General features: G+C 70.7%; 32 protein-coding genes (1 of these 32 running past the window's edge). 13 read left to right on the forward strand and 19 right to left on the reverse strand.

The genetic code is table 11. The features are described 5' to 3' along the window. Positions 1-1073: aminotransferase class V-fold PLP-dependent enzyme (locus JOD54_RS00005; RefSeq protein WP_204448607.1), on the reverse strand; the 1073-nt coding region annotated here is incomplete at its 3' end. Positions 1074-1185: 112 nt separating this feature from the next. On the opposite strand from JOD54_RS00005, the gene JOD54_RS00010 reads away from it, so the two are divergent. The 4 genes from JOD54_RS00010 to JOD54_RS00025 all read left to right on the forward strand — a co-directional run bounded on the left by JOD54_RS00010 (position 1186) and on the right by JOD54_RS00025 (position 3842). Continuing rightward, positions 1186-1761, forward strand: coding sequence for an RNA polymerase sigma factor (locus tag JOD54_RS00010; protein ID WP_204448608.1), 576 nt, complete (start codon positions 1186-1188; stop codon positions 1759-1761). Further along, positions 1758-2513, forward strand: a complete 756-nt coding sequence (locus JOD54_RS00015; protein ID WP_204448609.1) for a methylated-DNA--[protein]-cysteine S-methyltransferase — start codon at positions 1758-1760, stop codon at positions 2511-2513. Before JOD54_RS00010 ends, JOD54_RS00015 begins: the two co-directional genes overlap by 4 nt. Before the next feature lie 271 nt (positions 2514-2784). Continuing rightward, complete coding sequence (locus tag JOD54_RS00020; protein WP_204448610.1) at positions 2785-3228, forward strand: hypothetical protein; 444 nt, start codon at positions 2785-2787, stop codon at positions 3226-3228. After that, on the forward strand, positions 3216-3842 hold the full coding sequence (locus JOD54_RS00025) for an alpha-ketoglutarate-dependent dioxygenase AlkB family protein (protein WP_204455977.1): 627 nt from the start codon (positions 3216-3218) through the stop codon (positions 3840-3842). The genes JOD54_RS00020 and JOD54_RS00025 overlap by 13 nt, the downstream gene beginning before the upstream one ends. A 426-nt stretch (positions 3843-4268) precedes the next feature. On the opposite strand, the gene JOD54_RS00030 is transcribed toward JOD54_RS00025, so the two are convergent. Then, on the reverse strand, positions 4269-5291 hold the full coding sequence (locus tag JOD54_RS00030; RefSeq protein WP_204448611.1) for a TetR/AcrR family transcriptional regulator: 1023 nt from the start codon (positions 5289-5291) through the stop codon (positions 4269-4271). A gap of 113 nt (positions 5292-5404) precedes the next feature. Between JOD54_RS00030 and JOD54_RS00035 the strand changes: the two genes are divergently transcribed. The 3 genes from JOD54_RS00035 to JOD54_RS00045 all read left to right on the forward strand — a co-directional run bounded on the left by JOD54_RS00035 (position 5405) and on the right by JOD54_RS00045 (position 7999). Further along, positions 5405-6565 (forward strand): cytochrome P450 family protein, encoded by a 1161-nt coding sequence (locus JOD54_RS00035; RefSeq protein ID WP_204448612.1) that lies wholly within the window; start codon positions 5405-5407, stop codon positions 6563-6565. Positions 6566-6590: 25 nt separating this feature from the next. After that, positions 6591-7136 carry a hypothetical protein gene (locus JOD54_RS00040; protein WP_204448613.1) on the forward strand — a complete coding sequence of 182 codons (546 nt, stop codon included), beginning with the start codon at positions 6591-6593 and terminating at the stop codon, positions 7134-7136. A 515-nt stretch (positions 7137-7651) separates the two neighbouring features. After that, positions 7652-7999, forward strand: a complete 348-nt coding sequence (locus JOD54_RS00045; protein WP_204448614.1) for a hypothetical protein — start codon at positions 7652-7654, stop codon at positions 7997-7999. A gap of 84 nt (positions 8000-8083) precedes the next feature. Here JOD54_RS00045 and JOD54_RS00050 read toward each other — a convergent pair whose 3' ends face one another. Continuing rightward, the gene (locus tag JOD54_RS00050) at positions 8084-8482 is read right to left on the reverse strand and encodes a histone-like nucleoid-structuring protein Lsr2 (RefSeq protein WP_204448615.1); all 399 of its coding nucleotides are present in this window, start codon (positions 8480-8482) and stop codon (positions 8084-8086) included. Positions 8483-9419: 937 nt separating this feature from the next. Continuing rightward, positions 9420-12398: a glycine--tRNA ligase gene (locus JOD54_RS00055; RefSeq protein WP_239573598.1), complete on the reverse strand. Its 2979-nt coding sequence runs from the start codon at positions 12396-12398 to the stop codon at positions 9420-9422. 361 nt (positions 12399-12759) lie between these two features. On the opposite strand from JOD54_RS00055, the gene JOD54_RS00060 reads away from it, so the two are divergent. Together JOD54_RS00060 and JOD54_RS00065 are read left to right on the forward strand one after the other, a co-directional pair. Continuing rightward, positions 12760-13314 carry an acyl-CoA thioesterase gene (locus tag JOD54_RS00060; protein WP_204448617.1) on the forward strand — a complete coding sequence of 185 codons (555 nt, stop codon included), beginning with the start codon at positions 12760-12762 and terminating at the stop codon, positions 13312-13314. Then, positions 13311-13766, forward strand: a complete 456-nt coding sequence (locus tag JOD54_RS00065) for an ester cyclase (RefSeq protein WP_204448618.1) — start codon at positions 13311-13313, stop codon at positions 13764-13766. Before JOD54_RS00060 ends, JOD54_RS00065 begins: the two co-directional genes overlap by 4 nt. 222 nt (positions 13767-13988) lie before the next feature. Here JOD54_RS00065 and JOD54_RS00070 read toward each other — a convergent pair whose 3' ends face one another. After that, positions 13989-14243 carry a hypothetical protein gene (locus JOD54_RS00070; protein WP_204448619.1) on the reverse strand — a complete coding sequence of 85 codons (255 nt, stop codon included), beginning with the start codon at positions 14241-14243 and terminating at the stop codon, positions 13989-13991. A gap of 414 nt (positions 14244-14657) precedes the next feature. Between JOD54_RS00070 and JOD54_RS00075 the strand changes: the two genes are divergently transcribed. The 3 genes from JOD54_RS00075 (at position 14658) to JOD54_RS00085 (ending at position 19369) form a co-directional block, all read left to right on the forward strand. After that, positions 14658-15857 (forward strand): cytochrome P450, encoded by a 1200-nt coding sequence (locus tag JOD54_RS00075; protein ID WP_204448620.1) that lies wholly within the window; start codon positions 14658-14660, stop codon positions 15855-15857. 115 nt (positions 15858-15972) lie between these two features. Beyond that, on the forward strand, positions 15973-16887 hold the full coding sequence (locus tag JOD54_RS00080; protein WP_204448621.1) for a hypothetical protein: 915 nt from the start codon (positions 15973-15975) through the stop codon (positions 16885-16887). 13 nt (positions 16888-16900) lie between these two features. Then, positions 16901-19369, forward strand: coding sequence for a P-loop NTPase fold protein (locus JOD54_RS00085; RefSeq protein WP_204448622.1), 2469 nt, complete (start codon positions 16901-16903; stop codon positions 19367-19369). A 41-nt stretch (positions 19370-19410) separates the two neighbouring features. On the opposite strand, the gene JOD54_RS00090 is transcribed toward JOD54_RS00085, so the two are convergent. Next, positions 19411-21114, reverse strand: coding sequence for a PstS family phosphate ABC transporter substrate-binding protein (locus tag JOD54_RS00090; protein ID WP_204448623.1), 1704 nt, complete (start codon positions 21112-21114; stop codon positions 19411-19413). 145 nt (positions 21115-21259) lie between these two features. On the opposite strand from JOD54_RS00090, the gene JOD54_RS00095 reads away from it, so the two are divergent. Further along, complete coding sequence (locus tag JOD54_RS00095) at positions 21260-21856, forward strand: DinB family protein (protein WP_204448624.1); 597 nt, start codon at positions 21260-21262, stop codon at positions 21854-21856. A 26-nt stretch (positions 21857-21882) separates the two neighbouring features. Here the strand turns inward: JOD54_RS00095 and JOD54_RS00100 are convergent, their stop codons facing one another. The 13 genes from JOD54_RS00100 to JOD54_RS00200 all read right to left on the reverse strand — a co-directional run. After that, a complete protein-coding gene (locus tag JOD54_RS00100; protein ID WP_204448625.1) occupies positions 21883-22464 on the reverse strand; it encodes a copper resistance CopC family protein in 582 nt (193 codons plus the stop codon). Positions 22465-22653: 189 nt separating this feature from the next. Then, complete coding sequence (locus JOD54_RS00105) at positions 22654-23934, reverse strand: cytochrome P450 (RefSeq protein WP_204448626.1); 1281 nt, start codon at positions 23932-23934, stop codon at positions 22654-22656. A gap of 303 nt (positions 23935-24237) precedes the next feature. Continuing rightward, positions 24238-25347, reverse strand: coding sequence for a DegT/DnrJ/EryC1/StrS family aminotransferase (locus JOD54_RS00110; RefSeq protein ID WP_204448627.1), 1110 nt, complete (start codon positions 25345-25347; stop codon positions 24238-24240). After that, positions 25344-26771 (reverse strand): NDP-hexose 2,3-dehydratase family protein, encoded by a 1428-nt coding sequence (locus JOD54_RS00115; protein ID WP_204448628.1) that lies wholly within the window; start codon positions 26769-26771, stop codon positions 25344-25346. Before JOD54_RS00115 ends, JOD54_RS00110 begins: the two co-directional genes overlap by 4 nt. Positions 26772-26850: 79 nt before the next feature. After that, complete coding sequence (locus tag JOD54_RS00120) at positions 26851-27561, reverse strand: class I SAM-dependent DNA methyltransferase (protein ID WP_204448629.1); 711 nt, start codon at positions 27559-27561, stop codon at positions 26851-26853. After that, positions 27548-28777, reverse strand: coding sequence for an activator-dependent family glycosyltransferase (locus tag JOD54_RS00125; protein ID WP_204448630.1), 1230 nt, complete (start codon positions 28775-28777; stop codon positions 27548-27550). The genes JOD54_RS00120 and JOD54_RS00125 overlap by 14 nt, the downstream gene beginning before the upstream one ends. Before the next feature lie 63 nt (positions 28778-28840). Next, positions 28841-30031, reverse strand: coding sequence for a macrolide family glycosyltransferase (locus JOD54_RS00130; RefSeq protein ID WP_204448631.1), 1191 nt, complete (start codon positions 30029-30031; stop codon positions 28841-28843). A 1-nt stretch (position 30032) separates the two neighbouring features. Next, complete coding sequence (locus JOD54_RS00135) at positions 30033-30968, reverse strand: NAD-dependent epimerase/dehydratase family protein (RefSeq protein ID WP_204448632.1); 936 nt, start codon at positions 30966-30968, stop codon at positions 30033-30035. Then, positions 30965-31570 (reverse strand): dTDP-4-dehydrorhamnose 3,5-epimerase family protein, encoded by a 606-nt coding sequence (locus JOD54_RS00140; protein WP_204448633.1) that lies wholly within the window; start codon positions 31568-31570, stop codon positions 30965-30967. The genes JOD54_RS00135 and JOD54_RS00140 overlap by 4 nt, the downstream gene beginning before the upstream one ends. A gap of 24 nt (positions 31571-31594) precedes the next feature. Beyond that, the gene (locus JOD54_RS00145; RefSeq protein ID WP_204448634.1) at positions 31595-32332 is read right to left on the reverse strand and encodes a hypothetical protein; all 738 of its coding nucleotides are present in this window, start codon (positions 32330-32332) and stop codon (positions 31595-31597) included. A 9-nt stretch (positions 32333-32341) separates the two neighbouring features. Further along, the gene (locus JOD54_RS00150) at positions 32342-33235 is read right to left on the reverse strand and encodes an ABC transporter ATP-binding protein (protein ID WP_204448635.1); all 894 of its coding nucleotides are present in this window, start codon (positions 33233-33235) and stop codon (positions 32342-32344) included. Then, entirely contained in the window at positions 33232-48663 is a 15432-nt protein-coding gene (locus JOD54_RS33830; protein WP_239573227.1) for a type I polyketide synthase, read from the reverse strand. Before JOD54_RS33830 ends, JOD54_RS00150 begins: the two co-directional genes overlap by 4 nt. Next, positions 48663-57671, reverse strand: partial view of an SDR family NAD(P)-dependent oxidoreductase gene (locus JOD54_RS00200; RefSeq protein WP_204448636.1) — the 3' portion only. The gene runs 987 nt beyond the window's last position; only the last 9009 of its 9996 coding nucleotides appear in the window; its start codon lies off the right edge, out of view; its stop codon occupies positions 48663-48665. The genes JOD54_RS33830 and JOD54_RS00200 overlap by 1 nt, the downstream gene beginning before the upstream one ends.

Here is a 57671-nt window from a genome sequence, read left to right on the forward strand (position 1 = left end):
GACGGCATCTTCCGGATCTCGTCCTGGACCCGCTGCACCTGTTCACGGGTCCGCGCCTGCACGCGGTCGCGGCCGATGGCCAGGTGGAACCGGAACGCCTCCGCCAAAGCCCAGCGGTACTCGAACGTGTGATAACCCCCTGGGGTGAACGCTTCGGCCGTCGTCGGGCCTGCCGGGGTGTCGTTGAGCCACTGGTCGAACGCGGGGCCGCTGAACGACGGCAGCACGGGCGAGGTCGCCTCCCAGGCACCCTGACGCCCCCAGATGATCCCTGTTCCCCGAGGTCCGAACAGCCATTTGTGCGTTCCGGAGATCAAGAAGTCGCAGCCGAGATCGGCCGGGGTGGCCGCTTCCACGCCCAACGCGTGCACCGCGTCGACGCACAGGAGCGCGTGTTGCTCGGGTGGCAAGGACGCGTTGTGTTCGGCAACCGCGTCGGCGATGGCCCGCACCGGGAGCTTCACCCCGGTCACGGAGTGCACCCAAGTGATGGCAACGATTCTGGTCGTGGGCGTCAGGCCCGCCTTCAGCCTGGCAACGATCTCCTCGGCTGAGGCCGACACGGCCGTCTCATAGAGGCGCACCCGGCGTACTTCCACGCCGCGAAGCCGTAGTGCGTGGTGAGTGGAGAAGAAGTCGTGCTCTGTCGTAAGAACCGATTGCCCCGGTAAGAGGCGAATCCCCGCATAGAGCAGACCGAGACCCATAGTCGTGCTGTCTGTAAGAGCGATGTCCTCTGCGCGGCCACCTAAGTACGCCGCAGCAGCAGCGCGGACAGCCTCCTCCGCTGTCCCGGCTTCCTTGTCCAGGTACGCGTGGGTGTCGTGGTCCAGCCCGGCTCGGTGGCGGTCGATCGCCTCGTTGACCGAGCGCGGCGACGCGGCCAGGACGTAGGCGGCGAACTGGCGCACATCGCGCGTCAGCGGGAACTGCTCCCGCACCGAAGCCCAGTCGTTCGGGTCGAACGGGCGCGGCTGGGCGGGAGTCCCGGCGTCGGCGGTGCAGGCCACAGCACCCGCGGCGACGGCGAGTCCGGACCCCGCGGCGAGGAACCGGCGGCGGTTCAGGTCCATGGGCGCTCCTCGGGCTGGGCGCCCAGTGTGCCAGGCCACGGCCCTGCCCGGCAGGTACGCTCGCGGGCGGACCAAGTGCAACGCCGGAGGGGCCCTCGGTGTTTATCTAGGCATGGATGACCTACCCGAGACCGACGCCGAGATCGACGTGGCCCTGCTCGCCGCCATCGTCGACGACCTCGACGCGGGGTTCGCCGGGCTGGTCCGCGCCTACCAGCGAGTGGTCTACTCGGTCGCGCTGCGCGTCGGCGGCCCCGACGCCGAGGACCTGGCCGCCGAGTGCTTCCTGCGGGCCTACCGCGCGCTGATCGGCTACGACCGGTCCCGCATCCTGGCGCTGCGGCCGAGGTCGTGGTTGTTGACGATCTTGCTCAACACCTGGCGCAACACGCTGCGCGGCGCGGCGCGAAGACCGGCGGTGAGCATGGCCGAGCTGCCAGACCGGGCGGTGGTCGGCCCGACCGTCGAGGACGTGGTCGCCAACACCGAGACCCGCGACGAGCTGGGCGCGCTGGTCGGCGCGCTGCCGGACAACCAGCGGGTGGCCGTGGTGCTGCGGCACGTGGTCGACCTGCCGGTGGCCGAGATCGCGGCCGTCATGCGGATCCCGGAGGGGACCGTCAAGTCACACATCTCCCGCGGCCTGGCCCGGCTGCGGGAGCAGTACGCGAAGGAGGTGGCCCGATGACCGGCGAAGACATCAACAACCCGCTCGCGCTGCGCCTGGGTGGGCTGGCGGTGGCGCCGCCGCGCGATCTGACCGGCGCGCTGTACGGCGACTGGACCAGGCTCGACGGCCCGGTCGGCGAGCTGCTGGTGGCCTTCACCGACCTCGGTGTCAGCTACATCCGCACCGCCGAGTCGGTCGACGACGACGACGAGCGCTTCCGCGAGCGGTTCCGCGCCCTGTTCCAGCGCCCACTGCGGCGCGCCACCGACGCCCCGGCGGGCCTGCGGCAGGCCGTGCGCGGCCACGGCGCCAAGGAGATCCCGGTCGACCTGCGCGTGCTCACCCCGTTCGAGCGGGACGTGCTGACCGCGACCAGGGACATCCCGACCGGCCAGACCCGCCCGTACGCCTGGGTGGCCAGGGCGATCGGCAGACCCAAGGCGGTCCGCGCGGTCGGCACGGCCCTGGGCAACAACCCCGTGCCCCTGCTGATCCCCTGCCACCGGGTCACCCGCTCCGACGGCACCCTCGGCCAGTACGTGTTCGGCGCCGAGACCAAGGAACGGTTGCTGCGCGCCGAAGACACCAATGTGGACACCCTGGCAGACCTGGCCAAGTCCCACATCACCTACCTGGCCACCGACGGCGTCGTCTGCTACCCCACCTGCCCCCGAGCCCGAGCCGCGACCAACCCCCGCGGCTTCCGCACCCTGGCCGCAGCGCAGGCCGCGGGCAACCACCCGTGCGACCTCTGCACCCCGGCAGGTTGAGACACAACCGCCTGTGGTGGCCGGAACTCAAACTCCCGGCCACCACACGGCTGTCGACTGGAGACACCCATCCCCATCCCCCACCGCGCAGCACATCCGGGTGTGGCCCGATGACCAGGCGGGAGCTGCCACCACTGCGGCCCCCACCCGGCAACGGCGGGCGGCCTGGCGGATGTAGACCTCGGCCGCAACCTGGGACCCACATCCACCACATAACCACCGAACCGGAGACACCCATCCCTTACCGCACAGCACATCCGGGTGCGGCCCGGTGACCGGGCCGGAGCTGGCCACCGTCCTGGCCCTCGCCCGGCAGCTCGGGGGTGGGCTGGTGAACGTGGGCCACGGCCGCGATCCGGAGTCGGCGGCCGCCGCGGCGGCGTTTGTCGCGGCCTGGGAGGGGGCGGTCGGGGTGGTGGTGTCGTGGCCTTCGGAGGCGGCTTCGTGGTTGCGGCAGGCTTGTCGGTTCGCGGGGGGTTGTCCTGATCTGTGGGTGATCGCCGACAACGGGGGCGACTGGGTCGGGATGGGGCGGCGGTTGGCCGCGTTGCCGCAGTGGCGTCCTCATCGGACTGTTGCCTTCTCCGGGTTGGCGCTGCCTTCGCTGCCCAGCGCGGTCGGGGACGTCGAGGGGTTGTGCGGGGCGGGCCCGGACGGCTCGCGGTGGTCCTTTTTCGACGGTGAGCTCAGGTGGACGACCCGATCATGGAGCTGATCCCCCGACCGCCGCGGGAGCTCGCACCCGGCGCGGTGCACCTGCCCGACTGGCTGGACCTGGCCGGGCAACGGCACCTGCTGGCCGCCTGTCGCGAGTGGTCACCCGGCATGCGCAAGCAGCGGTTGCCCAACGGTGGGGTCATGTCGGTGCGGATGGTCTGCCTCGGCTGGAACTGGGTGCCCTACCGCTACTCGCGGGTCCTCGACGACGGGTCGGCCGTGCTGCCGTTCCCGGGCTGGCTGGGCGACCTCGGCAGGCGGGCGGTGGCCGCGGGCGGGTTCGCCGGGGACTACCGGCCCGACATCGCCCTGGTGAACTTCTACGACAGCGACGCCAAGATGGGTTTGCACCAGGACAAGGACGAGCGGGCGCTGGACCCGGTCGTCTCGATCAGCCTCGGTGACACCGGGGTGTTCCGGTTCGGCAACACCGAGCACCGCGGCCGCCCCTGGACCGATGTGCAGCTGCGCTCGGGCGACCTGGTCGTCTTCGGCGGCGAGTCGCGGTTGGCCTACCACGGGATCACCGGGGTCCTGCCGGGGACCGGGGATCCCGACCTCGGGTTGGCCGGGCGGCTCAACGTCACCCTGCGGGTGTCCGGGATGGACTAGGCCGTCGGTGCTGGGCTCACCCACACGGCCGCAGCGCGTGACCCACTCCGTACCGACCGGGGGATCATGCTCCACAATCGAGCATTCGTCAGTTTCCGAACAAACCCCTGGTAGATGTCATTCCCCCGATCGGCGGGCGCGATCGTTTCGCAAATCCACCCCATCGGGTGACACTCCACAGTGGCAACTTGCTCGCCCGCGCCCCAGATGGACCGTACAAACAACGGTGTCGGGGTTGTCCGCTCCGACCGGGAATCGAACAGAGGAGGAAGATCATGATCGGCTCGCTGCTCCAACCGATTATCTCGCTCATCTCTGGCCTCATCGGGACCATCACCAGCCTCATCGGAGGGCTGCTCGGCTAGCGGACACGTCCCGGGCCCCGCGGGGTCACGCAAGTGGGGCGGGGTCCGGGACACCCCTCGCTCAGACGCGCACCGAGCGCGGCCCGGCGACCGCGTGGCAGGCACCGACACCGTCGGCGCGGGCCACGACCCGACCCCCGCGCACCCGCACCGCCACCTCGGTGGCATCGCTGACCGCCGTGATCCCCACCAGCTCCGCGATCCGCTCGTCGCAGACCACGCGCACCGCGACCCCCTCCCGGAACGCCCGGCGCACCCCCACCGCGACCTCCGCGATCACCAACCGCGCCAACGGGTACAGCTCGGCGGGCTGACCGGTCACCACCACCAGGGTCACCCGCTCCCCCAGCCGCACCGCCTCCTCCACCGCCGCCAGCCGGTGCGTCCCCAGCACGGCGACCACGCCGTCCCCGATCACCACGGGCTCACCGCTGACCAGGTCGACCGCCTCGACCGGCACCCACGGCCGGTCGACGGGCAGCGCCGGAGCCACCGCGTGCGGGTAGGCCCACCAGTCGTTGAGCGCCATTGCCGCCAGCTGCTCGCAAGCGCTGATCACGTCGAACGGTTCGGCGAACCCCGGTGCGGCGGAAGCGAGCGCGCGAGCGCCGTGCAGGGTCGTCAAGACCAGCCCGGCCTGGCGAACCCGGCGCGCCGGAGGGGCCCCGGCCGGTGACGGCGGCGGATCCACCTGCTCCATCGCCAGGCCCAGCAGCAGCGCGTTGAGCCGCTGCAGTTGGGTGTGGGGCAGCGCCGCGTCGCCGACGATCTCCGTCAACGGGTAGTCGGTCTCCCGCGATACCCAGGTCCTGGCGAACGCGCCGACCGCGGCCACCAGCGAGGTCTCCGGGCGCGACAGCGGCTGCTCGGGCACGCTCTCGGCCCGCTCGGCGAGCACCTCGAGGTAGAGCGCCCGCTTGCCGGGGAAGTTGGAGTAGACCGCGCCCCTGGTCAGCCCGGCGCGCGCGGCGATCCCGTCCACTTTGGCGTCCCGGTACCCGCGGTCGAGGAACTCCGCCCGCGCCGCGGCCAGGATCCGCTCCCGGTTGCGCTCCTGGGTCTGCGCCCTGTTCAGCCGATCCATCTCCGCGCCTCCCATCAGGCACATCATCCCGGGCGCCCGGGGCGCCCCCGACACCGGATCCAGATGATGGCATCATCTGGTCAGAACATCCGCAATCCCACCTGGAGGTCCCCGTGCGTCCCGTCCCCGAGATCCCGGTCACCGACCCGGCCGTGCTCGCCGACCCGTTCACCGCATACGCGCAGGTCAGGGAAGTTTCGGCGGTGGCGAAGCTGACCGGGGCCGGCATGCCGCCGATGTTCGCGATCACCCGGCACGCGGAAGCGAAGGCGGCGCTGGCCGACCCCCGCTTCGTGCTGAGCGAGGCCAGCTTCCTGCGGCCACCGGGCATCCCCGAGCACTGCCAGCGCTACCTGCACACGATGGCCGAGATGGACGGGCCCGAGCACGCGCGCGTCCGCGGCGCCGCCGCCCCCGCGTTCTCCGCCCGCCGCACCGCCGCCATGCGCCCGGCCGTCGAGGTCGTCGTCGAGCGCCTGCTCGACACCCTCGAGACCGAGACCGACCTGCTGCTCGACTTCGCGGGCCCACTGCCCATGGAGATCATCTGCGAGCTGCTCGGCATCCCGGAGTCCGACCGGCCACGCTGGCGGGAGTACGGGGCGGCGGTCTCGGCGGGGTACGGGCCGGGCTTCATCGCCGCGATCCCCGGGATCATGGCCAGCGCCGAGGCGGCCGTGGCGGCCAGCAGGACCGAACCGAACGCGGGCATCCTGTCGCAACTGCTGGACGGCCCGCTGACCGAGACCGAACTGGTCACCCTGGTCTGGCACCTACTGCTCGCGGGGCAGACCCCGACCAACCTCATCGGCAACGGGGTCGCCGCTCTTTTCAGCCACCCGGAGCAACTGGCCGCGCTGCGCGCCAACCCCGACCTCGCCCCACGCGCGGTCGAGGAGCTGATGCGCTGGTGCGGGCCTCAACTGCTCACCACCCCGAGGTTCGCCACCGAGGATGTCGACGTCGACGGCGCGGAGATCCCCCGGGGCGCGGCGATGACCGTCGCGATCGCCTCCGCCAACCGCGACCCCCGGGCGTTCGACGACCCCGACCGCCTCGACATCACCCGACCGCTCGGCGCCCCCGGTCACCTCGGCTTCTCCCACGGCGCCCATTTCTGCCTCGGCGCGCCGCTGGCCCGGCTGCAGACCGAGATCGCCGTGACCGGCCTGCTGCGCCGCTTCCCGGACCTGGCGCCCGCGCGACCCGAGACCGTCCGCGCACCGGACCCGGGCACCTGGCGGCTGGCCGAACTCCCGGTCCGGCTGCGCTGACCAGCACCTGAGCTATAAAGGGGAGGTGCGCAGGGGGTTGACGATCGCGGCGGTGGCCGCCGTGGGGTTGCTGGGTGCGGCGGACGCCTCGGCGGGTGAGCGGGCCAGGGTGGCCGAGTTCGGCGCCGCCGCGATGGCCCGCGCCGAGACGTGGTTCACCGCGGGCCCCACCTACGACCAGGACGGCTGCTTCACGCCCGCGACCGGGCGCACCGGCACCGACTGGGCCGGGGTCCTCGGCGGCTGCCACCGGCCCGCCTACCGCACCGACTGCTCGGGGTTCGTGTCCATGGCCTGGGGCCTGTCGGTCAGCTACGCCACGCCGCGGCCAGGCGGCGGGCGTGATCTCGGCGACATCACCCGGGTGATCGACCGGTCGGCCCTGCGCGCGGGCGACGCGCTGGTCCGCGACGGTGAACACGTGCGGCTGTTCGAGCGGTGGGTGGACCGGGACCGGACCAGCTACCTGGCCTACGACTTCGGGTCCACGCCGGTCAAACACCGGGTCTATGTCTGGGGCGGGCCGGGCGAGCTCGACTACACGCCGGTGCGCTACCTCGGCGTGAGCTGAGCGGATATCCGCCGGATATCGCGGACGCGACCCACCCGAATCCCGGCGGGGGCGACACCGGCGCGACGGGCCCACCGCACGGCTTTGACCGGCCGTCCGCACTAATACCGCTGACGGTTTCACGTCCGCGCCCCCCGTGGCCGCCGGAAACCCGCCTCCGGCGCGCGGGGGGTTCACCCACACCCGGCGGGGTCGCCGCGGGCGAATCGATTCGCCCACCCGGATCGCCCCTGTGGATCTTGGTTGTGGATAACCCACCCCACCGGGGGAGGTGAAAAACCCCCGGGTGCCCCGCGCCGGTCGGGGTAATGCCAGCCCACGCCCGGTGACCCCGGCCGAACGTGAATAGCCGGGGAACGCTGGACGACCACCGCCCGCGCTTAGCCGGGCGGGCCGAGAAACCGGTCCCGGTGGGGTAAATGCCCGGTCGGGGAAGCGGACTCGGGTCGGCGGTGCCCCCGCACCGGTGGAGGTCGTACCGTGGGTGCGACGACCGCAGCTAAGGAGGGGTTCGGATGCCCGAACCGGTGTTGGTGTCAATCGCGGCGGCCCTGGCGGGCAAGTCGGTGGGCGCGCTCTACGAGCTCGTGCGCGACCGGTTCAGCAAGCGCGCGGACGCGGCGGCGGCGTTGGCCGCCTCGGCCGGTGCGGAACCGGAATCGGCGGAGGTGGCGGCGCTGGCCGAGGAATTGGACCGCGAACAGCGGGCGGACCCGGAGTTCGCCGAGCGGCTGCGCGAGCAGTGGGCGAACGAGGCGCAGGCGGGGCACGCCGACCGCGGCGGGGTGGTGAACCAGATCACCGGCACGGTGAGCGGGAAGGTGCTGCAGGCCCGCGACATCCAGGGCGGGGTCAGCTTCTAGCCCGCGGGGCCTGGAACAACAGCGGGACCGCGGCGGGTCGCCCCGCCGCGGTCCGGTCCCGGTGGCTGGATCAGCCGCAGAAGATCAGCCGGAGAAAGCGGCCTTCTTGGCCTTGCCGTTGCCCTTGGCCTTCACCGTGTGGGCCTCCTCGAACGCCTCGACGACCGCGCTCGGGATGCGGCCGCGCTCGGAGATCTCGTGGCCGTTCTGCCTGGCCCAGTCCCGGATGGCCTTGGTCTGCTCCTTGGAGCGGGTGTCGCCAGCGGGCTTGGTCGACGGCGCGGTGTGCCGCTTGACCCGACCACCGGTGCGCCGGGCGGCGGCGACGAACTCGGCGAGCTGCTCGCGCAGCCGGGTCGCGTTCGCCTCATTCAGGTCGATCTCGTAGTTCGCGCCGTCGAGGCTGAATTCGACCGGGCGGATGTCCTCGCCTGCCGAGCCGTCGAGGTCGTCGTAAAGCTGGACGATGGTCTTCTGAGCCATAGGGCACCTCACTGCACACGGGGTGTCACGGGAATTGAAAACAGCTCCCCACTTGGCGTGAACAGTACCCGCTGCGCAACGCTCTTTCAAATAGGGATCGTTCGGCTAATGCCGCGCACGCGGGCGCGCCGGGGGACGCGCATCGGCGAAAGCCTGGTCCACCGGGCACATATCCGCCGGTCGACCCCGGATTTCACCCCCGACCGGGGAGCCGGGTGCGCGGTTGTTTCCCCCCACCGGAGCACCGAGCGGCACCGGCGTGCCGGACGGCATACGAAAGCCCGGCCGGGCAATCCGGACGGCGACGGACGGTAGGCATTACCGCCCGACCACCCGCTCGCCGGGGCGGGCGAATACCCCGTTCGCCGCGCGCGCGGCGGCCTGCCGGGCGGGGGCGAATGCGGGCCGAACGGGCGCCGACCGACGAGGTGACCACGCAATTCGGCCACCGGGCGACCACCGAGGGTGTTGGTTAACCGCTCGAGGGACCCCACCCGGGCCGGGTGTCGCTTTTCGGCGCGCCCCTGTTCGACATATGCCGATCGAACACCGGGGCCGAATGGGTGGCACCGGCACAATGGACAAGTGGGTTGCGAAGTAAGACTGACCCTCCGGTCCGGCGCACCCCGGCCCGGATAGCGAAAACCCGGCCCAGGCGAACCTGGACCGGGTTGACGGGGTGATTCCCAGGGCTGGGCGGGAACACCCGGCGATGGCGCACAGGCCCCGCCAGGCCAAGCCGACCCGGCACCGGGCCGCCGGCCACCAATCGCCGCAAGCAACCCACGCAGGGTGCCTAGCCGGGCCGACACCACAAGAACCCAGTACCCGGGCACCATGCGCCCGGCAGTCCAGCACCGGGCCGCGCAGTCGCGGATCTCCGCGAGCAACCCGACCCGGTGCCACCGACGCGAGCCGAACAACAAGAGCCCGGTGCTCAGGCCTCCAGCGCGGTGCCCAGCGCCTGCCAGTCGAGCACCGGGGCGGCCCAGTCGCGGATCTCGGCGAGGAGGCCGAGTCGGGCGGCGCGCAGCGCGGGTTCGGGCGCCATCACCAGCACGGCGTCGAAGAAGGCGTTGATCGGGTCGGTCAGCGCGGCCGCTGACGCGGTGAACCCGGCCAGGCCGGCACCGCCGCCCGCGCGGGCCTTTTCGAACGCCTGGTGCAGTTCCAACTCCGCGGGCTCGACGAGCGCGGCGGGGTCGTAGCCGGGGCCGGTGTCGGCGGGCACGATCCGGCGCACGCGCTGCAGGGCGGCGACCAGCCCGGCGAACCCCGGGTCGGCGAGCAGCCCGCCGAGCTCGGCCAGCGTCGTGTCGGCGACGGCGGGGGCGTCGGCCAGCGGCAGCACCGCGGCCACCTGCTCGTGCGGGGTGCCCCCGTCGAGCAGCACCTGCTCGTAGCGGCGCTTGACGAACTCGGCCACCTCGGCGAGCACCGCGTCGTCGACCTCGATGCCCTGCGAGCGCACCTGGTCGGCCGCAGTGGACAGTCCGAACGGGACAGTCAACGCACGCAACTGGGGGAAGGCGCGCAGGATAGCCACCACGCCCGCGCCCGCGCGGCGCAGGCCGAACGGGTCGGAGCTGCCGGTGGGCTTGGCGCCGACGGCGAACAGCCCGGCCAGCAGGTCGAACCGGTCGGCCAGGGCCAGCAGCGCACCGGGCACCGTGGTCGGCACCGCGCCGCCGCCGGAACGGGGCAGTTCCATGTCGTAGAGGGCCTGGGCGACCGGCTCCGGCTCGCCCGCGCGCCTGGCGTACTCGCGGGCCATGGTGCCCGCGAGGCTGGTCAGCTCGATCACCATCTGCGAGCCGAGGTCGAACTTGGCCAACTCCGCCGCGCGGCGCAGCGTCGCGGTGTCCTCTTCGGACAAACCGGCGGATTCGCCCAGCAGCAGGGCGATCCGGGCGATGCGGTCGGCGCGCTGGGCCATCGAACCGAGCTTCTGCTCGAAGGCGAGCTTGGCGATGCCCTCCTTCATCCGCTCCGGCGGGGTGCGCAGGTCCGCGCGCCAGAAGAAGCTGGCGTCCTCGTAGCGGGCGCGCAGCACGGCCTCGTTGCCCGCGCGCACGGTGTCGTGGTCGCACGCGCCGTTGGCCACCGCGACGAAGTGCGGCAACAGGTTCCCGTCCGCGTCGCGCACCGGCAGGTAGCGCTGGTGCTTGCGCATGACCGTGGTGAGGATGTCGGCGGGCAGGTCCAGGTAGCGGGCGTCGAACGAACCGAGCACCGCGTTGGGCTCCTCGACGAGGTTGGTGATCTCGTCGACCAGGGCCGACGCCCCGTCGACGGCACCGCCGACGGACGCGGCGAGCTCGGCGGCCGAGGCGACCACGCGGGCCCGCCGGTCGACCTGGTCGGCGACGATGCCGTGCTCGGCGAGCAGCGCCAGGTACCCGTCCGCCGACGCGACCTCGACGACCGGCGTGGCCGCGGTGCGGTGCACGCGCGTGGTGGTGCCCGCGGCGAGCGCGGACACCGAGACCGGCACCGGCTGGTCGCCCAGCAGCGCGAGCAGCCAGCGGATCGGCCGGGTGAAGGAGAGCTTGGGGTCGTTCCACCGCATGTTCTTGTCCGCGCGCAGTTCCGCGACCACCTCGGCGAGCACACCGCTGAGCACCTCGACCGCGCCGCGGCCGACGTCGGTGCGGGTGATGCCGACGTACTCGACCCCGTCGACCTCGATCCGGCGCAGCTGAGCCGGGTCGACGCCCTGGCCGCGGGCGAACCCGGCGGCGGCCTTGGTCGGGGTGCCCTCGGCGTCGAACGCGGCGGAGGCGCGCGGTCCGCGCACGGTGCGCTCGGCGTCCGGCTCGACCGGCTCGACCGCGTCGACCACGGCGATCACCCGGCGCGGGGTGGCGTAGGTGCGGATGTCACCGTGGCCGAGGCGGGTCGCGGCGAGCTTGTCGGTAAGCGCGCGTTCGACGGCCGCAACGGTGCGGGTGACCTCGTGCGGGGGCAGTTCCTCAGTGCCGATCTCGAACAGCAGCGTCCTGGTGCCCTCGACCGACGGGAACTCGGTGGGCACCGGGGCGGGCGCGAGGACCGGGGCGGTACCCAGCGGGTGCCCCAGTTCCGCGCGCCGCTCGGACCACAGCCCGGCGACCTCGCGGGCGAGGCCGCGCATCCTGGCGAACGCCTTGGCCCGCTCGGTGGTGCTGACCGCGCCGCGGGCGTCGAGCACGTTGAAGGTGTGCGAGCACTTGAGCACGTGGATGTGCGCGGGCACCGGCAACCGGGCGTCGAGCAGCCTGCGCGCCTCGGCGGCGTAGTCCTCGAACAGCCTGCGCTGGGTCTCGACGTCGGCGTCGTCGAGGTAGAACCGGCTCATCTCGTACTCGGCCTGGCCGAACGCCTCGCCGTAGGAGATGCCGGGGGCGTAGGCGATGTCCTTGAAGTGGGCGACGCCCTGCAGCGCCATCATGATCCGCTCGACGCCGTAGGTGATCTCCACCGACACCGGGTCCAGCGTCTGGCCGCCCGCCTGCTGGAAGTAGGTGAACTGGGTGATCTCCAGCCCGTCGAGCCAGACCTCCCAGCCCAGGCCCCAGGCGCCCAGCGCGGGCGAGGCCCAGTTGTCCTCGACGAAGCGGACGTCGTGCGCGCCGACGTCGATGCCCAGCGCCTGCAGGCTGCCCAGGTAGAGCTCCTGCGGGTTGCCAGGGTCGGGCTTGAGGATCACCTGGAACTGGGTGTGGGTCTGCAGCCGGTTGGGGTTCTCGCCGTAGCGGGCGTCGTCGGGGCGCACGCTCGGCTCGACGTAGGCCACCCGCCACGGCTCCGGGCCGAGCACCCGCAGCACCGTGGCCGGGTTCAGGGTGCCAGCGCCGACCTCGGTGTTGAACGGCTGCACCACCATGGCGCCGCGCTCGGTCCAATACCTGGTCAACGCCAGCAACGCGTCCTGCATGGTCAGCACGGCGGAACCTCACTGTGGGCTGGTGGGGGGTGCCCGCGAAGTCTAGAGGGGCCGGATCGCCCCCTCCCGGCAGCGCGGCGCGATGCCGGGGGTCACCCACAGGGTCGAGTACCGCGCACCGGGCTGTTCGGCGCGCATCACCGGATCGAGCTAGAGGTATCCGACATTTTAGGCCCACTTCGATCACGGACAGTCAACTTTGTCGCCCGACACAGGGAGATATGCGCCGATCATGAGAAATTGGCCGGGGTCACCCAAGTGATCGTTTAGACTGGCCGGGTCTCCCCGCAAAACCCCCGTGCCGGTTTCCGTTCGACGTGACCGAAAACCCCCCTTTGGAGAAACGCTTCCGATGACCCCCGTCGACTCCCCAACACGGGCACCGCTGACCGACGCGCCGCCCCTGCCGACCGGGCGGCCGATGGGCCACTCGCGCTGCGAGCTGTCCCGCGTCATCTGGCCTGGCGACGAGAACATGTTCGGCTCCGGCAAGGGCACGCTGATCCTGGAACTGGCCGACGAGGTCGGGTGGGCGGCCGCGGTGCGCCACAGCGACGGGCACGCGGTCACCGCGTCGATGACCGACATGACCTTCTTCGCCCCGTTCTGGGCAGGCGACATCGTCGCCGCCGTGGCCCAGGTCGAGGGCACCGGCCGCACCTCGATGGACATCGGTGTGCAGGTCAGCGCCCGGCGCTGGCACGGCAGCGGCGAGCAGGAGCGCATCGCCGAGGCGCACCTGGTGTTCGTCGCCGTCGACGCGGACGGCGCGCCGCGCCCGGTCCGCCCGGTGCACCCGGAGACCGACGCCGAGTACGCCATGCACCGGGCCGCGGCCATCCGCCGCGAGTACCGCAGAGCGCTCAAAGCAGCCCTGGCCGAGGTCGCCCTGCCGACACCGCGGTGACCGGCGCCCTTGCCCTGCTGCCCGCGCGGCCGCGCCACGCCAGGGAGCAGGTCGACATCGCCGTCGCGTTCATCAGGGAAACGGTGAACGAGGGCGACGACACCGTTCTCGACGAGTTCGCCCACCCCGATATCCGAGATCTGTCCGACGTCCGGGTATTCGACGACGGAATTGCCGGATTGCGCATTTCGGTGCTGACCGCGCGCCGCCGGATGCCCGATATCCACGCCCGCGTGCTCAGCGCCAGGCACACCGGGGCCGACACGGTCGAGACCCGGTTGGAGTTCTCCGGCACCTACCTGGGGCCGAACCTGGCACCGAGCCAGCGCGACGGCCGCCCGGCGCGGTGGTACCAGCACCACCTGTGGTCCTTCCGCGGCCCGCTGGCCCGCGCCCACCTGGGGTGGATCGATCGGCGCGGGCTGCGCGCCGCCCTCGGCGACCCGTGCTGACCCCCGGTCCCCGCTACTGATCAGTGCTCGGGCGGCGCCGCGCGCCTGCCCGGTGGTCCCCCGGTCGGCGCCCACCGACCGGGGGACCGAGCCGGTCGGGACCGCTGCCCCAACCACGACGCGGCGCCCACCGCGTCCAGTCCCTGCTTCCCCACTCCATGCTCGACTCCTCGTGCGCGTTGCGGCAGGGCCACCCGGCCGGTGCTCGACGGGTCCTTGTGCTCAGCCTGCGAGGCGGTTGTGCGCGCTGGTCTCCTGGCGCGCCCAGGCCAGCCGCGGCGGGTGCGGCCAGGAGACGGTGCGCTCCGGCGCCTGCTCGGCGGCGACGATCCTGCTCTGCTCGTCCACCCTGGCGTCGTGCTCGGCGCCGACCCGCTCCTCGAGCAGGATGCGGTCGACCAGGGCCGAGGCCCGGCGCAGGCGCCAGGTGAGCACGGCGAGTACCGCGAGTCCACCGATGATCCACAGCAGTGTCATGGCGATGTCGATTCTTCTGTGTGCCAAGCCCCTCTGGCCGTCCGTGGCGCGAGGTCCGGGCGCCGGTTGGGCCGCCTGGGGGCTCTGTTGCCCGTTCCATCGCATCGACCCATAACATCAGTTACAGGTCGTGACTTATGACAACCGACTCGCAACCAAGTATCACTCGTACGGCGTACACGTTGAAGCCTAAAGTAACAGCGCCCCACCCAGCGGCGACATCCCCTGATGGGCCGCGACCGAGTGATCTTGTACCGAACGCCACCACCGAGATCACCGACCGTAGCGACCTGCGGATGTCGCTGAGCGTGACCAGCACGGTCACTAGGGGTCCACCTAGGGGTTGACGGTGCCCCCGGCCGACAGCACGATCGGACCGTCGTGCGACCAGGCCTGTCAGGGACGGATCCCGCTATGACCGCACTGTTCGACCTGAACGACCCGGCACTGGCCGCCGACCGCTTCGCCTACTACCGGCGGCTGCGCGAGACCGACCCGGTGCACCGCTCGCCGTTCGGCTACTGGGTGCTCTCCCGCTACGACGACGTCGACGCCCTGCTGCGCGCCCCGTCGGCCTCCAGCAACTTCCCGGCCGACCCGGGCTGGGCGATGATCCGCGGCGGCCCGACCTGCCCGGTGGTCAAGAGCACCAGCAAGTGGATGCTCATGCAGGACGGCCAGGCCCACCGCCGGATGCGCAGGCTCATCGCCAGGGTGTTCACCCCGCGCAGCATCGACCGGATGCGGCCGCGGATCCAGCACGTGGTGGACCGGCTCATCGACGAGATGGGCGACGGCGAGGTCGACCTGATCACCGGGCTGGCGCTGCCGATGCCGATCCTGGTGGTCGGCGAGCTGCTGGGCATCCCGCCGCAGGACCGCGCCAAGTGCCGGGACTGGACCGACAAGGTCGGCTACGTCATCGACCCCGGGGTCACCCCGCAGCGGCGGATCGCGATGAACAAGGCCGAGCCGGAGTTCCGCGCCTACCTGCTCGACCTGATGGACTCCCGCCGCGACGCCGACCCCGAGCACGACCTGCTCTCGGTCCTCATGCAGCCCGACGCCGACGGCGAACGCCTCACCGACGACGAGATCGTCGCCAACATCCTGCTCATCTTCAACGCGGGCCACGAGACCACCGTCAACCTCATCGCCAACGGCATGCTCGCCCTCCTGCAGCAGCCCGAGGCGCTGGCGGCACTGCGCGCGGACCCCGGCCTGATGGGCACCGCGGTCGAGGAGCTGTCCCGCTTCGACCCACCGGTGCAGCTCGCCGCGCGCATCATGACCCAGGACACCCCGATCGCCGACAAGGTCATCCCCGCAGGCGAAACCGTCCTGGTGCTCTTCGACGCCGCAGGCCGCGACCCCGAGCGCTACCCCGACCCGGACCAGCTCGACCTGGCCCGCACCGACCCCAAGTCCCTGGCGTTCAGCTCGGGCAACCACTACTGCCTCGGGGCGGTGCTGGGAAAACTGGAAGCGAGCACGGCTTTTACCGAGCTGCTGGCGCGCTACTCCCGCATCGAACTCACCGACGAGCAACTGCACTGGCACTCGCATTTCAACCTGCGCGGCCTGACCAAACTCCCCGTGGTGCTGCACAAGTAGCCCGCGCCACTCCAGCTCCCCCGAATCCGGTTGAACCGCCCCGTCGTGGCGCCCGTGTTGGAGGCGTACCAAGACCCGGCGGGAGGCCGGGAACCACTATTCGGGGAGATAGTCCATGAACCGCAAGAACGTGCTGTCCGTCGCTGTCCTCATCACCGCCGGGGTGGTCGCGTTGTCCGCCTGCGGCACCGGGTCGGCCACGGAGGCGACCACCGGGGCGCCCACCTCCGAGTCCACTGTGGACTACGGCGCGGACGCCACCGAGGGGGTGTCGTTCTTCGCGGGGACGGCCAAGGCGAACAACGCCACCGAGGGGACCGGCGACTGGGCCAAGGGCGAGGACGGCACGGTGAACTCGGCGAAGGCCGATACGGCGCGCAAGTGGGTGCAGCTCAAGGCGAGCAAGGCGGGCGCGCTGGACCCGGTGGTGGTCAACGGGGCCGGGCTCACCCTCTACCGGTTCGACAAGGACACCGCCAAGCCGTCGAAGTCGACGTGCAACGGGGACTGCGCCAAGACGTGGCCGCCGGTGACCGTTGCCAAGGGCAGCAAGGTGTTCGTGGCCGGGGTGCCCAAGTCCGCGGTCGGGTTCGTCAAGCGCGACGACGGCAGCACCCAGGTCACCATCGGCGGTTGGCCGGTGTACCGCTTCGCCAAGGACACCAAGCCCGGTGACACCGCAGGCCAGGGCGTCGGCGGCACCTGGTTCGGCGTGACCCCGGACGGCAAGAAGGCGGGCAGCCCGGCGCCGACCACCACCACCCAGGCGCCCGGCGGACCAAAGGCCACCAGCGTCGTGCTGTTCGACGAGCCGCGGTTCAGCGAGGACGGCGCCGCGGAGGGCACCGCCGGTCCTGGCTGCAAGAACCTGGCCCGGCCGCGCAACGCCTCGTCGCTGTCGGCGCTGGGGTCGCTGAAGCTGTGGTCGGAGAAGGACTGCAAGGGCAAGTCCCTGGTCGTCGAGGGTGACGTGCCGGACCTGGCCGCTCTCGGGTTCGACAACCTGGCCACCTCGGTCTTCTTCGGCTGAGTAGCCTCGGCGCATGGCGCCGCAGCGGGAAACCCGCGTCTACATCCCCCGGCACAGCGGCGCCCTCCCGGCGCCGCTGTCCGCGTTGGTGGCCGACTCCGGGACGGTCGTGGTCCACGACCCCGCCGACGCCGACCGGGTCATCACGCTCGACGCGCTGGGGACCGAGCTGAAGCGGGCGGCCGTGGCGCCGGTGCGGGAGCAGCGGCTGCTCAGGGCGGGTTCGCCGGTCACGTCCGTGGCCTTCGTGGAGGCCGACCCGCCGATGGTGGTGGCCGGGTGCGAGGACGGCGTGGCCCGGGTCTGGTCGCTGGACGGGACGGCACTGCGCGAGCTGCACGGGCACACCGGACCGGTGTGGGGAGTCGCGGCGAGCCGGTACGCGGCGGGTCAGGTATTCACCTGCGGGCAGGACGGCACGGTGCGCGCATGGCCGCTCTACGGCGAACAAGACGGCATCGTCCTCTACCAGCACGACGGCATCGCCAACGCCATCGTGGCGGGCCGGGGCAGCACCGTGGTCAGCGGCGGTGACGACAACCAGGTCATCCGGTGGACGAACGGTTCCGTCGAACCCCTGGGCACCCACAACGACTTCGTCACCGGGGTCGCCCTGCTCGACGACGCGACCCCGGTCTCGATCTCGAACGACGGCACGATCCGGCTGTGGAGCTACCCGACCGGCGCCGCCCCGCTGCCGTTCCCGACGGACTCCACCTACACCTGCGTGGTGGGGTACGAGTCCATGATCTTCACCGGTACCGAGGACGGCCTGGTCACCGAAGCGCAGGGCGACACCGCGCTCGCCGTCGCCACCCAGCCCAGGGCACTGGCCGTCTCGTCGATCGACAGCATCGACAGCCGCCCGACGGTCGCGATCGGCGGTGACGACGGGCTCATCCGGTTGTGGGAGCCCGGGTCTGGTGCCTTGACCAACCTGCCGGGGCACACCGGCCCGGTGCGCGGCTTGGCCTTCGGGACCCTCGACGACCGACTTGTCCTGGTGAGCGGCGGGGTGGACGGGACGGTCCGGGTCTGGACGCGGCCGATGGCCGACCAGATCGAGTGGGCGACCGACGCGCCCTCGGACAAGGACCTGCTGCGGCGGCAACCGCTGGCCAGGCTGATCGCCCGCCACCTGCGGAACGTGAACTCGTCCTTCCTGGTGCACCTCGACGGGCCGTGGGGGTCGGGCAAGAGCACGGTGCTGGGGTTCGTGCGGGAGGAACTGAAGCAGGACTTCACGGTGGTGCCGTTCGACGCGTGGCGGGAGGCCGGGGTCGGACCGGCGTGGTGGGCGCTGCTGACCGCGCTGCGCACCGCCGTCCGCGGTCAACGCGGGTTCTGGGGGCGGCTGGGACTGCGGATCAGCGAGTCGTTCGCCCGGCTCAGGCGGGTCGGGGCACCGGTGGCGCTGGCGTTGGCGGTCCTGCTGGCCGCGGGCGCGGGGATCTGGTGGCTGTTCGCCTCCGACCTCAAGAGCTTCGGCGACATCGTCAAGAACATCACCGGCGCCATCGCGGGCGTCGGGACGCTGGTGGCGGGCGCACTGGTGGCGAGCCGGTTCCTGCTGTGGGACTCCGCGCGCGGGGCCAAGCTGTTCGAGCAGTCCAACACCAACCCGATGCTGGAGGTCAACCGGCACTTCGGGTGGCTGGCGGCCAGGGCGAAGCGGCCGGTGGTGTTCCTGGTCGACGACCTTGACCGCTGCAAGGAGTCCTATGTGGTCGATCTGCTGGACTCGGTGCAGACCCTGGTCCGCGACATCGGCCCGCACTTCATCGTCTCCGCGGACGGCGCGTGGCTCCGGGCGAGCTACGAGCAGGCCTACGAGCGCTTCACCACGGCCGTCGCGGAACCGGGCAGGCCGTTGGGATACCTGTTCCTGGACAAGTTCTTCCAGCTGCGGGTCCCGATGCCGATGATCGACTCCTCGCGGCAGGAGGGGTACCTGAGCACGCTCCTCGGTACTGCGGCCCCGAGGCGGGCGAATGCGGCCGAGGTGGCCCGCGTGCGCACCGAACTCGACCGCAGCTCAACCGAAGCGGAGGTCGTCGCCGCGATGAGCGCCACGAGCCAAGAGGTTCGCGATCGTGTCGCTACCGAAGCCTTGCAGCGCATCACCAGCCCGGAAGCCGTGGCCGCGACCGAGCACGTGCTGCAGCGGTACGCCAAGCAACTGCCCAAGAACCCGCGCGCGATGAAGCGGTTCATCAACACCTACAGCATGGTCCGGGCCGTGCGGACCCTGGAGGGCAACCCGGTCCCGGTGGCCGACCTGGCCAGGTGGACCATCCTGGAGATCCGCTGGCCAAGCCTCGCCGACCACCTGCGCACCCACCCCGAGTCGATCCTCCACGTCGACACCACCGAGCTGGAGGACATCCCCGAGCCCCTGCGCCCCCTGTTCACCGACGCTGCCCTGGTCGACCTGTCGCGGACACTGACCCCGGACGCCATCCGCGCCTGCTGCGGCGACTAGCGGTTGGAGCAGAGCACGCCGATCCTCACCAATGGCGAGGACTAGCGGTTGTTGCAGAGGCTCAGCGACACGCCTTCCGGTGTCGTGCAAGGCAAGTAGCCCGAGTCCTGGAGCCGGAGCCTGCCGCTGTCGTGTTTGCGGATGTAGTCGGTGAAGGCGCCGAGGAGGCTGTCCGCGGCGGGGTCGCCCTTGGTGTAGAGGTGTTCGACCGTCCAGAAGGGGTAGCTGGACTCCAGTTCCGCCGTCGTGTCGTAGGTCTTGCCGTCGATGCTGATGGACTTGAGCTGGCCCTGGGTGCGGGCCTGGGCCACCGAGGGGGCGTCGGCGTAGCCGATGGCGCCGGGGACGTCGCGGATCTTGGCGATGAGGTCGGCGTTGGAGTCGCGTTCGCAGCGGATCACCCGCGCGCCGGGGTCCCGGTCGGCGGTGAGGCACTCGTTGGACGACAGGATCCCCTCGCCCGCGTGCAGGACCTGGGCCTCGAACAGCTGCCGGGTGCCGGAGGACTGGCCGCGGCCGACGATGCGGATCGGCAGCGATTCGGTGCCCGGCCGCAGCTGGTTCCAGTCGGTGATCTCGCCGCGGTAGACCTGGCCGAGTTCGGCGGTGCTCAGCGAGTCGATCGGGACCTTGGCGTTGACCACGACGTGGTAGATCACGACGGCCAGTTGCAGCGACCGCAGGCCGTCGGCGTTCTGCCGCTGCAGGCCGTCCGAGAGCGCGGCGGAGGTGGCCGGGTCGGCACCGGCGAGCCAGCGCACACCGTCGATGCTGCCGGTGGGCTGGGTCTTGATGTGCGCGTCGGCGCAGTCGGCCATGTAGTCCTCGGCCATCGCGGTGATCGTGGGCATGAAGACGCTGGAGCCCTTGATGGTGAGGTCACCGGCGACGCAGCGCACCGACGGGTCGACCGGGGGCGAGGCGAACACCAGGCTCAGCACCAGGAACGCGGTCAGCACCAGCGCCAGCGCGCCGGTCAGCCTGGGCAGGGTGAACCGGCGCTGGCTCTTCTCGTCCTTGATGATGCCGTTGTCGTCGAGCTTGCCGCTGACGGTGATCTCCTTGCTGGTCTCACCGCCCTGGTGGTCCTCCGGCTCCTCGAGCACCACGACCAGCTTGATCTTCTGCTTGCGCTTGAGCGCCAGGGTCTCCAGCCGCACGCCGTGCCAGCGGGGCTCGGCCTCCGGCTCCTTGGGCGCGGGTGCCTGACCACCGACCCAGCGGACCATGCGCTGGGTCATCTTGTCGCGGACCGTGCGCAGGTTGTCCCGCTCCCCCACCGGGGCGCTCGGTCCGGCCGTGCCGAGCGGGTCGGTGCCGTCGGTGCGGAAGAACCGCAGGCCCGCGCGCAGCTTCTCGCGGGTCTCGTCGGAGCCCGCCTCGGAGAACCGGGCGTTCCACACGACCCGCTCGCCGAAGGTGAAGGTGAGCGGCTTCTCGAAGTCGTCGGGGGCGATGTCGTAGCCGCCGGTGTTGCGGATGCGGATCACCACGATGCTGAGCCGGTCCAGCAGCCGGGTCAGGGTGGCGAGCTGGCCGGGGGTGCCCGCGGGCGCCTCGTCGGTGAGCTTCTCCGGGCCGAGGCCGATCTTGGAGTTGTAGTGCACCCGGTAGCTGACCCGCTTGCGCCGGATCAGGAACCGGTCGACGAACGGGGTGGCGATGAGCAGCACGATGCCCAGGACGAGGTTGCCGGGTCCCAGGAAGTCCAGGACCGCGCGCAGCGCCTCCCGCAGCTCGGTCACGGCGATCCCCTCCCCGGTCGACACCCGCGAGCGCAGCCTAGGAGGGGTGATCACCCGCCGCCGCTGTGACCACCATCCGTTCACCCGTGGTTCAGCCGCAGTACGGCGGGGCGCGGCTGTCGGTGGCGGCGGGCATGCTGTCGCCATGACCTCTGAACCCAAGGCGGACCTGCTCGGCTACCTGCGCGTCGCCCGCGAGGCGCTGGTGTGGAAGCTCGACGGGGCGTCCGAATACGACATCCGGCGCCCGCTGACCCCGACCGGCACGAACCTGCTCGGTCTGGTCAAGCACGTGTCGGGCTGCGAGATCGCCTACTTCGGCGACAGCTTCGGCCGCCCGTTCCCCGGTCGACCGGCCTGGTTGGACCTGGCCGCCACCGACCCGACCATCGATATGTGGGCCGCCCCGGACGAGTCCCGCGAGGACATCACCGGCCTGTACCGCGCGGTGTGGGCGCATTCGGACGAGACGATCGAGGGCCTGCCGCTGGACGCGCCCGCCCGGGTGCCGCACTGGAGCGCGGAGAAGGCGGCGACGACGCTGCACCGGCTGCTGGTCCACATGATCGCCGAGACGCACCGGCACGCGGGGCACGCCGACATCGTCCGCGAGCTCGTCGACGGCCGGGTCGGGATGCGCGCCGAGGCGAACAACATGGCCGAGGGGGACGAGGCGTGGTGGGCCGGCTACCGGGCCAAGCTGGAGCAGGCGGCCAAGGACGCGGGCCAGGCCGGGACCTGACCCGCGTCACACGCCTACTCGGGTGCCTACTTGGTGCTAGCGCGGCGGGACCGCAACAGCAGGCCGACCACGATCGCGACCAGGACCACCAGGCCGACGACGAACCAGATCCAGGTGGGCACGCCGGTCTCGGCGGCGGCGGGTTGCGCCGCAGGGGGCTGCTGGGTCGCCTCGGTGGCGACGACCTCGGGGGTGGTGGCCGCCACGCTGGGCTCGGTGGTGGTCGTCGGGGCGGGGGCGTCGACGGCCAGGGTGAAGTTGATGGCGCCGCTGACGGTGTGGCCGTCGTCGGCGTTCACCCGGTATTCGATCGTGTAGGGACCGGCCGGGCCGACCGGCTGCACCGGGACGGTGACCACGGTGCCCGCGACGGTGGGCGTGCCCACGGTCCAGCGGAGACCGCCGGGGCTGCTGACCGCGACCGCGTCCACCTTGGCGGTGACCGCCTCGGTGAAGGTCAGGGTCAGCGCGGTGGGCAACTGGGCCAGGCTCGCGCCCTCGGCCGGGTCGCTTGACTTGAGCTCGACGTGCGCCGAGGCGGGCAGCGCGGTGCCCAGGACTGCTGCGCCCGCCAGGAGCAGGGTGGCGGCGAGGCGGCGGAACGACATCGGGGACCTTCCTTCTTCGGGACCTGCGGGACCGCGGGCGCCGCGCGCGTCGGGGGGTGCCCGACGGGGACGGCGCGAGCGGGTGCCGTGATCCCTCGGCGCGGAGCGTACCCAGGCGGGCACCCAGCGGTGGATCCGCGGTGGCCGGGAATGCCCGGAGTGGTGATTGTGGCGGGTCCGGGAAATGGGTCAGCCGATGGTGACCGGGATTTCCTCGACGCCGTAGACAATGGACGTCTTGCGGAATCGCAGCGCCGATTCCGGCGTGGCCAACCGCAGGTTCGGGAATCGGCGGACCAGGGCGGGGTAGGCCGCGCGCAGCTCCATCCTGGCCAGCTCGGCGCCGATGCAGCGGTGCGCGCCGTGCCCGAAGGCCAGGTGCTGCGTCGGCCGCCTGGTCGGGTCGAACTCCGGCGAGCCCCCGACTAGGGCGTTGTCGCGGTCGGCGGCGCTGAGCGAGCAGACGACCACGTCGCCCGCGCCGATCCGGGCCCCGCCGACCTCCAGGTCGCGGCGGGCGAAGCGCGGGAAGGCGACCTGGACCACGGTCAGGTACCGCAGCAGCTCCTCCACGAACGGCCCGGTGGCGGCGTCGTCGTCGCGCACGAGCGCGCTGGCCGCCGGGTCGCGCAGCAGGATGAGGGCACCGAGGGCGAGCATGCTGGCCGTGGTCTCGAAGCCGCCGGTGAGGATGCCGTCGGCCAGGCCAGCGAGCTCCTTGTCGTCGACGTCGTCGCCGTGCTCGCGGATGATCATGCCGAGCAGCCCGTCGCCCGGGTCCGCGCGCTGCGCCTTGACCACGCCCTCCAGGTAGACCAGTGATTCGGAGATCGCGCCGATCGAGGCGCCCGCCCCGCTGAAGAGGTCGAACCTGGCCACCGCGAGCCGCTGGAACTCGTCGCGGTCGCTGTAGGGGACGCCGAGCAGCTCGCAGATGGTCAGCGACGGGATGGGCAGCGCGAAGGCCTCCACCAGGTCGACCGGGTCCGACGAGGCCGCCATCCGGTCCAGGCAGTCGGCCACGATGGCGTCGATGCGCGGGCCGAGGCGGGCCAGGCGGCGCATGGTGAACTCGGGGGTGAGCAGCTTGCGCAGCCGGGTGTGGTCGGGCGGGTCGGCGAACCCGAGGCCGCCGGGGCTGTGCTCCTGACCGCCGATGATCTCGCCCAGGTGGGTGTAGTCGTTGCTGAACGAGGCGGTGTCGGCGAGCACCTGCTTGTTCTCCGCGTACCCGGTGACCAGCCACACGTTCACCCCGAAGGGGATGGGCAGCTTGGTGACCGGCGCCCCCGCGCTGATCCGGTCCAGTTCGGCGACCGGCTCCAGCCCGTCGCGGCGCAACGGCACCAGCGCGCTCTCCGGCAGCAGGGACAACGCCCTGGTGCCCGCCTTGCGCAGCACGAAGCGGGCCAGCGCGGTACTCGCCAGCCGTGCCGCGACGGTCTTGCCGACCGTCCGAATGAGACCCACTGCGACCTCCCCCGGGACGCTTGCCCGGCCCGACCCTACCGGGGGGCCGCGCGGGGTCTCAGCGACCTCTCAGCAGCGGGGTGGGCGGACATGACCCAACTCACACCGGGGCGGTGATCAGGCACTTCAGTCCGTTTTGGCCGGTCGGTCCCGGCGATCACCGGAAGCGCTATTCGGGCGCATTCACCCCGGCGGAGGCGGAGACGGCGAAAATGGGGTCCCATTTCCGCGAGTGGGGCCTCGGAGGCCATTTCGCGGAGTGGGACCCCACGTCCACCGGCCCACTGTGGACCCGGCGGGGCGTCACACCGTGCGCAGCACCTCGCGCAGGGCGTTGATGACCTTGTCCTGCAGGTCCTCGGACAGCGACGAGTACATCGGCAGCGAGAAGATCTCGTCGGCCAGGCGTTCGGTGACCGGCAGCGACCCGGCCCCGTAGCCCAGGTGCGCGAACCCGCTCATGGTGTGCACCGGCCACCGGTAACTCACGTTCAGCGAGATGTCGTAGGCCTGCAGCGCCTCGAGGATCGCGTCCCGGCGCGGGTGGCGCACGACGTAGACGTAGTACACGTGGTCGTTGCCGGGCTCGACCGAGGGCAGGACCAGTTCGGTGTCCGACAACGCCTCCGCGTAGCGCGCAGCGACCCGGCGGCGCGCCTCTAGGTACCCGTCCAGCCTGCGGAGTTTGCGGCGCAGGATCTCCGCGTGGACCTCGTCCAGCCGCGAGTTGTGGCCGGGGGTCTCCACGACGTAGTACTGCTTGTCCATGCCGTAGTACCGGAGCCTGCGCAGGCTGGCGTCGACCTCGGCGTCATCGGTGATGACAGCGCCGCCGTCGCCGTAGGCGCCCAGGACCTTGGTCGGGTAGAAGGAGAACGCGGCGGCCTTGCCGGTCGTACCCGCGATCCGGCCGTGCTGGCGGGCGCCGTGGGACTGGGCGCAGTCCTCCAGGATCGGGATGCCGTGCTTCTCGGACAACGCGACGAGGGGGGCGAGGTCGACGCACTGGCCGTAGAGGTGGACGGGCAGCAGGCAGGTCGTGCGGGGGGTGATCGCGGCCTCGACCTGGCTGACGTCCATGAGGTGGTTGCGCTCGTGCACGTCGACGAAGACCGGGGTGGCGCCGATCTGGTCGATGGCGATGACCGTGGGTGCCGCGGTGTTCGACACCGTGATGACCTCGTCGCCGCGGCGGACGCCCAGCGCGCGCAGGGCCAGGACCAGGGCGTTCGTGCCATTGTCGACGCCGACGCCGTGGCCGAGGCCGTGGTAGGCGGCGAACTCCGACTCGAAGCCGAGCACGCTGGGACCGAACACGAGCTGCCCGGACCGGAACACCGTGTCCACCGCGTCGAGGATGTCCTCGCGCTCGTTCTCGTACTCGGGCAGGTAGTCCCAGACGCGGGTGGTCATGGCGTTCCCTCCGGGGTGACCAGGCTGTGCAGGCAGGCGAGCACGCTGCGCGCCTGGACGTTGAGGTAGTGGCTGTGCCGCAGCAGGGTCGCCAGCTGGTGCGGGGCGAGCCAGCGGAAGTCGGGGTGGTCGGGGGCGGGGTCGGCGTCGGTCTCGACCACGACGTAGCGGGTGCGGGCGTGCATGAACCGACCGCCCTCCTCCGAGTGCACCGCGTCGAACCGGATGCGCTCCGGCGCCGCGGTCAGCACCTGGTCGAGGAACGGCGGCCGCGCTTCGGCGGGCAGCTTGGCGTAGGTGTCGGGGGTGCACTGCACGGTCGGGGCGAGTTCGACGACGTCGAAGTAGCCGGGTTCGACCCTGGCGTTCATCAGCACGTGCAGCACGCCGTCGATCCGCCGGACCAGGAACGCGACCAGGCCGAGGCCGCGCGGCCGCAGCATCGGCTGGTGCCAGCGGCCGACCTCGCGGCCCGCCGCGGTGACCCCGACCCCGACGACGTCGAAGAACAGGCCGGTGTCGTGGCTGATGCGGCCGTCCGCCCAATGCCAGTCGGCGACCTCGTTGAGCGGGATCTCGCGGACGCGCACGTCGTGGCGGGTGCGCGAGTCGGTGATCCAGCTCAGCACCTCGCCGGTGGTGTGCGCGGCAGGCGCGGCCGGGTCGAGCGCGCCGACCAGGTCGGCGGCGAACTCCCGCGCCCCCGGGTAGCGGTAGGCCACCCCGGCACCGGAGAACGGCAGGCAGCACAGCACGGTGCGGGTGTCCATGTTGATCAGGTCGTCGAGCCGCAGCAGCGCGTGCACCTGGGCCAGGGTCAGCCAGCAGAACCCGTCGAGCACCTCGACCGGTTCGTCGACCCGCACCACCATGTTGCGGTTGCGCTTGCGGTGGAACCAGGCGCCCTGCTCGGACTGGCGGACGTCGGCGAGCACGGTGTGCCGCGCGGTGTCGCGGAAGTACTCCAGGTACGGCACGGCCTTGCCGCCGTGCACGCTGGTGTAGTTGCTGCGCGTGGCCTGCACGGTCGGCGACAGCTGCACGCCGTTGACGTTGCCCGGCTCGACCTTGGCCTGCATCAGCAGGTGCGGCACGCCGTCGAACTCGCGCACCAGGATGCCGAGGATGCCGATCTCGGGCTGGCTGATGATCGGCTGGCTCCAGCGCGGGATCGGCGCGCCCGCGACCTCGACGTCGAGTCCGCGCACGGTGAAGAACTTGCCGCTGTGGTGGCCGATGTCGCCGGTCTCCCGGTGCACCGACCAGCCGTCGAGCCGGTCCAGCGGCACGGGTTCGACCAGGGTGTGGAACCGGTCGCGGCAGTCGGCGAGCCAGGTGTCGAACTCGGCGGCGGTACCCGCGAGCGCGGATCGGGCGACCCCGGCGGCGAAGTCCACCTGCCTGGCCTCGGACAGTTCGGTCACGGTCGTGTCCCAACCCCTGCGGTGTGAATGTAAGCGAGCCTAGGAACGCCGCTGGCGCACCAGCAACCCCTTGGTACCCCTAGTGTTTCGCCGCGACGAACGCACCGCGACCGTTCTGGACGCCGGGCAGGTAGTCGGCTCTTAGGCCTACTCGCGTGAAGGCCTCCTCGTACTGCTGTCTTGAGTAGAGCGATGCCAGGTAGGTCTCCGCGAAGTGGGTGATGCCTTCGGGGCGCGCCACGGTGTAGTGGACTTCCATGCGCGACTTGTCACCGGCGCGGATCGCGTGTGAAACGCGCGCCACGGTGAGGCCCTCTACCTCTACTACGTCACCGGCGATGTAGCCGTCGGTGAAGGTCTCCGCGAACCACCATGGGTCGACAACGAGTACGCCGCCGGGGTTGAGGTGGCGCGCGAAACAAGCCAGCGTCTCGTCCAGCTCAGCCTCGGACATGGTGTGGCCTATAGAGCCGAACATGCAGGTAAGAGCATCGAAGCCGCGTCCGAGGTCGAAGGCGCGCATGTCGCCTAGGTGCACGACTTCACCATCGAACTTCTTACGCGCTACCTGGACCATTGGCTCGGAGATCTCAACGCCCGCGACCTCGTCGAACAACTCCGCGAACGCGACCAGATGAGCGCCAGTAGCGCAAGCGATGTCCACAAGGGAGCGTGCGTGGGGTGCGCGTTCCCGGATGAGGTCGGCGACGAACGCCGCCTCGGCGTGGTAGTCCTTGCCGCGGCCTCGGTGGATGAGGTCGTAGATCTCGGCGAACTCACGCCCGTACATCGGCCACCCGCCGCTCTAGGTCGGCCACCACGTCGTTAGGCGAAGGAGCGGAAAGAACGTCTTCTTGCAGCCTCTTAGCGCCTTCCCGGAACGCCGGGTCTTCAAGCAGGCGGGCCAAGGAGTCGCGAACGTGCTCCAGCGTCACTTCGTGCGGCAGGATGGACAACCCGGCACCGGATTCGACGACCTTGCCCGCGCGTACAACGGTGTCCCAGAAGCCCGGCAGGATGAGCTGCGGGACTCCGTGCACAGCGGCAGTGGACTGGATGCCGGCACCGCCGATGTGTACGACCGCGGCACATGTGGGCAGCAGCCCGGCCATTGGCACGAAGTCGAACACTCTGGCGTTCGCGGGGGCAGCGTCGGCAGTCTCGCCCGGCATCGGCAGCAGAGTCGCGATGACCTCTATGTCCATGTCGGCGAAGGCGTGCAGGGCACCCAGGGAGAACATGTCGAAGCCGAAGTAGCCGCGCACCGATACCCCGGCCGTCACCGCGACCCTTGGCTTGGTAGGCGTTTCAGCGAGCCAAGAGGGCAGCGACGCAGGCCCGTTGTAGGGGATGTAGCGGACCGGTAGGACGTCGAGGCCGTTGTCGATGCGGTGGCCGGGCGGGCCGGGGTCGATCGTCCAATGGCCGGTGACGACCCGCTCGCTGAACTCGCCGCCGTGCCGGGTGAGCAGTTCAGTGAGCCAGTCGGCGAGGGGGTCGCCGCGGTGGTCGACGCCGTCGAGGAAGCGCAAGCGGCTGCGGGTGACCACATCGGCGCCCCAGAGCATGCGGGCGTGGGCGGCGCCGACGGCTTCGGCAGCGACGGCGCCCGCCCAGGTGAACTGCTCCCAGATCACGAGGTCGGGCTGCCAGAACCGGGCGTAGCCGACCAGGTCGGCGACGAACTCCTCGTTGTTGACGGTGCGGAAGTAGTCGCGGGTGGTCTCGTCGAAGAAGGTGAACAGGGCGTCGTGGTCGACGTCGTTGGTGACGGCGTCGACGACCCTGGCGGCCCAGGAGTCGTCGCCCTTCTCCTGCATGACCTGCTTCCACTTGTGGTCGCTGCCGAGCGGGACGGCGACCAGGCCGGACTCGACGACCGCCGGGGCCATGTCCGGCTGCGTGGCGACCCGGACCTCGTGGCCCGCGGTGCGCAGCGCCGAGGCCAGCGGCACCATGCTGAAGTAGTGGGTCTTCTCGGAGTGCGCCACGAACAGAATTCGCACTGCTTGCCCCTATCGTCCGATTTGACCAGGACGGTAGGGAGCCCACTGCGAGCCCAACAACCCCTAGTGGCCCCTCTTAGCCACATAGGTCTCCAACGCGTCCGCGCCCGCCACGCCACCCCCAGAAGCCTCTATGTCCGCTCGCATCCGGCCGACGCGCTCCCGCGTGAGCTTGTCCCGGTCAACGTCCAACACGGCCGCGCGGATGCGCGACGGCGGCGGCGTCTCGTCCCGGATGACCCTGCCCAGGCCGAGTTCCGCCACCCGCCGGGCGTTGACCCAGTCCTCGGGCGAGGACGGGACGACCACCAGGGGAACGTCACGGGAGAGGGCACCCATGACACTGCCGAGCCCCGCGTGCGAGAGGAACACGGAAGTGTGGGCGAGCACGTCGAGGTTCGGCAGCCAGCCGTGAACCTCCACATTGGCGGGGATGGGGCCCAACTCGGCGCGGTCAACACCCTCGTGCACAGCCATCACCACGTGCCACGGTTGGTCGCGGAACGCGTCGACGCAGGCCTTGAAGAAGCCCGCACGCCGGTTCACGCAAGTGCCGAGAGACACGAACAGCAGGGGTTTGCCGTTGTCCGGCGGCGTCCACCGGGTGGGGTCGGCGGCCAGGCCGGGGCCGACGAAGACGAACCGGTCGTCGAAGGTGTCCCCCGCGAACTGGAACGACCGGGGGAAGTAGACGAGGTTGAGGTCCTCTGTGCGACCGATGAAGTCTTCCAGGTCGGCGTCCGCCTGCCCGCGTTCGGCCAGGAGAGCGGTCAACCGGCGGAAGAACGACTGCAACTCGGGGTGGGTGAGCTCAGCGCGGCCCATCTTCTCGACCATCTTCTCCAACAACGAGAAGTGCTGGTTGGAGGCGAACACAGGCAGGCACTGCGCGATCGGCACATCCCACTGGCGGCCTAGGACGCGAGCGGCGTGATAGACGGTGAGGTCGTAGCAGATGACATCCGGCGCGCCTTTGTAGTGCTCGTCGACCGCCTTAAGGATCGCCTCGCTCTCAGTCAGGTAGATCCCCGTAAGAGCGGCAGTCTCATCGGCGGTGTTGTAGTTGGACAGGTCGATGCCCGGTAGTCGCGACTCGTAGGGCAGGACCGTCGCGCCTGTCGCCTCCACCTTCGCGACTGGGCCTGCCGCGGTCACATAGGTGACCTCGTGACCACGGCGGACCAGTTCCTCGACCACTCCCAGCGAGGGGATGACGTGGCCGAAGCCGGAGTTGTTCAGGTGTAGAACTCGCATGTCAGCCTCCGGCAACAGCAGCGACAGTGCGGCGAATCCCCTCTTCGAGGCTCACCTGGGTCGTCCAGCCCGTGACCGAGCGGAACGCGGACGCGTCCACCTCGACGCTCTTGAGATCAGTCGGCTCCATGTGCCCGGGCGGCGGCACGGAGATGACCGGCAACGGCGGCTGACCGGTCACAGCCGCCACCTCGGCGGCCACCAACTCGAACACCTTCCGCAGCGGCACGCCAACACCACTACCGAGCACGTAGTGCCGTCCGGCGAGCGCATCGGCGTGGTCGAGGGCGGCGACGAATGCCGTAGTGACGTCATCGGCGAACACAAGGTCACGGCGAACGGTTCCGTCGTGCCACATCGTCAAAGGTTCGTTCGCAAACGCCTTACGCGCCATGAACGCGACAACACCTCGGTCGCCCTCTTCGCCATAGATGGTCGGCAGCCTCAACGACACGCCCCGGATGATGCCGTCCCGGGTAGCGTCCTTCAGCAGGTTCTCCGCTGCCAACTTCTGCCGGGTGTAGGCGCTAAGAGGCTTGTCCTCCTCGGTCCCGTCGATGCGCACCCTGTCGGCCAAACCAACCTGTGTCTCCGTACCAGAGAACAGCACCACAGGTGGGGTTGGCCTTGACCGCAGCGCGTTGACAACGTCGTCTAAGAGCCCAACGTTGACGCGCTCGGCGGTCGTATCACCGTCGGCCACACGCCAGCCGCCATCGGTATAGGCCACGAGGTGCACCACTGCGTCGGCGTCGGTGACATGGTCCGCGACGCCCTCACGAAGATCAGCTGCCCGCACCTCTACCTCGGCCACAGCGTCACTAGGCACCGCGGTCGCGCGGCGGGCGACCAACCGCAGTTGGATCTGCCGCGCCGCTAGCGCACGCACGATGCCGGTGCCGATGAACCCCGACGCACCGAGGACGACGACCTTCACCTGTAGAGCTCCCGCTCGATCTCCTGGCACAACGCGTACTCGGGCAGGATTCCCGCCTCACGCGCTTCGGCCATCGTCGGTGCCACCTGATCCCGGTCGGAGATGATCGGGTCGGTGATGTCCTCGGGGATCGGTAGGCCCAACTCGGGGTCGAGAACCGCCAGAGCCAACTCGTGCTCGGGGACGTAACTGCTGGACACCATGTACGACATGACGGTGTCGTCCTCGAGCGAGATGAACGCGTGCCCGCAGCCGACCGGGAAGTACATCGCGCGGAAGTCGTCCTGGTCGAGCAGAACAGAGTCCCACTGGCCATAGGTGGGGGAACCGACCCGGATGTCGACGATGATGTCTATGGCCTTACCGCGCGCGCAGTAGACGTACTTCGCCGAGCCAGGGCGGGTCAGTGTGAAGTGCACGCCACGCACTACGCCTCGCTGCGAGCGGCTGTGGTTGGTCTGCGCTATTGGGAACAGCTTGTGGCCAGTGGCCTCCACGAAGGTGGGCTCCTGGAAGGGCGACAAGAACAACCCTCGGTCGTCGGGGAACACCTTGGGGGTGAACTCCAGGGCCCCGTCGACCTTGAGCTTGCGGAACTGCACGGTGCTCCTCCTTTCGGGAGTGGGTCAGCGGAAGCGCTTGCCCTCGTCGGACCGGTAGGCCCGGTAGGCGAGGAAGGCCAGGACGACCGTCCACACGCCCAGCATCACCATCGACAGGGTGTTGGGGGTGTAGTCGCCGATGGCGGCCCACACCAACTCCGCGGAGCCGCGGGTCGGGATGAACGGCGAGACGTTGGCGGTGAACCCGCCCGTGCTGTTCGGGTCGGTGAACAGGCCGCCCAGGTAGGCCAGGATGATCGGCGCGATGCTGGTGATGACGCTGACCAGGTACGGGTTGACCGCGTACCCGATGGCCAGCATCAGCAGGGAGAACGGGATGACGGCCAGCACCAGCGCGCCGAGACCCAGCACGATGTCGACGATGGACGCGGTGGCCTCGGTGCCGATCACCGCGATGAGGATGAGCGGGATGCTGCCCGCGACGACGAACACCGAGCTCATCGCGATCATGCTGACCATCTTGGGCAGCGGCCCGCCCGGCAGGGTCCGCACGTAGCCGCCCCACGGCTTCATGCGCGCGTCGGCGATGCCGAGCCCGTACTGGGCCGAGCAGATGATGAGCACGGTGAACAGGCACATGGAGCCGGTGCTCAGCGTCGCGGCGACCGGGTCGTCACCGAGGGCGGGCACCACGAATAGCAGCATGCCGACCGTGGGCAGGAACAGCAGGGCGACGAAGACCATCGGGATGCGGATGGCACCCAGGATCTCGAACTTGGTGTAGGCGGCGATCGTGTTCACGTCGGTCTCCTAGGCCGTGGGGGCCGCGGTCGGGGCTTTGGCGGTGTAGGCGAGGAACGCGTCCTCCAGCGAGCCCGCGCTGACCTCCAGGTCGGCGAAGGGGGCACCGGAGGCGACGAGGTCGCGCACCAGCTGGTCGGAGTCGGCGGTGATGAGGCTGACCTGGTCACCGGTCTGCTCGACGCCCACGACGCCGGGCAGCGCAGGCACCTCGATGGCCCGGATGGTGACCTTGCGCAGGCCGCTGACCCGGCGCAGCGCCTCGACGCTGTCGTCGGCGACGGCGCGGCCGTTGTCGATGATGATGACCCGCTGGGCCAGCTCCTCGATCTCCTCGAGGTAGTGGCTGGTGATGACCGCCGTGCCGCCCGCGGCGTTGTAGGCCTTCACCCCGTCCCATAGCGCCCGCCGCACCTCGACGTCGAGGCCGGTGGTGGGCTCGTCGAGGAACACCAGGTCGGGGCGGCCGACGAAGGCCAGCGCGATGGCCAGCCTGCGCTTCTCGCCGCCGGAGAGACCGCCGGTCTGGCGCCGCTCGACCTCCTCGAGGTGGAACTGGGCCAGCAGTTCCTTGCGCGAGATCGGGTTGGGGTAGTGCGAGGCGACGAACTCGATCACCTCACCGGCCAGCAGGGTCTCCGGCATGCCGGTCTCCTGCGGGGTCATGCCCATCCGGCGGCGGGCCCGCACGTCGCGCGGGTCGTGGCCGAAGAGCTCCACCGTGCCCGAGGTGGGCTTGCGCAGGCCCACGAACATGTTGATCAGGGTGGACTTGCCGGCGCCGTTGGGGCCGAGCAGGCCGAGCAGCTGCCCGGCCGGGATCTCCACGCTGAGGTTGTCCACGGCGACCACGTCGCCGTAGCGCCGGGTGACGCCGCTCGCGCGGGCCAGGACTTCGGTCATCGCTGGTGCTTCCTTTCAGGGGGCTGCTCGCCGACGTGCGCGGCGATCCAGTGGTGGACCGCGTCGGCGGTCGACCCGGCGTGCTCGGACATCATGGTGAAGTGGTTGCCGGTGACGTCCACGGTGGAAGCCCCCGGCCACGCGCTGCGCCAATCACCGGATGCCTCGCCGAGGGGTTCAGTGGCCCGCACCAGCAAGGTGGGGATGGACAGGTCCGGGTCCGGCACCTGCCAGAAGAGGCGCCCGTACCAGGCCATCGCGGTCAGCCTGGCGTCGTCCATGGGCACGTACTGCTCGCGGCGTTCGAAGACGCCCTCGGACAGCTCCGTGGACCACTCGTTCATCATCGGGTGGTCCAAGGGGTAGATGTCGACAAGAACCAGACCCGCTGGCGGCCTGCCCTGCTTCGCGAGCCGAGTGGCAAGGCTGTGCGCGAGTGTGGCTCCGCCGGAGTGGCCTAAGAGGAAGACCGGGGTGTCGCGAGGAACGCCTTCGGCAAGCCAATCCAGTGCGATCTCCTGGGTTGCCGGGAGTAGTTCGTCGCGGCCATAGCCGAGCACCGGGATGGCCGATACGTCCCTCTTACCGCGTAGTGCCGCAGCGAGGCGCGCGAACTCGTGAGGACCACCGCCTGCTGTAAGACCGCTGCAGCACAAGAGGAGCCCTGCGCTGTCCCCAGTGGCCAAGGAGATTCGCCGCACTGGGGTGCTGACCTCGTGCAGGCTGTCTGCGGCGGGCCGGAACTTGGCAGCGTCGCCGAGGAACTTGAGGAAGTCATCGACCCTGCTTGTCCGGAGCGCTTCGCGATAGAGGCCCTCGAGGAGCCCGGTAGCGCTTTCGGCAGGAGCACCCTCAAGGTGACGGGCAAGGTCGCTGGGCGTTGGGTGGTCGAACACGATACTCGCGGGGAGGTCGATACCGGCCGCCTCTTTGAGCAGTGCGCGGAGGTCGAGCGCGGTCAAGGAGTCCAGGCCCAGTTCGAGGAACTCCCGGTCCACCTCCACCGCGCTGGGGTCGTTGTGGCCGAGGACCCTCGCGGTAGCCGCTTGGACGAGGTCGAGCATCGACTCAGGCGCGGTGAACGGCGCGGGCTGTTCGGGTGTCGTAGTGCCGACAGCGTCGACCCAGTAGCGCTTGCGTTGGAAGGCGTAAGTCGGCAACGCGACGCGGCGACCACCCCAGCCGCGCATGACCTTCGTCCAGTCGACCTTCTGACCGTTGACGTGCAGGGTGGCTAGGGCGGACATCAACCAGGTGGCCTCGTCCTTGCCTGAGCGCTGTGCGGCGACAGCGGTCGCGGGCTGGTTGGTGCCCGGATGGGTCAGGGTCTGATCGGCGAGCGCGATCAGCTGGCTGTCAGGGCCGATCTCCAGGAACCGAGCCGCTCCTCGCGCGCGAAGTGAGCGGATGGCATCCGCGAAGCGCACTGTCGAGCGGACCTGGCGGACCCAGTAGTCCGATGTCGACATGTCTCCGGTGTCAAGCTGCCCGGTCAGCGTCGACACGATCGGCAGTCGCGCGGGGCCGTAGTCGACGCTCTTGGCGACCTCGGCGAGCGGCTTCAGCATCGGCTCCATGCGGTGCGAGTGGAATGCACGCGCAGTCCGCAGGAGTTTGACCTGACGGTCGTTCGAGCGTGCCAACGCTTCCAGCTCGGCGATGACGTCTGCATCCCCAGAGAGCACTACGGAGTCCCGGGCGTTGATGGCGGCGATGTCGACCCGGTAGCCGTCGATGGCGGTGAGAACCTCGGCCTCGGTCATGCGAACAGCCAGCATGGCACCGCCATCGGGCAGCGATTGCGTCAACCGAGCTCGGGCACTCACCAACGCGCAGGCATCCGGTAGCGACAAGATGCCCGCGACGTGAGCCGCCGCAAGTTCACCGAAGGAATGGCCTGCCAGCGTGTCGGGAGTAAGGCCCCATGACTCCAGCAGCCGGAACAACGCAACCTCTACCGCGAAGAGACCGGTCTGGGTGTAGATCGCCTCGTGGACGTCTTCGGTGTCGATGACGTCGTGCAGTGGCAAGTCCATGTGTGCGCACACTGCGTCGAATGCGTCCGCGTAGGCGGGGAACGCCGCATAGAGGCCCTTACCCATGCCAGCTCGCTGCGCGCCCTGTCCGGAGAACAGGTAGGCCAAGCCGCCCTTGCTTGTCACGCCTCTTACCAGCGCGGTGTCCGAGTGTCCGCCCGCCAACGCAGTCAGGCCACGCCGGAGGCTGACCGCGTCACCAGCAAGGACCACGGCCCGATGCGGCAACCCGGCCCGCTCGCTGGCCAGAGCGCGGGCTACACCGACAAGGTCCTCATCCGCGACGCTGACGAGCTGCGCGGCCTGTGCCCGCAGTGCCGCGTCAGAGCGTCCGGACACGACCCACGGGGCAACTGTCGGCGCAGCGCCGTCCTGGACCACCTCAGGGGCTTCCGAGACGCCTTCAATGACCACGTGCGCATTGGTCCCGCTCATCCCGAATGACGACACGCCTACCCGTCGCGGGCGGTCTACCTGTGGCCACGCCCGCGGCTCCGTCAGCAGGCCTATAGACCCGGAATCCCATTCGACGTGGCTAGAGGGCTCGTCGATGTGCAGGGTTTTAGGCAGAACCCCTCGCCGCATCGCTTCGACCATCTTGATGATCCCGGCAACGCCTGCTGCGGCCTGGGTGTGGCCGATGTTCGACTTGATCGAGCCCAGCCATAGCGGCTCGGCACGGCCTTGGCCGTAGGTGGCGAGCAGCGCTTGAGCCTCAACCGGGTCACCTAGCGCTGTTCCGGTGCCATGTGCCTCGACCGCGTCCACGTCTTTCGTGGTCAATCTGGCACTAGCGAGCGCAGCACGGATCACTCGCTGCTGCGACGGACCGTTCGGGGCGGTGAGACCGTTGGACGCACCGTCGGAGTTGACCGCTGAGCCACGGACCAGCGCCAAGACGCGGTGACCGTTGCGCTGTGCGTCGGACAGCCTCTCCACGAGGAGCAGACCAACGCCCTCACCCCAGCCGGTGCCATCCGCGCCTTCAGCGAAGGACCGGCACCGCCCAGACGCGGCGAGGCCGCCCTGCCTGGCGAACTCGGCGAACACCGAGGGGGTCGGCATCACCGCAACACCACCCGCTACCGCCAGAGAACACTCGCCCGACCTAAGAGCCTGCGCGGCGAGGTGTAGTGCAACGAGGCTGCTGGAGCAGGCTGTGTCGACGGTGACAGCAGGGCCTTCCAGACCGAACGAGTAGGCAACCCTGCCGGACAAGATGCTGTTCGACGTACCGGTCATCGCGTGACCTTCAGAACCCGCTGGGAGTGCGCCTCCCACGCCATAGCCGGAGGCGGACGCACCGACGAAGACACCGGTGGAGCTGCCGCGAAGCGAATCCGGCGCTATGCCTGCTCGCTCTAAGAGCTCCCAGGTGGATTCCAAGAGGAGGCGCTGCTGGGGATCCATGGCGGCTGCCTCGCGGGGCGAGATGCCGAACAGTTCCGCGTCGAAGTCAGGGGCGTCGTGGACGAACCCACCTTCCGCGGTGATCTCACCTGCTGCCGAGAGGTCCCACCCGCGGTCGTCCGGGAACGGTGACATGGCGTCAACGCCTTCGGCGACGATCTCCCACAACGCTTCCGGTGAGGTGGCCCCGCCTGGGTAGCGGCAGCTCATGGCGACGATCGCGATCGCGTCGTCAGCCAATGGCACAGGTGTCGTCATCTCGACTTCGTTGCCCCCGCCGATGCGGGCCAAGAGCTCGTCAGCGACCGCGTCCGGGGTCGGGTAGTCGAAGACCAACGTGGACGGCAGCCGGACGCCCGTGGCGGCGGCGATCCGGTCGCGGACCTGCACGGCGGTGAGCGAGTCCACGCCGAGGTCGGTGAACGGCACGTCAGCGGCGACCGGGTCGGGGTAGCCGAGCACGCCTGCCACCTCACGGCAGACCAGGTCACGGATGCCGTCGATGCTGGTGACCACGGGTGCGTCGACGGTGACAGGCGCGAAGTCGGCCAGGAGCGGGCTGGGACGGCTGGTCGTGAACGACGGTTCGAACCTGCCCCACTCGATGTCGGCGACCGTGGCCGACTCGGTCAACGCCAACGCCGTCACTGCGAGATCAGGCCGGAGGGGGATGATGCCGCGTTTGCGTAAGTAGTCGTGCGCCTGCTCGGCCATGCCACCGCCAGCCCATGGTCCCCACGCGATGGCGGTGGCCTTCTTACCTTCGCTTCGACGACGCTCGGCCAACGCATCGAGGTAAGTGTTCGCAGCGGAGTAAGAGGCCTGACCGCCGCTACCCCACACTCCAGCGATCGAGGAGAAGAGGACGAACAGGTCAGCCTCTGGCAGGAGCTCATCCAGGTGACGTGCCCCGAGGACTTTGGCGCGTAGTGCGTCGTCGAACTCCTCGGACGTGGTGAACTCCAACGGAACAGTCGACGCCACACCCGCTGCGTGGACCACGCCACTGACCGGGCGCTTCTTAAGAAGCGCGGCTAGCGCGCCCCTGTCCGCTACATCGCAGCCAACAACCGTGGCCTTGGTGCCACGGGAGGCAAGATCCTCGACTAGGTCCTGAGCGGCGCTGCCGGAACGGTTGACCAGCAGGAGCTCTTGCACGCCCCGGTCGGCCATCCACCGCGCTGTGGCAGCGCCTAGAGCACCGGTGCCGCCGGTGATCAGGACCCGGCCGCTGTGGTTCCAGGCGGGCCGAGGAGCTTCTGCCGCGCGGGCAAGTCGGCGAACGAAGACCCCTGCAGGGCGGATCGCGAGTTGATCCTCACCGGGTAGTGCGCCACCCAGGATGGCACCGAGGCGGGAGAGCGCACGGTCGTCGAGGTTGGTGGGCAGATCCACCAAGCCGCCCCAGCGGGCGGGATGCTCCAGAGCAGCGACCCTGCCTAGGCCCCACAGCAGCGCCTGATCGGGGTCAACCGAGGCGTCCGAGCGACCGGTACTGACCGCGCCCCTCGTAAGAGCCCAGATGGGGGCGTCGACCGCGCGCAGCAAGGTGATCGTGTCGCGCGCGGGTAGCAGCGAGAGGACACCGTCCCAGTCGCCGTTGGGTATGCCATCTGAAAGGCGCGCGACCGTCGCGTCTGGGAGGAGGTTGCTGAGGTCGTCTGGGCACTCATCGCTGAACACGACGAGCCAGCGTCCAGTAGGCGACGCCGCAGGCAGCTCGACCGGACGCCAGGTCGCGCGATAGAGCCACGAGTCAACGGTCGACTCGTCTCTGCGGGCCTTACGCCATGCCGCAAGGGCGGGCAGCAGGTCAGCGAGCGAGTCGACATCGACCCTAAGAGTGTCGGCAACGGTTGTGGCGTCCTCTTGCTCTACCGCACTCCAGAAGCTCTGCTCCGCCGGATCTGCAGCGAGGATGGGCGTTGCCCTGTCGGGCCAATAGCGTGTGCGGTCGAAGGCGTAGGTCGGGAGGTCAATGACCCTTCCACCCCACTCGCGCGCCTTGGTAGGCCAGTCGATACGAACGCCGTCGACGTGGGCGCGAGCTAGGGAAAGCCAGTCGTCGCCAATACCCTCGGATTCAAGCGGGGTGCGCACTACGCCTTGCAGCAGGTGGGGCGAGTCCTCGCCAGCGGCGAGCGCGGCAAGACCAGACGCGTAGTCACCCACGACGACCGCGCGGTGTTCAAGGACAGCGCGGGTGCTGGCCAAGGTGGTGGCAACATCGACTGGGTTGGCGTCAACGTGCTGCATGCGTGCCGCCAGCTCCCGCAAAGCCGCCTCACTACGAGCCGACAGCAGCCAAGGCAGGTCGTGAGCGTCGGTCGGCGCGGGGTGCTCGCTTGCGGGGTATTCCTCGATGATGGTGTGCGCGTTCGTACCGCTAAGACCGAACGATGACACCGCAGCGCGGCGTAGGTCTTCAGAGGGCCAAGGCTGGTTCTCGGTCAGCAGCGCGATAGACCCCGTCGACCAGTTCACGTGCGTGGATGGTTTGTCGGCGTGCAGGGTCTTGGGCAGCTCCTTGTGGCGCAGTGCCATGACCATCTTGATGATGCCTGCGACACCTGCCGCTGCCTGCGTGTGCCCGATGTTGGACTTGATGGAGCCAAGCCAGATCGGTTCGTCGCGGTCGCGACCGTAGGTGGACAGCAGCGCCTCGGCCTCGATGGGGTCACCCAACGCGGTACCGGTGCCATGGGCTTCAACAACGTGAACGTCGTCTGGGCGAAGTCGCGCGTCTTCAAGCGCCGCGCGGATGACCCTCTGCTGAGCTGGCCCGTTGGGGGCGGTCAAGCCATTGGACGCGCCATCCTGATTGACCGCGCTTCCCCGCACTACTGCCAGAACCCGGTGGCCCTTCGCTATGGCGTCGGAGAGCCGAGTGAGTAAGAGGACGCCAACGCCCTCTCCCCAGCCAGTACCGTCCGCGCCCTCCGCGAACGCTTTGCACCGGCCGTCGAAGGCAAGACCGCCTTGCGTGCTGAACTCGATGAACGTGCTCGGCTGCGGCATCACCGTGATACCACCGGCCAGCGCCATAGAGCACTCACCGTCGCGTAAGGCCCTCGCTGCAAGGTGAAGTGCTACAAGGCTGCTCGAGCAAGCAGTGTCAACTGTGATCGCTGGGCCGCGGAGGCCGAATGCGTAAGAGATCCGGCCGGAGAGAACGCTGGCGGTGTTGCCAGTGCCGAGGTGGCCCTCTACGGCCGCATCGGAGCCCAGGAGCAGAGTTGCGTAGTCCTGCCCGTTGGTCCCGGCGAACACGCCGATGTCGCTGTCGCGCACCGATAGAGGGTCGATACCCGCGCGCTCGAAGACCTCCCACGAGGCCTCTAGGAGCAACCGCTGCTGCGGGTCCATTGCCAACGCTTCGCGGGGGGAGATGCCAAACAGTCCAGCATCGAATCCCGCGATGTCATCCAGGAAGCCACCAACGCGTGCGGCCGAGCTTTGAAGGGCGTCGAGATCCCACCCGCGATCGTCGGGGAACGCAGTCATAGCGTCGACGCCGTCGCGTACCAACGACCACAAGGCTTCCGGGCTGTCGACCCCGCCAGGGAACCGACAGCTCATGCCCACGATCGCGATCGGCTCGGCTACCCCTCGCTCTATAGGCCTTTCGGTGACCTCAACAGGGCCCGTGTCGCCTATCAAGCCGGTGAGGTGCTTGGCGAGCTCGGCCGGAGTTGGGTGATCGAACACGAGCCCAGCGGGAAGGGGAACTCCGATCTCCGCCGCCAGCAGGTTGCGCAGCTCAAGCGCGGTCAGGGAGTCAAAGCCGAGGTCGCGGAACGGACGGCCTGCCTCGATCGACGTCGTGTCCGCGTGCCCGAGGACCGAGGCCGCCAACTCGACAACCACGGTGTCCAGATCAGTTCGCACCCGGCGGGGCTTGCTAGCGGGCTGCGGATCGATGTGGGTCCTACGCACGAGTTCGGAGAGCAGCGGGCTCGGATGAGGAGCCAGCACATCCCAGTCAACATCTGCGATGACGTAAGAGCCCTGCTGAGTCAACGCGTCAGCGAATGCCTTAAGCGCGCGCGGCACCGCCATGGGGTGCATCCCGTTCCGCGTAAGGCGATCAGCCAACCCCGCGGCCATGCCTTCGCCAGCCCAGGCACCCCACGCCAGAGACAACGCAGGCTTGCCGTTTGCCCTACGCCGCTCGACGATCGCATCGACCTGCGCATTGGCGGCCGCGTAGGCCCCCTGACCTGGATTGCCCAAGACACCCGCGAGCGACGTGAACGCGACGAACAGGGCGTCGTCGGGGATCAACTCATCGAGGAGCTCCGCGGACCCGGCCTTCGCGTCGACCACCGCGGCCAACCGGTCCGCTGTCAGTCCATCCACCAGTCCGTCATCGAGGATTCCGGCGGCGTGGACGACCGTCGAGATCTGGAACCTGGCAACGAGATCGGCGACGGCGGTTCGATCGGTCAGATCGCAGGCGACGACCTGGGCACCGAGTTCGACGGCCAACTCCTCCGCCCCCGGGGCAGTGGCGCCGCGCCTGCTCACCAACACGAGATCCGTGGTTCCACGGGCGCGGAACCAGCGGGCGACCTGGGCGCCCAAGGCCCCGGTGCCGCCGGTGATCAGCACGGTTCCGGCAACGTCACCCGCAGTGGCGACCGGACGTTGCACCCGCTGCAGCCGTCGACCGAACACCCGACCTGACCGCACCGCCACCTGGTCCTCGCCGGACCGGAGCGCGGCGACGATCCCGGAGTCGTCGAGGGAGGCGACATCCACCAACCCGGCCCAGCCCGACGGGTCCTCAAGGGCGACCACGCGGCCGATTCCCCAGACCGCCGCCTTGCGCGGGTCGACCGCCTCATCGTCAACGGCGACCCCACCGACGGTGACTCCCCACACCGGGGCAGGGAACTGGCGAACGTCCAGCACATCCGCCGCGGCATCCAGGACCACGATCACGCCGTCGAGAACATCGCCGTCCAACTCTGGCGCGGGCCCTGTGACAACTTGGGCACCCGCTCGCTCCAGCGTCGCGGCGATCTCGTCGGAACCGAGCACCAACCACCGACCGGAGAGGGTGGCCGCGGCGGCGGGGAGCTCCTGCCAGCCAACCCGGTAGAACCACGGCTCGGGGGCGGGATCGGGCCAGTACCGCTGGCGTTCGAACGGGTAGGTGGACAACGGAACACGACGGGCCGCCCACGGGCGCAGGTAGGCCCGCCAGTCCACGTCAACACCCCGGGTGTGGAGGCGGGCCACAGCCGAGACGAGAGTGGTGGGTTCGTCGCGATTCGGGCGGAGCGCGGGAACCGCGACCACATCGGGGGCGATCTGCTGGGTGAGCGCGCTCAGCACGCCATCGGGACCGAGCTCGATCGCGGTGGTGACATCGACGAGGGAGGTGATCGCTTCAGCGAAGCGGACCGGTTCGCGGACCTGGCGGACCCAGTAGGCGGGGCTGTCCACGAAGCCGGGGGCGGTGGTGACGATCGGGATGGTGGGGAGGTGGTAAGTCAACCGCTCGGCGACGCGCGCGAACTCGTCGAGCATCGGCTCCATGCGGTGGGAGTGGAACGCGTGCGACACGGTGAGCCGCTTGACCTTGCGCCCCTCCTCCCGCCACCGGGCCGCGTGCTCCCCCACCGCGGCGGCGTCGCCCGACACCACGATCGACCGCGGCCCGTTGGCCGCGGCGAGATCCACCCCGGCACCCAACTGGACGTCGCCCTCAGCGGCCTCCACCGCGAGCATGGCGCCCCCGGCGGGCAAGGCCTGCATGAGCCTGCCCCGGGCCGACACCAACGCACACGCGTCATCCAACGACAGCACCCCGGCCACGTGCGCGGCAGCCAACTCACCGATCGAGTGGCCGACCAGCACGTCCGGCACCACCCCCCACGACTCGAGGAGGCGGAACAACGCGACCTGCAACGCGAACAACCCGGCCTGCGTGAACACCGTCTGGTGAACATCTTCATCCGCGACGGCATCTCGCAACGAGCGCCCGACCTCGACCCGCGCGCAAACGGCGTCGAAGGCGTCCGCGAACACCGGGTAGGTGGCGTACAACTCCGCCCCCATCCCGACCCGCTGCGCCCCTTGCCCGGTGAACAAGAAGGCCAACCCACCGTGCATCACAACGTCCTGGACCCGTTGCCCACCAACCACTACAGCCCGATGCCCCAACGCCGCGCGCGTAGTGGCCAACGACCAAGCCACATCCGCGTCCCGAGCCCCCTCGCCGACCGCACTCTGCTGGGCCAACGCGGTAGCGGTGTTGGCCGAGTAGAGGAACGGGAGCGGGGCGCCTACCAGCTGGGGGGTCGTCGGCAAGCCAGGCGCGGCGGGGGCTTGTTCGAGGATGGTGTGGGCGTTGGTCCCGCTGATGCCGAAGGAGGAGACGGCCATGCGGCGGGGTCGGGAAACCTGCGGCCAAGGGCGGGCCGTGGTGAGGAGGGAGACGGCGCCGGTGGTCCAGTCGACGTGCGGGGTGGGGGCGTCTATGTGGAGGGTGGCGGGGAGGGTGCCGTGGGTCAGGGCCAGGACGGACTTGATCACGCCTGCCACACCTGCGGCGGCCTGGGTGTGGCCGATGTTGGACTTCACCGAGCCGAGGTACAGCGGTTCGGCGCGGTCTTGGCCGTAGACGGCGAGGAGGGCTTGGGCTTCGATGGGGTCGCCTAGGGCGGTGCCGGTGCCGTGGGCCTCTACGGCGTCGACGTCGGTGGGGTCCAGGGCGGCGGAGTCGAGGGCGGCGCGGATGACGCGTTGTTGGGCGGGGCCGTTGGGGGCGGTGAGGCCGTTGGAGGCGCCGTCGGAGTTGATGGCGGTGCCGCGGACGACGGCCAGGACGTCGTGGCCGTTGCGGCGGGCGTCGGAGAGGCGTTCGACGAGCAGGGTGCCGACGCCTTCGCCCCAGCCAGCGCCGTCGGCGGAGGCGGCGAAGGAACGGCAGCGGCTGGTGGTGGACATGCCGCGTTGGCGGCTGAACTCGGTGAAGATGCCCGGGCCCGACAGCACCGTGACACCACCGACCACGGCCAGGTCGCACTCTTCCCGGCGCAGCGCGTGCACGGCCAGGTGCAGGGCGACCAGCGACGACGAGCACGCCGTGTCGACGGTGAGGGCGGGGCCTTCGAGGCCGAAGGCGTAGGCCACCCGGCCGGAGACGACGCTGGGTGATCCGCCGGTGGCCAGGTAGCCCTCGCTGCCGGAGGCGGTCAGGAAGCTCATGTAGTCCTGGCCACCGGTGCCCGCGTACACCGCGGTCCGGGAACCCTTGAGCGACAACGGGTCGATCCCCGCCCGCTCGAACAGCTCCCAGGTGGCCTCCAGCAGCAACCGCTGCTGCGGGTCCATCGCGTACGCCTCGCGCGGGGAGATCCCGAACAGGCCCGCGTCGAAGGTGGTGGCGTCGATGAAGCCGCCTTCGCGGGCGTAGGTGGTGCCGGGGTTGTCGGGGTCCGGGTGGTAGAGGGCCGCGAGGTCCCAGCCGCGGTCGTCGGGGAAGGGGGTCATGGCGTCGACACCGTTGGCGACCAGGTCCCACAGGTCCTCGGGGGACCGGACGCCGCCGGGGAAGCGGCAGCTCATGCTGACGATGACGATCGGGTCGTCGTCACCGGCGGCGGCAACCGCGGCGGCGACGGGGGCAGGGGCTGCGGGGAGGTCGGCGATCTCGGCGGCGAGGAACTGGGCGAGGGCGGCGGGAGTGGGGTGGTCGAAGACGACGGTGGCCGGGATTCGCAGGCCGGTGCTGAGGGTGAGGCGGTTGCGCAGTTCGACGGCACCCGCGGAGGCCAGGCCCAGGTCACCGAACGCCCGGCGGGGTTCTACGGGGGTCTCGTAGCCGAGGACCAGGGCGACCTGGTCGCGGACGAGGGCCAGGAGGGCGCGGTTGCGTTCGGCCGGGGACACCTCGGCCAGCCGCTCGGCGAGGGGGCGGTCCGGTGACGGCTCGGCGGGGGTGTCGCCGGTGAGGTCGTCGAGGAGGTGGCTGGGGCGGGTGGTGGTGAAGAACCAGCCGAAGGTGTCCCAGTCGATGTCGGCGACGGCGATGGCGGTGTCGTCGTTGTCGATCGCGGCGCGCAGCGCCCGCAGGGCCCGGTCGGGGGCCATGCGGGGGACGCCGTGGCGGGCCATGGCGTCGCCGATGGCGCCTTCGGCCATGCCCGCGCCGTCCCAGGAGCCCCAGGCGATCGCGGTCGCCGGGAGGCCTTGGGCGCGGCGGTAGTGGGCGAAGGCGTCGAGGAAGGCGTTGCCGGGACCGTAGTTGCCTTCGCCCGCGGCGCCGAACACCCCGGCGAGGGAGGAGAAGAGGACGAACGCGTCGAGGTCGGCGGTGAGCTCGTGCAGGTTGATCGCGGCGGTGACCTTGGCCCGCAGTGCGGTGTCGACGCGGTCGAGGGTCAGCGAGTCCAGGATGCTGGAGTCGACGACCCCGGCGGCGTGGAAGACCGCGGTGGGCGGGTGTTCGGCCAGGACGGCGGCCAGCGCGTCGCGGTCGGCGGGGTCGCAGGCGCGGATGGTGACCCGGGCGCCGAGGTCAACCAGTTCGGCGGCCAACGCAGCGGCACCGGGGGCGTCGGGGCCGCGGCGGCTGAGCAGCAGCAGGTGTTCGGCGCCCGCGGTGGCGAGCATGCGGGCCACGTGGGTGCCGATGGCACCGGTGCCGCCGGTGATCAGGACCGTGCCGGTGGGCGTCCACCGGCGCCGGGAGGTCGGTGGCTGGGCGCGGTGCAGCCGGGCGGTCCGGATGCCGTCGGCCCGGACCTGGAGTTGGTCTTCGTCACGTTGCCCGAGCGCGCGGACCAGGTGCTCGAGTGCGCCGCGGTCGGGATCTCCTGGCAGGTCGACGATGCCGCCCCACCAGGGGTACTCGTGCGCCGCGACCCGGCCGAGGCCGACGACCAGGGCTTGCACCGGGTTGGCCGCCGGGTCGGTGGTCGCGCACCAGAGGGGGATCTGGAGTTTGGTGGCGTGCAGGGCGTGGATGAGGGCGATCGTGTCGGCGAATCCCCGCGGGACGGCCGGGTGCTCGGGCGTGGGCTCCTCGGCGAGCGCCAGCAGTGACAGGACGCCCGCTGGTCGCAGGGCCACCAACTCGTCGATGGCGTCGATGTCGACCAAGGTCGCGCCGAGGTGAGCGGCCACGGCGGCTGCCAAGGGGTGCTCGCCCCTGACGACCACAGCCCAGGCGCCGAGGTGTGCTTCGGGCAGCGTGACCGGGCGCCACGCGAGTTCGTAGCGCCAGGCGTCGGTGGACACCGCGGGCGACACCGGCGACACGGAGAGGGTGTTGAGCCAGAAGCGGGTGCGGTGGAAGGCATAGGTCGGCAGGTCGACGCGGGTGCCGCCCCACGGCTGGGCGAGGGCGCGCCAGTCGACGGCGACGCCGTGGACGTGGGCTTCGGCGAGGGCGGTGAGCCAGCGGCGGGTGTCGCCCTCGTCGCGGCGCAGGGTGGCGAGGGTGGCGGCGGCCAGGCCGGAGTCGGCGACGGTCTCGTCGAGGCCGTAGGTGAGCACCGGGTGCGGGCTGACCTCGATGAACAGGGAGCGCCCCGAGGCCAGCAGGCCACGGGCGGCCGCCTCGAAGCGGACGGGTTCGCGCAGGTTGGTGAACCAGTAGCCCGCGTCGAGGGTGGCGGTGTCGATCCGCTGCGCGGTGACCGCCGAGTGGAACGGGATGTCGCCGGTGCGCGGGCTGATCGGGGCGAGGTCGGCGAGCAGCCGGTCGCGGAGGCGGTCGACGTGGGCGGAGTGGGAGGCGTAGTCGACCGGGACGCGTTTTGCGCGGATCCCGGTGGTGGCGCAGTGTTCGACGAGCTCGTCGAGGGCGGTGGCGTCGCCGGAGACGACGGTGGAGGTGGGACCGTTGATGGCGGCGACGCTGAGTCCCGGCCACCGGGCGATGAGTTCGGCGGCCGCCGCCGGGGCGACGGCGAGGGAGACCATGCCGCCGCCGCGCAGCGACTCGGCGATGGCCCGGCTGCGCAGCGCTACGACCCTCGCACCGTCCTCAAGGGACAGTCCGCCCGCCACGACGGCCGCGGCGATCTCGCCCTGCGAGTGGCCGACGACCGCGGCGGGCACCACCCCGGCCGAGCGCCACAGCGCGGCCAGCGACACCATGACCGCCCACAGGACCGGCTGCACCACGTCGACCCGGTCGAGGTCGCCGCCACCGCGCAGCACGTCGAGCAGGGACCAGTCGATGTGCGGGGCGAGGGCGTCGGCGCACTCGTCGATCCGAGCGGCGAACACCGGCTCGGTGTCCAGCAGCGAGGCGACCATCCCTGGCCACTGCGCGCCTTGACCTGGGAAGACGAACACCACGCCGCCTTGGCCGAGGTCGCCGGTGCGGACCACGACGCCCGGCACCTCCCGCCCGGCGGCGAGCCCGTCGAGACCGCGCGCGAAATCCGCGGCCGTGACTCCAAGCACGACCGCGCGGTGGTCAAGCGAGGCCCTGGACACGATCAGCGAGTGGGCGATGTCGACCGGTGCGGAGTCGTCGACCTGCGCGCGAAGCCGAGCGGCCTGACCGCGCAGGGCCTCTGCGGTCTTGCCGGACAGCACCCACGGCAGCACGGCCGGAGCCGCTGGTTCCGGCAGCGGCTCCGGCTGGGACACGTACTCCTCGATGATCACGTGCGCGTTGGTGCCACTCACGCCGAAGGAGGAGACCGCCGCGCGCCTGGGCCGCTCTGGGTTGTGCGGCCACGGCTGGGCGTCGGTGAGCAGCGAAACCGAGCCCGCGGTCCAGTCGACGTGCGTAGTGGGCTCGTCGGCGTGCAGTGTGCGCGGGAGTCGTTCGTGCCGTAGGGCCAAGACCATCTTGATCACGCCCGCGACACCCGCGGCGGACTGGGCGTGGCCGATGTTGGACTTCAGCGACCCCAGCCACAGCGGCTGCGCGCGATCTTGGCCGTAGGTCGCCAGGACCGCTTGGGCTTCGATCGGGTCGCCGAGCGAGGTACCTGTGCCGTGGGCCTCGACCACGTCGACGTCGGCCGGGTTGAGCCGGGCGTTGGCCAGAGCGGCGCGGATGACGCGCTGCTGGGAGGGGCCGTTGGGCACGGTAAGGCCGCTGGAGGCTCCGTCGGAGTTCACCGCACTACCGCGCAGGACCGCTAAGACGGGCAGCCCGTCGCGCTCGGCGTCGCTTAGGCGAGCGAGCAGGAGAACGCCTACGCCTTCGGCCCAGCCCGCGCCGTCCGCGGACTCGGAGAACGACTTGCACCGCCCGTCCGAGGCGAGTCCTCCGGACATGCCGAAGTCGACGAACGTGTTGGGCGTGACCATCACGGACACGCCGCCTGCCAACGCGAGCGAGCATTCGCCGTTGCGTAGTGCCTGCGCGGCGAGGTGCATCGCAACAAGGCTGCTGGAGCAGGCGGTGTCGACGCTAAGAGCCGGACCTTCCAGGCCAAGCGCGTAGGCGACGCGACCAGACACAACGCTGCCCGCGCTACCGGTGCCGAGGAACCCCTCCACGCCGTCCGGGATGTCCAATGGCCGCGCCGCGTACTCGTGGTACATGACGCCGGTGAACACACCTGTGCGGCTTCCGCGCAGGGAAAGCGGGTCCACTCCCGCGCGCTCTATGGCCTCCCAGGACGCCTCTAGGACGAGCCTCTGCTGCGGGTCCATACCCAGCGCTTCGTTCGGGGAGATGCCGAACAACGACGGGTCGAAGTCCGCGACCCCGTCGAGGAAGCCACCTTCACGGGTGAAGGACACAGTGGACTGCTCGAACGGCGTGAGGTCCCAGCCCCGGTCGACGGGGAACCCCCCGATCGCGTCGACCCCGTCGTCGACCAGGCGCCACAGGGTCTCCGGGCTGTCCACGCCGCCCGGGTACCGGCAGGCCATCCCGACGATCGCGATGGGTTCCCGCTCGACCTGGCGCAGCCGCTGCCGGGTCTGCGTCAGGTCGGTGGTGACCCGGCGCAGGTAGTCCCGGAGCTTGGCCTCGGTGGACTCGGCGGAGGTCATCAGGCCCCCAGCTCGTTGTCGATGAACGCGAACATCTCCTCGTCGGAGGCCCCCGCGAGCGAGGCCTCCGCCTGGGGCGCGTCGAAGCGGGCGAGCACCGCCTGCAGCCGAGCCACGGCCCGGGAGCGCAGGTCGCCGTCCGCGGTGGCCAGGTCCGCTTCGAGTTGGTCGAGGTGGCCGAGCAGGGTCGGCGACTCGGCCACGCCCACGCGTTCCAGCAGGTAGTCGGCGAGCTTGGCCGGAGTCGGGTAGTCGAACACCAAGGTGGTCGGCAGGCGCAGGTCGGTGGTCCCGCCGAGGTGGTTGCGCAGCTCGATGGCTGTCAGCGAGCTGAAGCCCATCTCGGTGAAGCCGCGCTCCGGGGACACCGCGTCGCCGCTGGGGTGACCGAGGATCGCGGCGGCGTGCTCCCGGACCAGATCAAGCAGGATGTCCCGTTGCTCAGCTGTGCTCTTACCCGCGAGGCGGGAAGCGAGATCCTGTTCCCGGCGGGCGACCGTGGGCACCAGCGCACGCAGGAGGGGCGGCACGTGTCCCCGCGCCCGCAGGCCCGGCAGGTCTATCCGCGCGGCGACCACGTGCGCCCGGTCAGCGCCTAACGCGGTGTCGAACAGGGCAAGTCCCTCGACGTCGGACAACGCGGGACCGGTTCGGTCGGCGCCTACTGTCATCCCGGTTTCTCGCGCCCACATCCCCCACGCGATAGAGACCGCTGCCAGACCTCGATCACGTCGGCGAGCAGCGAGATCGTCCAGGTAAGAGTTCGCGGCGGCGTAGTTGGCCTGTCCTGGCGTGCCGAAGGTCGCGGCGCCTGAGGAGAACAGGACGAACTCGGCGTTAGGCAGCAGAGCGTCCAGGTTGGCCGCTGCGTCGACCTTGGGCCGCAGTACCGAGGACAACCGTTCCGGGGTCAGGGCCTCAAGCACGCCATCGTCGAGCACTCCGGCCGCGTGGACGACAACGTCCACAGTGCGGCCGTCGAGCGCGGCAGCCAACGAGTCCCGATCAGCCGCGTCGCAGGCGATGATCTCGACCGGGACCCCCAGCTCAGCGACCAACTCGGCCGCGCCGGGTGCGTCGAGTCCCCGCCTGCTCAACAGCAGCAGCTGGGAGACCCGGTGCTGCTCGGCGAGGTGCTGCGCCAGCAACGCCCCCAGTCCGCCGGTGCCACCGGTGATCAACACGGTGCCTTCGAGCACCCTCGGCGCACCGCTCGCCCGAACCAGCCGGGGGACGAGCGGCACCCCGCCCCGCAGCGACACCTCCGGCTCGTCCGGCAGCGCCGCGAGCCCTTCCACGCCGTCGACCAGCACAAATCGCCCCGGGTGCTCGGCCGCGGCCGACCGCACCAACCCCCGTGCGGCCCCTGAGCCGAGCACGACAGCCCGCGCGTCACCGAACCGCACGTCACCCAGGAACGCCTGCAGGGTCCCCAGCAGGGCGTGCACATCCAGGCCCGCCACCGCAACGACCTCGGGCACCGGCATGCCCGCGTCGACGGCCTCCACCAGCGCGGCGAAGTCCGGGTGCCAGTCGATCGCCTGGACCACGGCTGCCAGGTGCTCGGCCGCCCCATCCGGATCCGGTCCCACAACGGCCCACGACCCGGCACCCGTTCCTGGCGCGGCAGGCACCCAGTCGACCGCGTAGAGCAGGTCCGAAGGCCGGGCGGTCAGCTGGTCGGCGGTGAGCGGGCGCAACACGAGCCCCTCAACGGTGGCGACCGGTGCGCCGGTGCCATCCGCGATGTCCAGCCGCACCTGGTCACTACCGCTAAGTCGAACCCGCAGCGTCGACACTCCGGCCGCGTGGAGCGTGACCCCGGTCCAGGCGAACGGCAGCCTTACGCCGTCGTCCTCGCGCAGCGCACCAATCCCGTGCAGAGCGGCATCCAGCAGAGCCGGGTGTAAGCCGAAGCCGTCGGCAGCGGGCCCAGCGATCTCCGCGAAGACCTCTCCATCACCGCGCCATAGAGCCTGCAAACCCTGGAACGCGGGCCCGTAGCCGTAACCCGCGTCAGCGGCAGCCGCGTAGAAGTCGCCCAACGGGACAGGGGTTGCCGATGGCGGCCAAGCGTCGAGTCGGGTACCACTGGCAACAGCCTCTGCGAGCGTGCCCGCCGCGTGCCGGACCCAGGTCTCCCCTGGCCGTGAATAGATGGCCACGGACGCCCCGGAAACCACGACCTGCACCGCGACACCGTCGTCGTCCAAGACCAGCGGGGCCTCGATCGTGAGCTCGGCGAGCGAGGGCAGCCCCGCCTGTGCGCCCGCGTGCAACGCCAACTCCACGAACGCGGAACCCGGCAACAGCACCGTCCCGAGGACGGCGTGGTCGGCCAACCAGGACCGAGGCGACAACCGCCCGGTGAGCACCACGTCGTCGGACCCCGCGACCGCCACGGCCGCACCCAGCAGCGGATGCCCCGGCAGCCCGAGACCGGCAGCGGTGACGTCGCCCGCCAACTGCACCGGCTCCGGCCAGAACCGGATCCGCTGGAAGGGGTACGTCGGCAGCTCAACGAACCGGCCACGGGGCAAGACCGCGGACCAGTCGACCGGTACGCCCACCACGTAGGCCTCAGCGAGGGCGGTCCACCACCGCTGGAGGCCACCCTCGTCGCGCCTCAGCGTTCCCAGCACTGCGCCAGACCCGCCGTCCGCAGTCTCTTGCAGGCCCGTAGCCAGCACCGGGTGCGCGCTGACCTCGACCAGCAGCGTGTGGCCGTCCCGCAGCAGCGCGCGGGTGGCTTCCTCGAACCGGACCGTCTCGCGCAGGTTGTCGTACCAGTAGCGCGCGTCCACGAGATCAGCGAACCGGTCACCGGTCACGGCGGAGTAGAACGGCAGGTCGGCGACTCGCGGCGACACCGGCGCGAGATCGTCCAGCAGCCGCTGCTCGATGCGCTCGACGTGCGCCGAGTGCGAGGCGTAGTCGACCGGGATCCGGCGAGCGCGCAGCCCGCGTTCCTCACAGGTGACCAGGAGCTTCTCCAACGCGTCAGCGTCGCCGGAGACCACAGTGGACAGTGGACCGTTCACCGCGGCCACCGACAGCGGCGTTCCGGCGATCAGGTCAGCGGCCTCGGCCACCGGCACCGCCAGGGAGACCATCCCGCCGCCGCGCAACTCCTCCGCGATGACCCGGCTGCGCAGTGCAACGACCCGCGCCCCGTCGGCCAGGCTCAACGCCCCCGCGACGACCGCCGCCGCGATCTCGCCCTGCGAGTGCCCGATCACCGCCGACGGCTCGACCCCCGCCGAGCGCCACAACGCCGCGAGGGACACCATCACCGCCCACAACGCGGGCTGCACGACGTCGACCCGGTCGAGCCCATCGCCGGCAAGCGCGTCCCGCAGCGACCAGTCGACGTACGGCGCCAACGCCGTCGCGCACTCGTCGATCGCCCGCCCGAACACCGGCGAATCCAGCAGTTCAACGGCCATGCCTGCCCACTGCGACCCCTGTCCGGGGAACACGAACGCGACCCCGCCGCGACCGGCGACCCCCGTGATGGCCCCCGGCGCACCCTGCGCGACCGCACCCAAGCCCGCCGGTGAGAGCACCACGGCCCGGTGGTCCAAGTGCGCCCGACCGGTAGCCAACGCCCACGCCACATCGCCCGCAGGAGCATCCACAGTGGACAAAGCACGCGCGGACGACCGGAGCGCTTCGGCGGAGGCCGCCGACAGGACCCACGGCGCCTGCGCGGCAGCGGACTCACCGGCGGGCGTCCGGTACTCCTCCAGGACGGTGTGCGCATTGGTGCCGCTGACACCGAACGAGGACACCGCCGCGCGCCGCGGCCTGCCGTTGCTCTCCCAGGCCACCGGCGCGGTCAGCAGCTCTACGGATCCCGATGACCACTCGACGTGCGGTGACGGCGAGTCGACGTGCAGGGTCGGCGGGAGCAGGCCGTGCCGCATCGCCTGCACCATCTTGATCACGCCACCGACACCGGCTGCCGCTTGCGAGTGCCCGATGTTGGACTTCAACGACCCCAGCCACAGCGGCCGGTCCCGATCCTGACCGTAGGTCGCCAACAGGGCCTGGGCCTCGATCGGGTCCCCCAGAACGGTGCCCGTCCCATGCGCTTCAACAGCGTCCACATCAGACAGTTCGAGCCCCGCGTTGGCCACCGCCTGTCGGATGACGCGCTCCTGCGAGGGCCCGTTGGGCGCGGTCAAACCGTTGGAGGCCCCGTCCTGGTTCACCGCCGAGCCGCGTACCACGGCCAGCACCGGGTGCCCCTTGGCGACAGCATCCGAAAGCCGCTCGACCAGCAGCAACCCGATCCCCTCGGACCAGCCGGTCCCGTCAGCCGCCGCCGCGAAGGACTTGCAGCGACCGTCGGAGGCCAACCCGCGCTGACGGCTGAAGTCGACGAACACCGCGGGCGTGGACAACACCGTGACACCACCGGCGAGGGCCATGTCGCACTCGCCCGACCGGATCGCCTGAGCCGCCAAGTGCAGAGCCACCAGGGAAGACGAGCAGGCTGTGTCCACGGTCATCGCCGGGCCCTCAAGCCCGAACGTGTAGGACACGCGGCCAGCCAACACGCTGCCGGAGGTGCCGGTGCCGAGGTATCCCTCAACCCCCTCGGGCAAGATCGGCATGGTGGCGGCGTAGTCGTGGTACATCAGGCCCGCGAACACGCCGGTCCTGCTGCCGCGCACCGAAGTCGGGTCGATACCCGCCCGCTCGAAGACCTCCCACGACGCCTCGAGCATGAGTCGCTGCTGCGGGTCCATCGCCAACGCCTCGCGCGGGGAGATCCCGAACAGCGACGGGTCGAAGGTGTCCGCGTCGTGCACGAACCCGCCTTCGACCACATAGGACTTCCCGGCGGAGTCCGGGTCGGGGTCGAAGAGGCCGTCGGTGTCCCACCCGCGGTTGGTGGGGAACGGGGTGATCGCGTCGCCACCGGTGGAGACCAGTCGCCACAGTGCTTCCGGGCTGTCGACGCCGCCGGGGTAGCGGCAGCTCATGGCCACGATCGCGATCGGCTCGTCCGCTGGCCGGGCCGCCACAGCCGTGGTGACCGGACCAGCGGCGCCGAGCAGTTTCGGCAGCAAGAAGTCAACGAGCGCGCGAGGCGAAGGGTGGTCGAACACCAGGGTCGCGGGCAGTCGGACTCCGGTGGCGGTGCCGAGCTGGTTGCGCAACTCCACGGCCGTCAACGAGTCGAACCCGAGGTCCTTGAACGAACTGTTCTCCGCCACCAGCTCCACCGAACCGTGGCCCAGTACGGCAGCCACCTCGGCGCGCACGACGCCCAGCAGCACGCGGAGCCGCTCTGCCTCCCCCAGCGCGGCAAGCCGGGCGCCAAGTCCAGCAGTCGGAGCGGGTTCGGCTCGGCGGGCGCGGCCGCGAACCAAGCCGCGCAGCAGCGGCGGCACCACCCCGTCGAGCTGAGCCGGCAGGTCGAGGCGCAATGCGACGAGGTGCGGATCGGTTCCCGCGAGCGCCGCGTCGAACAGCGCCAAGCCTTCCGCGGTCGTCAGGGCGGAGCCAGCGCGGGTGATGCGGGCCCGCTCTACGTCGTCGAGCCGTCCGGTGATGCCGCTCGCCTGCTCCCACAGGCCCCACCCCACCGACACAGCGTTCGGGCGACGGCGGGCCACGAAGTCGAGCACGGCGTTCGCGGCGGCGTAGTTGGCCTGCCCTGCGGCGCCGAACGTGGCTGAGGCGGAGGAGAAGAGGACGAACGGGACACCGTCGTCGACGAGCGCGTCCAGGTGCAGGGCGGCGTGCGCCTTGGCCAGCACCGGGTCGAGTCGCTCGCCGGTGAGGTGCTCGACCATGCCGTCGTCGGTGCTCCCGGCGGCGTGCACGACGAGCGCGATATCACGTCCACTGAGGACTTCCCGCAGCTGGTCGGGGTCGGCCACATCGCAGGCGGCGATCTCGATGCGGGCGTCCAGGTCCGCCAGGTCGGTGGTGGCGAGAGGTCCGCGGCGGCTCAACAGGAGCAGGTCTTCGACGCCGTGGCGGGTCACCAGGTGGCGTGCGACGAGCTGCCCGAGGGTGCCGGTACCGCCGGTGATCACCACTGTGCCGTCGAGGCGGGTCGACTCCTGTCCGGTGTGGACTTTCGCCAGCCTTGGCACGTACACCGCGCCATCGCGCACGGCGAACTGCGGCTCATCGGTGTCCAGCCCGGGGAACGGCTCTTGCGCCTCGGCGAGGACGAACCGGCCGGGGTGCTCGGTCTGCGCCGCGCGCACCAGCCCCCACACCGCGGCGGACTCGACGTCGTGGCCGGTCAACAGCACCAACCGCGCCTCGGCGAACCGCTCGTCGGCCAGCCACGCCTGGACCAGTGCCAGCGCTCGGGTCGCCGCCGCACCGATGCCCCCGGCGTCAACGCGGATCGCGACCAAGGGCGGTACGTCGACCAACTCGTCGAGTTCCGACACCAGCGTCCAGGGGATGACCTCGCCACCGTCGAGGCGGACCCAGTCGACCCGGAACAGGGTGTCGCGCGGTGCGGAGCCCGCCTCGACGACCGCGGCGGGCCGCAGGGTCAGCGAGTCGACGGTGATCACCGGCGCGCCCGTGCCGTCCGCGGCGACCAGGGACACCGCGTCCGGGCCGCTCGGGGTCAGGCGCACCCGCAGTGCCGTGGCGCCCACCGCGTGCAGCGCGACGCCGGACCAGCTGAACGGGAGCCGGACCTCGGTTCCCTCCAGCAGCCCGCCAACGGCGATCGCGTGCAGGGCAGCGTCGAGCAGGGCCGGGTGCACACCGAACCGCTCGCCGTCGCCGTCCAACACGACCTCGGCGAACACCTCGTGGCCCCGTCGCCACGCTGCCCGCAAGCCCTGGAACAGCGGACCGTAGTCGAGGCCGGTCGACTGGACGACCTCGTAGAAGCCGCTGACGTCAACGGGTTCGGCCTCGGCAGGCGGCCACTCGTCGAGTCCGACACCACCCGCGCGGGCCGGGGCGAGCGTGCCCGCGGCGTGCTGGGTCCACTCGCCGTCTTCGGGGCGGGAGTGCACGGCGATCGGGCGGGTCCCGTCCGGCTCAGGCGGACCCACCTCGATCTGGAGTTGGAGCGCACCGCGGTCGGGAACGACCAGCGGGGTGCTGAGGGTCAGCTCGTCCACGACCGGGCAGCCGACCTGCTCGCCCGCCCGCAGCGCGAGGTCGACGAACGCGGTTCCCGGCAGCAGTGCGCTTCCGTGGACGCGGTGCTGCGGCAGCCAGTCCTGAGTGGACGCTGACAGGCGCCCGGTCAGCACGAGTCCGTCCTTGCCCGCCAGCGACACCGCCGCACCCAGCAGCGGGTGGTCCGCGCCCGCGAGACCTGCCGCGGTGACGTCGCCCGCGGCGTTGAGGGCGGGCCAGTAGCGCTGGCGCTGGAAGGCGTAGGTGGGCAGCGGCACCACGCGCGCGTCCCACGGCCCGAACACGCCGGACCAGTCGAGGTCGATCCCGGCGACGTGCAGGCGCGACACCCCGCGCAGCAGCGTCTCGACACCGGGGCGACCAGAGCGCTGCAAGGCCACGGCGCCGTCACCGATCAGCGCGCTCAGCACCCCGTCCGGCCCCAGCTCGACGAACCGGGTCACGCCGCGCTCCCGCAGCCGGGTCGCCGCCGCGTGGAACCGCACCGTCGCCCGCACCTGCCGGACCCAGTACCCCGGCGTCGCGACATCGGCGTCCAACTCCACCGTCGACACCAGCGGGATGACCGGCGCCTGGAACGTCAACCCGGCTGCGACCTGGGCGAACTCGGCCAGCATCGGATCCATGAGGTGGCTGTGGAACGCGTGCGAGACGGTCAGGTCCTTGACCCGGCGCCCCTGTTCAACAATCCTACTTTTCAACTGTTGAACAATCCTACGATCCCCAGAGACGACCAGTGACCGATCGCCGTTGACCGCCGCGAGGTCCACCCCCGGGGGCAGGTCGATCTCGGCCTCGGTGGCCTCGATGGCGAGCATGGCGCCACCGGGGGCCAGGGCGGCCATCAACCGGCCGCGCGCGGCGACCAGGGTGCAGGCGTCGTCGAGCGAGAGCACCCCACCGACGTGCGCGGCGGCGATCTCGCCGATCGAGTGTCCGACCAGCAGGTCCGGCGCGAACCCCCAGGACTCCAGCAGCCGGAACAGCGCCACCTCGACGGCGAACAGCCCGGCCTGGGCGTGATCGGTGCGGTCGAGGGTCCCCGAGTCGCCGAAGACGATCTCGTGCAGCGGCAGGCCAATCCGCTCGGCCACCGCGTCAAACGCTTGCGCGAACACCGGGTACGTCGCGTGCAGGTCGCGCCCCATGCCCGCGACCTGGGCGCCCTGGCCGGTGAACAGGGCGGCGGTCAGACCGGGCTCGACGACACCGCGCACCACGTCCGGGTGGCTCTCGCCCGCCGCGATCGCCGCGAACCCCGCCGCCGCCTCGTCCCGCTCGGCCGCCAGCACCACCGCGCGGTGCTCGAACGACTGCCGGGTGGTGGCCAGCGAGAAGCCGAGGTCGACCAGCTGATCATCCACATCGGATAGCTGATCGGCCTGCGCGACCAGAGCGGCCGCCGTGCGCCCGGACACCGCCAGCGGCACGAGCGGCGGCGCGTCGGACCCGCGGGCCTCGACCTCGGCGACGGGGGCTTCCTCCAGGATGACGTGCGCGTTCGTCCCGCTGATGCCGAACGACGACACGCCGATCCGCCGGACCCGCTCGCCCGCGGGCCACTCCCGGGCCTCGGTGAGCAGTTCCACCGCGCCCGACGACCAGTCCACGTGCGGGGTGGGTTCGTCCGCGTGCAGTGTTCGGGGCAGCAACTCGTTGCGCAGGGCGAGCACCATCTTGATGATGCTCGCGACGCCCGCGGCGGCCTGGGTGTGGCCGATGTTGGACTTCAACGAGCCAAGCCACAGTGGACGGTCGCGGTCCTGCCCGTAGGTCGCCAGCAGGGCCTGCGCTTCGATGGGGTCACCGAGGGCGGTTCCGGTGCCGTGCGCCTCGATCGCGTCGACGTCTTCGGGGGAGAGCCGGGCGTT

It is taken from the genome of Actinokineospora baliensis (genome assembly GCF_016907695.1).
Lineage (GTDB): Bacteria > Actinomycetota > Actinomycetes > Mycobacteriales > Pseudonocardiaceae > Actinokineospora > Actinokineospora baliensis.

Excerpts from the sequence above, each read along its gene's own strand:
- JOD54_RS00085 (WP_204448622.1), top strand. The coding sequence starts at position 16,901 with ATGGCGCCGCAGCGGGAAACCCGCGTCTACATCCCCCGGCACAGCGGC.
- JOD54_RS00030 (WP_204448611.1), bottom strand. The coding sequence starts at position 5,291 with ATGGATCGGCTGAACAGGGCGCAGACCCAGGAGCGCAACCGGGAGCGG.
- JOD54_RS00075 (WP_204448620.1), top strand. The coding sequence starts at position 14,658 with ATGACCGCACTGTTCGACCTGAACGACCCGGCACTGGCCGCCGACCGC.
- JOD54_RS33830 (WP_239573227.1), bottom strand. The coding sequence starts at position 48,663 with ATGACCTCCGCCGAGTCCACCGAGGCCAAGCTCCGGGACTACCTGCGC.
- JOD54_RS00150 (WP_204448635.1), bottom strand. The coding sequence starts at position 33,235 with ATGACCGAAGTCCTGGCCCGCGCGAGCGGCGTCACCCGGCGCTACGGC.
- JOD54_RS00010 (WP_204448608.1), top strand. The coding sequence starts at position 1,186 with ATGGATGACCTACCCGAGACCGACGCCGAGATCGACGTGGCCCTGCTC.
- JOD54_RS00120 (WP_204448629.1), bottom strand. The coding sequence starts at position 27,561 with ATGTACGGGCGTGAGTTCGCCGAGATCTACGACCTCATCCACCGAGGC.
- JOD54_RS00095 (WP_204448624.1), top strand. The coding sequence starts at position 21,260 with ATGACCTCTGAACCCAAGGCGGACCTGCTCGGCTACCTGCGCGTCGCC.
- JOD54_RS00130 (WP_204448631.1), bottom strand. The coding sequence starts at position 30,031 with ATGCGAGTTCTACACCTGAACAACTCCGGCTTCGGCCACGTCATCCCC.
- JOD54_RS00100 (WP_204448625.1), bottom strand. The coding sequence starts at position 22,464 with ATGTCGTTCCGCCGCCTCGCCGCCACCCTGCTCCTGGCGGGCGCAGCA.
- JOD54_RS00080 (WP_204448621.1), top strand. The coding sequence starts at position 15,973 with ATGAACCGCAAGAACGTGCTGTCCGTCGCTGTCCTCATCACCGCCGGG.
- JOD54_RS00055 (WP_239573598.1), bottom strand. The coding sequence starts at position 12,398 with ATGCAGGACGCGTTGCTGGCGTTGACCAGGTATTGGACCGAGCGCGGC.
- JOD54_RS00060 (WP_204448617.1), top strand. The coding sequence starts at position 12,760 with ATGACCCCCGTCGACTCCCCAACACGGGCACCGCTGACCGACGCGCCG.
- JOD54_RS00015 (WP_204448609.1), top strand. The coding sequence starts at position 1,758 with ATGACCGGCGAAGACATCAACAACCCGCTCGCGCTGCGCCTGGGTGGG.
- JOD54_RS00110 (WP_204448627.1), bottom strand. The coding sequence starts at position 25,347 with ATGACCACCCGCGTCTGGGACTACCTGCCCGAGTACGAGAACGAGCGC.
- JOD54_RS00045 (WP_204448614.1), top strand. The coding sequence starts at position 7,652 with ATGCCCGAACCGGTGTTGGTGTCAATCGCGGCGGCCCTGGCGGGCAAG.
- JOD54_RS00070 (WP_204448619.1), bottom strand. The coding sequence starts at position 14,243 with ATGACACTGCTGTGGATCATCGGTGGACTCGCGGTACTCGCCGTGCTC.
- JOD54_RS00050 (WP_204448615.1), bottom strand. The coding sequence starts at position 8,482 with ATGGCTCAGAAGACCATCGTCCAGCTTTACGACGACCTCGACGGCTCG.